This is a genomic window from Candidatus Ruthia endofausta (assembly GCF_013342985.1).
GTDB lineage: Bacteria > Pseudomonadota > Gammaproteobacteria > PS1 > Pseudothioglobaceae > Ruthia > Ruthia endofausta.
The window spans coordinates 1,027,387-1,083,212 of sequence record NZ_CP054490.1; the positions used below are offsets into that span (position 1 = coordinate 1,027,387).

A 55,826-nucleotide genomic window follows, 5' to 3' on the forward strand; every position below is an offset into this window, starting at 1 on the left:
CAAAAAATTTAGAGATTAAGCGTGTTACTAAAGATTTAAAACGCTTATTGAAGTATTCACGCATTGGCTAATAGGAGATAATAATGCCTTCAATTAGTGACTTGCTAGCTTTGTGCAAACTTAAAGTGGTGGCACTGATATTGCTTACGGCAGTGGTGGGCATGTTTTTGGCCGTGCCTGCGCCTTATTTACCTAATGGGTTTTTGGTACTGAACGCCTCAATTGGTATTAGTATGGCCGCCGCTTCAGCTTCAGTGTTTAATCATGTGGTTGATGAAGAGATTGATGCTCAAATGTCTCGCACTAACAAACGCCCTTTACCACAAGGGAAAGTAAGCCGAAACCAAGCATTGGTGTGGGGCGTATTTTTAGGGCTTGTTGGTCTTGGCACTTTGCAGTTATTTGTTAATACCATTACCATGGTGCTTACGTTTGTTTCACTGATTGGCTATGCCATCATCTATACCTTGTATCTTAAACGTGCAACACCGCAAAATATTGTTATCGGTGGCGCAGCAGGCGCAGCACCTCCGGTGCTAGGTTGGACGGCAGTGTCTGGCACTCAAGGTATTGAGTATGCTTGTTTGTTGTTTTTAATTGTTTTTATCTGGACGCCACCACACTTTTGGGCACTGGCTATTCATCGGGTTAAGGAGTATAAAAAGGTTGATGTGCCAATGTTGCCAGTAACACATGGGCTGGCCTATACCAGAACACAGATTTTGTTATACACAGTATTGTTGTTGCTGGTTAGTTTGTTGCCTTATTTAGCGGGTATGTCAGGACTTATTTATTTAGCAGTAACAACAGTGTTGGGTATTAGATTTTTGATGTGTGCGATTAAAATCTATAACAATCCAGATGATAAAAGGATTGCTTGGCGTACCTTTATGTATTCGATTAATTATTTAATGTTGTTATTTGTTGCACTATTATTTGATCATTATTGGCTAATATTGCCCTAGGAGGTTTTTTTAAATGAAAGGATTGGGGCAAGTATTTAAAGCGGTAACGTCCGCCATGATTGGTGTGGGCAAAAAAGAAGATTTAGCTAAGGACTTTGCGCGCACTGAGAAACAACCGTGGGACTACATTATTGTTGGACTGATTATGACCTTTGCCTTTATTGGTTTAATAATAGTGGCTGTTAAGTTGATATTGCCCTAGTCAAGCATTTCAATAATGGCATCAAGCGCAACTGCCATTATTGCTTTTGTTATTTTTACTTACCTCAGAAAGTATTATTTTGTTATTATCATCAATTAATGGAAATTTATCCTTTAGAGATTTTGGACTTGTAAAAAAGAAACACTAAGCTTTTTTCTCAACGCGTTTGTTGGTATTAGGTGATTGTGAAAAGAAAGCATAACAATACTTAGCCCAAGGAGAAAATTGCGTGTTTTTTTAATTTTCGCGCAGTCCTTGTTGTTGCTGCGCTTTATTAAGTTTTTCATAACTATACCTGTTGACGGTTGTTTATGTTAGCACTTTAAAGGCTCTATGCACGAGTTTAACAATGCTAAGTAACAATAATAACGCCACTATATTATGCAAAACTGCTATTATTATTGGCAATGAAAGCACGAGATTAAGAATACCAAGTGTGACTTGTGTTGTTAATAAAATAGCAATCAATATTAAATTTGACCTGAAGTAGGTATAATTTCTAAATAAATAAATAAGTAGCAGTATGAGCAGGGTTGTTATTAAGGCGCCAATACGGTGAATCATTTGAATGGCAGAACGTGTAGGGTTTTCTAATATGCCGTATTCATAATCAGCACCCAATGATCCCCAATATAGTGCGTCAGAAAAATTCATATCGGGCCACCAATCATCCAAGATTTTGGAAAGTATTCGCCACAAGATAGTGCTGCATAGTTGGTGCTAGTCCAACCGCCCAGAACAATTTGCAAACTCAGCGCGCCCAGAACAATTAATAATATAAATTTATGTTTTTTTAGGGTGTGCTGGTAGATTGCTGGTGGCTTGCTTTGGTTAAGTAGCATCCAAATCAGCAATGCAGTCGTCACAAAGCCACCTATTAAATGCAAAGTGACAATGCCAGGATGTACCAGTAGAGTAACTGTCCACATGCCAAATGCGCCTTGTAGCATGACAAAAAAGGCGCTAAATCCAGGTAGTTTTAATGACTGATAGTGTTGTGGTTTGCCTTTTAGTGCTAAAAAAAATAAAATAAGTATTGTCAACCCAAGTGTGGAAGCGGCATAACGATGTAGCATTTCTTTCCAGCCTTTTGCAGCCTCTAGTGGACGTGAAAACCCCTGAATGGTAGTACCATCTTTAACATTAGGAACACTTAATTGGCCATAGCACCCTGGCCAGTCTGGGCAACCTAATCCAGCATCGCTTAGACGTGTGTAGGCGCCTAGAATAACAACAATAAATGCTAAGATAATTGAAATTTGTAGTATTTTTCTAAACATTTATTACCGTCACCCCCGCGTGCAAAACACACAAAAAAAAGGGGGGTGAAAAAAGTCTTTCTAAAAAAGAAAACCGAACGTTTTTAATTGGTTGTTATTTCATCTCACCAATCATAGATTTATAAGCATGCCAAGTAGCGTGAGCCAATATTGGGACAGCAACTACCATGCCTATAAAATATGGCGTTAATAAACTGGCTAAAACAATAACACCAACAATTGGGATCCATATTAGCATTACAATTTTATTGGCTAATGCAGTCCTAATACTGGTATTAGCAGCTGTAAATGGGTCAACATCTTGGTCCAATACCATAGGAAAAGAAAACCAACTAATCATAAAAGATATCCAAGCAATAGTAGCAGTGAAAACACCATAAATAATTAAAAATAACGGATTATTAAAGCTGGTAATATCAGCCAAGATAGCCTCTATAATTGTTTGATTTTGGTTAACAAAAGTGTCGGTGTTAAGCACCGCATAAATAAGTGGTGTAAATACCATCCACATAATTGCCAACACAATCAAAATAACAGATAAAAATAATGAAGGACAAGAGCCATTGGCTTTGAAAGCGGATTTAATCACCATTAGTATAGATCCAAGAGAAAGATTTTCCCCAGCAGATAAACGCTTTGAGGCGTCATACATGGCCATGGCGGAAATAGGGCCAAATATAATAACTACAATGGCTAATAAAGGCGCTGAAAGGTCACTGAGTGACGGTGAGTTTGATAAAAAATCCCAGTAAAAATAGGAAAATGAAGTAAATAGTGCGCCATAAAATAATGCTAATGTTGGGCACTTTATAAAATCTTCTACACCTTGTTTTAGCCACATAAAAGGCGCACCATAACTAACTTGTTTAATACGGGCTTTTTTATTTAGGCCTTTGGCCATCCGCTGTGTTTGTAGCATTTTTTAAACTCCTTCAATAGATGTAATGTCATCTACATTAAAACAGACCTCTTTATACCTGTCAAGAAAATAGTTGAATAATTGACTCAAATCAAGAAAGTGTGTTATATGTTTGTGAATGAGAAAAATAATTGTGTATCATGGTGGCAGTTTTCAGAACTAATGTTATTGAAAACCTATGATATTTTTTATATTTTTTAGAGGAAAGGTTTATGAGCAAGTTGATGCCTCTCTTGGGTGGTTTGGTTGTAATAGTGTCAGCAAATGTATTCGCTAAGTATGGTTTTAACATGACGCAAGGGGTTACTTCAATCAGTCGTGATATTTATGGCTTACACATGATGGTGTTTTGGCTTTGTGTTGCCATTGCCATTATCGTGTTTGGCGTTATGATTTATTCGCTGGTTGTGCATCGTAAATCTCAAGGTGCAGTGGCCGCAAATTTTCACGAAAGTACAAAGGCCGAATTACTTTGGACAGCTATTCCTATTATCATTCTAGTATTAATGGCAGTCCCTGCTTCAATTGTACTGATTGATTTAGAGGATACTTCTAAAGCAGAAATGACCATTAAGATTACAGGACATCAGTGGAAATGGCAATATGACTATCCTAAAGAAGGTATTAGTTTTATTTCTAACCTTAAACAAGACTCTAAAGATTTGATTTATTCTGGAAATAGGCATGAGAATTATTTGTTAGAAGTAGACAACAACCTGGTGTTACCAGTAGATACGCCTATTCGTCTTTTAATTACTTCAAATGATGTTATTCACAATTGGTGGGTGCCTGATTTTGGTGTGAAACAGGATGCTAACCCAGGCTTTATTAATGATGCATGGGTGCAGATTGATGAGATTGGCACCTATCGTGGTCAGTGTGCTGAGCTTTGTGGTAAAGACCACGGCTTTATGCCAATTGTGGTTGATGTGGTCTCCAAGGCAGACTACGCTAAGTGGGTATTACAGCAACAGGCAGCTAAAGCGGCAACATTTGCTAAGTCGAGTAAAACTTGGCGCGAAGAAGAATTAATAAGCCTAGGTCAAAAAGTTTATAATACGAATTGTTCTAGTTGTCATGGTATTACCGGCAAAGGTATTTCTGGTGTTTTTCCAGCACTTAAAGGCAGTCCTATTGCAACTGGTGATATCAAAAAACATATTAGTATTGTTTTGCATGGAAAAGCTGGAACAGCAATGGCTAGTTATAAAAACATACTAGGAGATGCTGATATTGCGGCGGTAATTACTTTTGAAAGGACTGCTTTTGGCAATCAAATGGGCGATTTAATCCAGCCAGTACAAATTAAAGCGGCACGATAATTAAAGGACATAGGAGAATATCATGACAACAGCAACAGCAACAACAGTAACAACTCACACCGACGACTATCATGGCCCTGAAAAAGGCTTAATGAGGTGGATTAAAACGACGAACCATAAGGATATTGGTTCACTATATTTATGGTTTGCATTTACTATGGTGCTCATTGGTGGTGCAATGGCAATGGTTATTCGTATGGAGTTATTCCAACCAGGTATGCAACTGATTGAGCCACAATTTTTTAATCAGATGACAACTATGCACGGTTTGATTATGGTATTTGGTGCAATTATGCCAGCGTTTGTTGGTTTGGGTAATTGGCTTATTCCAATGATGATTGGTGCGCCTGATATGGCATTGCCACGGATGAATAATTGGTCTTTTTGGATTCTACCATTTGCTGGTGGTATTTTATTAAGCACGTTTTTTATGGAAGGTGGCGCACCTGCATTTGGCTGGACGTTTTATGCGCCATTATCAACAACGTTTGCACCAGACAGTACTGATTTCTTTATTTTTGCAGTGCATTTATTAGGCTTTTCATCCATCATGGGTGCGATTAATATTATTGCAACTGTGCTTAATATGCGTGCACCAGAGATGAAACTTATGGACATGCCATTATTTGTATGGACATGGTTAATTACCTCATTTTTACTGATTGGTGCGATGCCAGTACTTGCGGGTGCAGTCACTATGATGTTGACAGATCGTAACTTTGGCACAACATTTTTTGATGCAACAGGTGGCGGTGACCCAGTGTTGTTTCAACATATCTTTTGGTTTTTTGGCCATCCTGAAGTTTATATTATGATTTTGCCAGCGTTTGGCGTGATTTCACACATCATCCCAACTTTTGCGCGTAAGCCTTTATTTGGTTATTCGTCGATGGTTTATGCCGCCGCGTCGATTGCATTTTTATCCTACATTGTGTGGGCGCACCATATGTTTTTAACTGGCATGCCAGTTGCAGGCGAGTTGTATTTTATGTACGCCACCATGCTCATTGCTGTGCCAACGGGCGTTAAGGTGTTTAACTGGGTGTCAACTATGTGGAGAGGCTCTATGACCTTTGAAGCGCCAATGTTATGGGCGATTTCATTTGTGTTCTTATTCATGATTGGCGGCTTTTCTGGCTTAATGCTGGGCATTGCACCAGCAGATATTCAGTATCATGACACTTATTTCGTGGTCGCACATTTTCATTATGTATTGGTAACGGGCGCATTATGGTCTATCATTGCGGCAACGTTTTACTGGCTGCCTAAATGGACAGGTAAAATGTATAACGAAACTTTAGCAAAAGTACATTTTTGGTGGGCGGTTATTTCAGTGAATGTATTGTTCTTCCCTCAGCACTTTTTAGGGTTGGCAGGCATGCCTAGACGTATCCCTGATTATTCGTTGCAGTTTGCTGATTTTAATATGATTTCCTCTATCGGTGGTTTTGCGTTTGGTGCATCATTTATTTTATTCACTTATATTGTGATTGATTGTATTCGTAATGGCAAGCCAGCAGATGCTCGTCCTTGGGAGGGTGCTAAAGGTTTGGAATGGACTTTAGAGCCTAAGGCGCAGTATCATAGTTTTAATACGCCACCAACAAGAGTATTAATTGAGAAAGAATCTCAGCACTCTTAATGGCAAATAAAAACAATCAAGACGTGATAATTACCGTGGTAATTACTAGTGCTATTGCAATAGGTGTGTTTGTAGCAACTATTGTATTGTATGGCTAAAATGGAGAGCAGGCAAAAAATAACAAAGAAGTTTTGGACAAAGTTATTTCTAGCACCAATATTGATGTTTTTCTTTGCTTATGCAATGGTGCCTATTTATGATGTGTTTTGTGAAATTACTGGATTTAATGGCACAACAGGCAGGGTGGATAGTGAACAGGCGTATGTTGTAGATGAGACACGCAAGATTGAGGTCAGTTTTTTTGCCATGACAATGGGTGGCTTCCCAGTCCAGTTTGGACCTAAAGTAAGTTCAATGGTGGTCATACCTGGTAAGTTCTATACCACCAGCTATATTGCTAAGAACAATACTGATGAAATTGTTGTTGGACAAGCAGTTCCTAGTGTTGCACCGACAGATGCTGCTGCATATTTCAAAAAATTAGAATGTTTTTGTTTTAATAAACAAGTGTTTAAGCCACATGAGCAAGTTGAGATGACCTTAAGATTTGTGATTGAGCCAGAATTAGACGAACGTATTAAAGACGTGAGTCTGTCTTATAATTTTTTTAAACTTAAGAGCTAAAAAAAGGGGAGAAATATGAACGAACAAGAATATTACGTGCCAAGTGGCACCTACTGGCCTATTATCGGCTCAATTGGTGTCGCTACTCTATTTGTAGGTTTTGCTAACCAAATGCATGGTGCTAGTTGGGGTGGGCCAATCATGGCTTTGGGGTTTGCTATTTTGGTGTTTATGATGTTTGGCTGGTTTGGTCAAGTAGTTAAGGAAAGCACTAGCGATATGTACAACAGCCAAGTTGATCGTTCATTTCGCTGGGGCATGAGTTGGTTTATTTTTTCTGAGGTGATGTTTTTTGCCGCTTTTTTTGGTGCGTTGTTTTATGCAAGGCAATTATCAGTTCCGTGGCTGGGTGGTTCAGATAATAATATGTTCACGCCAGAGTTATGGGACGGTTTTAGCGCAACATGGCAGCAAATTGCCTTTAATACACCAGGCGCAACGCTACAATCAGGCATAGCGGTTTCTGTACCAACACAATTGGTTGATGCTTGGGGCTTGCCAGCACTTAATACCGCATTATTATTATTATCAGGCGTTACTTTAACATTTGCACACCACGCATTGCGCGCAGGTCATCGTAATAAAATCATTGGCTGGTTGATTGCCACCATTATTTTAGGAGTTTTATTTTTAGGTTTTCAAATTACCGAGTATGGACATGCATATCATGATGGTCTAAAACTAACCTCTGGTATTTATGGATCAACGTTTTATATGTTAACTGGCTTCCATGGTTTTCATGTAACAGTGGGCGTGCTTATGTTAACGGTTATTCTTTATCGTGTACAAAAAGGGCACTTTAGTGTAGACAATCATTTTGGCTTTGAAGGTGTTGCTTGGTATTGGCATTTTGTGGATGTGGTTTGGCTGGGTTTATTTATCTTTGTATACTGGCTGTAATTAGTTATAAAATCGAAAACAAGACTCCGTTTGGGGTCTTTTGTTTATCGCGTAGGAAGTATTAATGACACAAGTTATTATCATCGTTATTATTGTTGCTATTTTAATAGCACTAGGTTCAGGTTTATTGGGCATGCTTAGAGGTGGGTCAGCTGGCTCAGATAAAATGTTTAAATCATTAGTGATACGCGTAGTCTTGTCCTTATTCTTGTTTATCTTAGTTATGTTTGCTGCGTTTATGGGTTGGATAGAACCAAATATGGTTATGATGGATGTGCCCTACTTAAGTGATTAAACGCACTATTTTTATACCTGCAGTTTTAATACTTTTAAGTATTTATGGACTAGCATCGTTAGGATTTTGGCAACTTGAGCGTGCTGATGAAAAACGAGCAATTGAGCATGGAATTATCTTGGCGCAACAAAACCCAACTCAATTGGTAACAAACATAGATGAGTTATTAAATAAAGAGCATTATCAAGTTTTACTAAAAGGTCATTACGACACCAACAAACAATTTATTTATGATAATCAAATTGTTAAAGGCAATGCAGGTTATTATGTGCTCACGCCATTCATTTTAAGTGATAAAACTGCTATTTTAGTAAATCGAGGTTTTGTACCTTGGTATGGAAAGCGTGAGCAATTGACTGATATCAAACTAGATAATTTGCCAAGAGTTATTAAAGTAGAGTTGATTAAGCCTGTTGAACGCATTAGACTTAAGCAACAACCAATCAAGCCAAATTTTCCGATATTAATTCAATCTTTGAATTTGGACGAATTATCCACGATATCTGATTATCAAATTATTACCATGTTGGCACGTCTTGATGTTAAAGCCAGTGATGGTTTTTTCAGACAATGGCAGCCTTTTTACGGCAGTATTGATAAGCATTTAGGCTATGCATTGCAATGGTTTTTAATGGCCTTGGTGTTAGGCATTATTGCCTTGAAATTATTGATCAAAAATTGATTTATACCAAGCAACCACGATGCAGTTGACTACAACATAAGCGTTAGTGTAGAATCCGAGCCTATTTCTTGTATTGAAAGAACTGGATATTAACTAAAAATAGAGAGGACTATTGATGAATTTAACAAAAAAGTATGATTTGGATGTTGTTAAATGGTTTGCTATTATGGCATCTGTTTATTTAGTATTAGGCACATTGTTTGGGGTATATATTGCTTCTGAACTAGCCTTCCCGTTTCTTAATGATTTAGGTACAAATTTACCTTATTTCCAATTTGGTCGATTGAGACCTTTGCACACTAACACTGTTATTTTTGCTTTTGGGGGTTCGGTGCTGATGGCATCCGCTTTTTATATTGTACAGCGTACTAATCAAACCCGCCTTTGGTCCAATAAAATGGCTTGGTTTACGTTCTGGTCATGGAATACTGTGATTGTTTTAGCGGTCATTACGCTGCCTTTAGGTTTGACCCAATCCAAGGAGTATGCAGAATTAGAATGGCCGGTTGATATTTTAATCACCTTGTCATGGGTTACTTATTTATATAACTTTATTATGACTATCCACATTCGTGATCGTAATAAAGTGCCACACGTTTATGTGGCTAACTGGTTTTTTATGGGTATGATGATTATGGTTACTTATCTTCATGTGGTTAATAATTTATCCATTCCAGTGAGCGCGTTTAAATCCTATTCAATTTTTTCTGGTGTGCAAGATGCAATGATTCAGTGGTGGTGGGGCCATAATGCTGTTGGCTTTTTCTTGACAGCAGGTTTCTTAGGCATTATGTACTATTTTGTGCCAAAACAAGCTCAGCGTCCCGTATATTCTTATCGTTTGTCAGTGATTCATTTTTGGGCACTAATGTTTGGTTATGTTTGGTTAGGTGCGCACCATCTTCAATATACAGCATTGCCAGATTGGGCAGGCTCATTGGGTGCAACAATTTCACTAGCCATGATTATTCCATCATGGGGTGGCGCACTTAATGGTATCTTGACGTTATCAGGTTCTTGGGATCGTTTACGTGAAGATTACATCTTGCGTTTCTTGATTATGTCTTTAGCATTCTATGCCATGAGTACATTTGAAGGACCAGTGATGGCGGCGAAGACAGTTAATGCCTTGTCGCATTACACGGATTGGACGATTGGTCATGTACATTCTGGTGCATTGGGTTGGAATATTATGGTGGCAGCAGGTGCGATGTATCATATGATTGAGAAAATCTATAACGTGAAAATGTCACAAAAACTCTTAGGCATCCACTTTTGGGTGCATACGATTGGCACGGTGGTTTATATTGTGGCGATGTGGGTATCGGGCATTATGCAAGGCTTGATGTGGAGAGCATATGATGAGTACGGCACATTGGCTTATACGTTTGCCGAGTCAGTATCAGCCATGCATCCTTATTATGCCATGAGGGCTGCAGGTGGTGCATTGGTATTAGTAGGCGCAATTATCATGTTAATTAATATTGTGACAACTATTCGTAGATCAGGCGTTGGTCAAACGGCTAATGCATAAAGAGGAAGCCGGACTATGACAAATAAAAACGTAAAAGAAAGTTTACAAGTTAAGCTGGAAAAGAATATTTTTGGCATGTATTTGTTTATGGCACTATCGGTGTCATTAGCAGGTATTGTAGAAATTGTTCCTTTGTTTACTAATCCTGAAGCAGTTAAAGACGAAGTGATTACAACTGATGGCAGTATAAAAAGTTTATTATGGATTCGTTCTGAAGGTCAAGCATTGTCTGATTGGAAATCTGGTGATGGTGTAAGGCCTTTAACTGCTTTAGAATTAGCAGGTCGTGATATTTATCAGCGTGAAGGTTGTTATTTATGTCATTCACAAATGATACGTCCATTTAGAGATGAAAAAGAGCGCTATGGCCATTTCTCTCTAGCGGTGGAGTCAAAGTATGACCATCCGTTTCAGTGGGGTTCTAAAAGAACAGGCCCTGATTTAGCGCGCGTTGGCGGTAAATATTCTGATGAATGGCATATTTTGCATTTACGTCATCCACAAGCGGTTGTACCAGAGTCAGTCATGCCAAAATATCGTTTCTTAGAAAGTGCTTTGGTTGATGGCGAAACAATTGCTACACATATGAGTGGTTTGTCTAAAGTCGGTGTGCCTTATACGCAAGCAGATATTGCACAAGCGCCAGTTAGCGTTGAAGGCAAAAATGAGATGGATGCAATGGTGGCTTATTTACAATCATTAGGCAATATGATTAAATTTGAAGATGGCGTTACTTACAGAGAGTAATGACCTTAGTTGACAAAATTGGTGTTATTACGACGATTGTTATATTTCTGTTATTAGCGATTGCTTATTTTTATGCTTTTAGACCAAAAAATAAACAAAAATTTGAAGACTTACGCAACTTTGTGAACGACAAAGATTAAGTTAGGAGGAAAAAACAATGGGCGAACATAAAAATCCATTCCCAGGTGAGAACAATACAGGGCATTTTTGGGATGAAGAAAACGACATTAGAGAGCTAAATAATCGCCCACCAAGATGGTACATGCTGTCCTTATATATTGGCACACTTGCTATTGTGGTTTACACACTCTATTATCCAACCATTCCTTGGTCTGGTGAGCACAACAAAGGCTTTGCCAATTGGACGCAAATTAGCGAAATGAACGAAAGTGTTGCTCAATTAGAGGCTTATCGTGAAAAAAGATTTGCCGATACTGAAAAAGCCATTACTGAAAAATCATTAAAAGAAATTGTGCTTGATGGTGAGTTAAGAACTTACGCCATCAAAACAGCCAAGGTTCTATTTGGTGATAATTGTGCAGCTTGCCATGGCGCTGCTGGTCAGGGCAATGTAGGCTTTCCTGTTCTGGCTGATGATGATTGGCTATATGGTGGTAAGTTAGCACAAATTAGCACAACCATTGTTAATGGTCGTAAAGGCAATATGCCAGCGCGTATGCTGGACATTTCAGATGCTGATGCAAGCACATTGGCCACTTTTTTAGTTGAAACAGGCAAGGGTAAAAATGGTAATCCCAACCCAGCTTCTAAGGCCTTGTATATGAGTAAAGGTTGTATTGCTTGTCACGGCCCTGATATGAAAGGCAACCAACTCCTAGGTAGTGCTAATTTAAGTGACGGTATTTATCGTTTTAAAGCAGACGATCAACACGCATCAGTCGTGCGCACAATCTTACATGGCGTGGGTCAAGTGAATAATCCATTAACACAAGACGCTGTTATGCCAGCATTTGGACATTCAAGTGTTATTGACGCTGTGCAGATTAAAAAACTTATTGTTTATGTGCATCAGTTAGGTGGTGGTGTTGTTGTTAAATAAAGCATTTAACACCTCTACTATGAGGTGTTTTTTCCAATTTAAAAAAACTGAGAAAGAATTATTTAAAAGCTAATTCTTTTCAAAATATTTATTAACTTTGTGGGTATAATTCTCACTTTAATGCCGAAGTAGCACAGTTGGTAGTGCAACTGATTTGTAATCAGTAGGTCACCAGTTCGAGTCCGGTCTTCGGCACCATATTTAAAAGGGTTTGTAGTGATCACACTATGAGCCTTTTTTTATGCGTGTCGTAGTGGTGTCGTAACTAGGTTGTTTTTCACCCTAAAATCGTTCAATTTAGCACCCCACCCCCCAAACACCGTCTTTCTCTCTATACATAAGGTTACCTTCCCACAGTGGAGGGGAAAATTATTTTTTAGGTTGTTTTTGAGATACAATTAGACCTATGAAACTAAAAACACTACTACTATCTTCATTAGTATCATTAGGGCTGGCTATCAGCTATCCAACTCTATCCAACGAATTAACTCAAGCCAAGAAAGACTATTTAAACAAAGTCTCTGAGAAATTTAAGAGTCAGTGGAGAATCCCAAAAGCAAAAGATGGCTGGACTTGTGAAGTGTATATCTTGCAAGATAGAGATGGCAATGTATTGAAGAGTAATGTTAGTAAATGCAATACTGACGACAAGCGGTTTATTAGTCAAACTGAGAAAGCTGTCAAACTAGCATCGCCTTTTCCTAGAGCATCAGACGAAGTATTTACCAGTGAGTTGACTCTAAACCCGACAATAAAGGGTGACGTAGATGTTTCAAGGAGTCTACGAAAAAGAGCGTTAGACGGAGACCCAAAAGCTATAGAAATATATAACAATATAGGTGAACCATTAAGCAGTAATCATAAATAAAATTTGCCTAGCTTAAATACTAATAAAGAATAATATTATGGCGGAGACAAAACATCTTATACCTGGACCATTCTGGAGACTACTTGGATTCAAAGGTGGCTCTATTGATATTAGTGAAAAAGGAATAACACTACACAAAAGTGATAAAAGCTACTTTATTGATAACCATGCCTTTCTAAAGAAGGGGTTTGCTAAAGAAGGGTGGTTTAGTTTTGATCTAACATTTAATACCACAGAGGGTGAAATTAAGTTTGGCCCCCTATCCCACGCTAAAGCAACAGAAGCATACGAATGGTTGCAAAGTTATTGGTACAAAGAAATCTTCTCTGATATAAATACAACATTCAAGCAACTACAAAAAAGGCTTACGAGTCGATATATTAGAAGCTCTCAGTGGCCTGACATTGTAAGTGATGCACAATCTGCATTAAATAGATTTGTAGAGCCGCCTAACGAAGGCTTAGTAGATACTGATACTAAACACCCCTTTGACAGAATATATTACTACGCCCACATGGGAAAGAAAGACTTAAAAAAGTATCGTGATAAATATATAGAAACAAAGAAGAGAAGTTTTAAGAAGTATTTTGAGAATATCGAAGCTCACCCATTAACCAAAGACCAGATTGAAGCCTGCATCATAGATGAAGACAACAACCTAGTATTAGCTGGAGCTGGAACAGGTAAGACCAGCACTATGGTTGGTAGAGCTGGATTTTTGTTGGAAAGTAAACAAGCAAAACCTGAAGATATGTTGATGCTTGCGTATGGTAAGGAAGCATCCAAAGAGATGCAAGACAGAATGAAAGAACGAATAAATAGAGAGGATGTTGATATTAGCACCTTTCATAAACTAGGCATGAATATCCTCTCTGAAGTTGAAGGCGGCCAGCCCAATATTAGTAAATATGCTGAAGACAACAAATCTAGAAATAGCGTATTCAAACAAGATGTTGGCAAGTGGATTGACGAGCTATTAGAGGAGGACAGTTATAAAGATAAAGTTATTAAGTATTTTGAAGATTGCTTGTTTGTAGAAAAAAGTCCTTTCGATTTTAAATCACACGGTGAATATTATTCATATGTTGAAGATGATGACATACGCACCTTTAAAGGGGAAAAGGTCAAAGGTTATGGCGAAAGAGTTGTTGCAAATTTTCTTTTTGCTATGGGAATTGAATATGAATATGAGACTGAATATAAGGAGTCCGATACTAGAACTAAAGACTATAGAAGATATGAGCCAGACTTCTATTTACCAGAGCATGGTATTTATATAGAACACTTTGGCGTAGACAGAAATGGAAACACTGCACCTTATATTGACAGAGATACATACATTGAAGGCGCTAGATGGAAGCGTAAGCTTCATAAAGAGAATAAGACCAAACTTGTGGAAACTTACTTTTATGAACACATAGAGGGGATATTAAAAAACAGATTAACAGAGAGATTAAAAGCACATGGCGTTGAATTAAACCCTATTCCTAATGATGCACTTATTGAAACTTTGCGGGACAACAAAGAGATAACCAAGTTTTCGGATTTAATGGCTGAAATCATCAAGAGATACAAAGCCAACTGGTTTGAGCAAGATAAATTAAATAGAAAGATAGATTCTTCCCCATATAAAGAGCATTTAAATATTGCAAAAGAATTAATGATGCCACTATGGGACAGATATGAAAAGATATTAAGTGATAGTCATAAAATTGACTTTGACGATATGATTGGCAAAGCTTTAGAATATGTAGAGAACGGAAGCTTTAAGCCGCATTGGAAATATATCATGGTTGATGAGTTCCAAGATATATCAGACCCTAGGGCTAGACTAGTCCAAGCATTAAAAGAGAAATCAAATAACTGTTCTTTGTTCTGTGTTGGAGATGATTGGCAGGCTATTTCCAGATTTACTGGAAGTGATATTAGTTTTACAACAGGATTCTCAGAATACTTTGGGGTAACGAAATTTACCAAACTCAAGAAAACCTTTAGGTTCAATAATAGTATTGCAGAAGTGTCCTCACAATTTGTTCTAAAGAATCCTTTTCAAACCAAGAAATCAATAACCACCCTCAGCAAGGTTAAAAAGCCAGCCGTTTCTATACTTAGAGAAAGTAATAAAGTTGTTGCTGGAGACGACAAGGAACTACACTTACTATTAGGAAAACTCACTAAAGAACCAGATAACAACAAGGCTCCTTATTTGCTTGGTAGCTACATACAGTTAGACAAAGTGCTGCAAGCTATCAATAAATTAGACCGAAAGGTTTCTGTGCTAATCTTAGGAAGATATACATATACAACACCTAGCCCTGCAGAAATGAAACTGCATAAGGAGAAATTTCCTAATTTAGAATTGGAGCAACACACGATCCACAAATCAAAAGGTAAAGAGGCAGATTACGTTATTATTATGGGGCTACAGTCTGGAAAGCATGGATTTCCTTCAGAAAAAACAACTAATCCACTACTAGATGCCCTGCTGCCAACTCCTGAAGATTTTGAATTTGCAGAGGAAAGAAGATTATTTTATGTGGCAATCACAAGATCTAGAAAGCGTTCTTATCTAGTTGCTGATATGAGTACTTCATCAAAGTTTGTAAATGAATTGATTGAAGGTGATTATGAGATTGAGTTAAACGAATTTGATATTACGGAGGAACAAAGAATTGTTCACACGTTTCATTGTGTCGAATGTGAAACTGGAGTTATGCAACGAAGGATTAACGCAAAGAAGAAAACAACATTTTATGGATGCTCACATTATTCATTATGTAAATACACTGAAGATGGATGCCTGAAGTGTGGAGGTCGAATGAATCATCTAAATGATACAAATGGTAAGTATAAAATTTGCTCTGACTGTGACTATTGGATTCCAATATGTGTCTCTTGTGGTGGAGATATGAAGATTCAAGAAAACAAAGCTAATGGCAATCAATTCTGGGCCTGTTCTCATTTTTATGGGAAAGAAAACGCCTTGTCATGTGATTATACAAAAGGCCTGTCTGCAGTAAAACCTCCTGCAGGCTACGAAAAGACTATGGAAGAGCCAATTAAACCTAAAATTTCAAATAAAAAAGGCAGTATTACCAAGGAAGAACTTGAAGACAAATGGAGTAATAAGACATTTTTATCTCAAAAAGAAGCCTATGCTTATGCCAGTGAATTGGCAAAGGTGAGAAGGTCGACAGTTGATTGTATAGAAAAGGATGGATATTGGTCAGTGGAATTAAAGGAGAAAAAATAATCGATGAGTATGGGTGATATAGTTAAAAAGAGCAAGATATTAATAATTGACTGGGATTTTATTAGTGCCGACATGAAGGGTTGGTATGGTTTTCCCGTGCATGGGCATTTAGTAAAGAAGTGGCTAGATACGGGTACGTATGAAAGAAAAACTATGGATTTGTATAACAATATGCGTGCATCTTCCGTGTTTTCTACGCTACCAAGTGACAGTCCTATACGATGGTTAATCAGCATGTTTCGATGGTTTTACTTTAAGCAGAAAGACTATCTTGGAGTAGATCAATATGGTGAAGGACTTGAGGATGTTTTTGCCTCTGATCCAGAGTTGGTTGAACACTTATATAACGAATATTATCAATATTTTTTAGAGAACTCCAGTTTTACAATTAATGATCAAATTCAAAGACTGATTGATAGAAAACCAGACGATTGGGAGCTAGGTATTGTTTCATTGGATAGAACTAGAGAAGAAATTGAGTTAATTCTTTCAGATAAGTTTTCAGCTATCCAGGAATATAGAAAGATATTTGCCCATAGACTTTGCACAGACTCTCCAATTCGGTCTCACGCACCACCACCAATCCACGAAAGTGTTCAATTTGTATCTGAAGAGATAGATGCCTATAGTCTTAGGGATGATTTAGACGTGTATATATTATCCAATATAGAATTTAAGAAGCATCTATATTTCCCCCAAAAGATCAGTGTTATAGAGATATGGGGAGATAAGACTGTAGATGATTTTGATTTTAATAATCCTGACCAAGTTTTGGTTGAGCCGAACATTGAAAAAGTTTCAGAGAATACTGAGAATGGTCCAAAAAAGATTGCACACGCATATGATATTATTTTTAATAAATTTCCTTTTATACAGAAAACAAGAGATTTCTTTGAAGATACAGGAGAGATTATAGGTGGCGCACTTCTAGTGTACACATTGCTTGTGATTTTTATTTCATCAATATTAGACTGGTTTGGGTTGATAGATAGTTATTCAGATTCAATGATATATACAATAGGAATACCATTTTTTGTCATGCTAGCTGTATGGGTTGTTTTTTGGGGCTTGCTTTTAATATTTCTGATACTTACAGAAGTTCCTGTAGCTGTCATCAATCGTTTCTACGAAAATAAGGAGTTAGGTTTAGACACACGGGACGCCACCTGGAAAGCAGTAAAACCAGTTATTATATGGACACCAATATTGATATTGCTAGCCTATATTGTTTAAACATGAAATGAGTAATTGTGTCGAAAATCAACTAAGAATCAGATCAACTCAGTTTAATAAACTAGAAGAGTATTTAGAAGTTAAAGGCATTGTTGAGAAGTCTGGACAAACGTCAGATGGCCTAATCAGAATTTGTAAGTTTCCTAGCCAGGAATATGAAGATGTTGTGGGCGATGGAGTTGCTGAAATATCTATTGTTGGTAAGTCGACTCACTATGTAGGATTGTCTTTAAAACAAAGCAAAGGTTGCGCCCCTGGAACAGATACATTCTTCATTTGCCCTGATTGCAGTAATCGATCTAGATACCTATATTCTGTGCCAAGAGGATTGATGTGTTCTTCATGTGCAGGACTATATTATGAGGCTTCTCCGCAGCGGGCAGCACGAGGCTTTTCAATAGCCAGACACTTGCGTGCTAGACACGGATTAGGACGAGATAATGTCAAACCTAAATGGATGCATTACAAAACCTATGATCGCCTCATATCACGCTTGCACACGCTGGAAAGCAACCTGTTTACTTGATAGCAGTCTAACGAATTCTTTGTGCATTCTACTGTGAGGGTTAAGGTTGTCTGCATTCATACACATCTGCATCTACTCTCTAACTAGGGTAGGTGTGGGTAAAGGTAAAGGTACAACCTTAGCCAAAGGAGTAACTACCGTGCCAGGTAAAGGAACAACTATTGGCATAGGAACAAGTATGGGTAATCATATCCAGTCAACTTCACTATTTATTTCACAATCAATTTCTTTAATTATGCGTTCTGCTTTTGAATAATAATTCACCTTGCCTATATCTTGTTTCTTGCTGTCTTGTGTGACATCTGTAACTTGAATTAGGAAGCACTTATCATCAAACTTGGAATGAGGATAGTCTCCATCGTTGGCCTTTCCAAACAATCTTCTCCATTCTCTAATGTAAGCAGATTTAGTGCCGTTTTCCCATATAACCTCACCATCTGGATTAGGTTTTTTTGATGTTTTCAGATTGTAGTGACGAGTGAGATTTATATTGTTATATTCTCCAGATATGATCTCTAGGTGAAGTCTTGCTTTAAAACCCCATGGACTAGGCTTAACTTCTGATTTAATACACTTGGCCTTATATTCTCCTTCTGGGATTAACGGGTCATCATTGAGTTCACATTTGATATTGTTATTCATTGATTACGCCTCGCTGGTGGAATGAAATTTTTTACTGGTGAAGTATTCATCTAAGTCTGACACTTGATACCTAATAGACCTACTTCCTACCTTAATAAACAAAGGCCCATCACCTTCCCATCTCTTTCTACGAAACCATGCTTTGCTCATTCCGTATAGTTTTGACGCTTCCTTTTCATCTATGATTTTTTTACACATCACTTTTCCCTTGGTTGTTATGATGCGCTAAGTTTAGATACAGGTGGTCATTTGCCTATGGCGTAAATCTGTAGTTTTATAAAGAGGTTTTTAGCCACCTCTGCACCACCTTCTTATCTTTCCTTTTGTAAACTCTCCTTTTGAGTCATTAAATGCCGATGATATTAGTACTGACAGAGATTCCCAGTGCGGAGTTCCTGTTGCACCCCTTATTGTTTCTTCTAGTCTTCTGGCTAGGTATACAGCCCCTCTCAAGTATGTTGATTTTTCATTCATCCTATCAGCTAGAGTTGGAATGATTATAGATTTTGATATTGAATCTAAGTCTGATGTAATTTTTTTTAGTATTAAGTTATCGCCTGCTGAAAAATAACCATAATTGTACTTATATATTCTTTTAATATCTTTAGCGGTTTTTAATAAAGTGTCTTGCAATTCATCAGCATGTTGTTGTCTTTCCTTTCTTGTCATAAGGTGCTGTTGCTTTTCTGCATCTTCTACATAACCCCAAGCGCTAAGAGCCTCATCTATGATATTTGTAATGTCACCTGATTCTTCTACAGATTTATATAATTCCTCCCAAGCAAATTTTGATTGTTCATTTGTGATTGAAAAGAACATCTCTTCACCACGGTAATAAGACTCATAGTTTTTATGCTTAAAGTAGTTTTTAATTTCATCTGGCCACCAGTTTAGCAGCTTTGGATTTTGCAATATTTGTGGACGCAACATATCATTCATAATTTCACCTTGATATCAGCGGCTTCAATAATTGAATGTTCAATCTGTTGCATTGCTTTTCTAGGTCTTTCAATATCAAAACTGATATAACCACCAGTTACATCTTCATCGATAGCATGATTGACCAGGTGTTTAATAATAAATGACGACAGGTCTAAGCCTTCTGCAATGGTAATAAAAGTTCGACGAAGGTCGTGGATCATAAACTCAATCCCGCTTGTATTCTTTATATGACTTATTGCTCTTCGTGCTTCGGTTAAGTGTCCAGACTTACCGCCACCTGGAAAGATGAACTGCGAGTCAGAAGAAGATAGCTTCCTTATAAGAACATTGCCAATATAGTTTCCTAAGGGAAGTATATGATCCTTGCCATTTTTTGTTAGTCTTCCTGGTATGTTAATAAGCCTTCCCTTCAGATCAAACATTGACCACTCTAACGCTGCGCATTCGCTTCTACGCATCCCAGTAAATAGTAATAACATCAAGTAGTCTCTTGTCGTTTCATTACTGACAGTCTGTAGTGCTGACCACCAGTCTTGAAGTTGATACTTATGTATGACACTTTTACGTCTAGTCTTTTGATTCCACCTCTTTCTTTCAGTTAAAGCCGAGACAGGGTTCTCTGGAAGGCTTTTATTTTCTGCTCTAGTATGATTCCATATACCTCTTAAGAGTCTTGCAGCAAGGTCTGCATAATAAGGTCCGTGTGTTTCAGATATATCTAGATGCCAACTTAAAACCGCATTTGGCGTAATCGATGACAACCTTTTGTTTTTCCATTTAGACAATGCTCCTGGGTGGCTTGAGTCACTCTTAACACCTTTACGCCCACCTTTGCTTACGAATAGTCTCCGATAGTCATAAACAGTTTTCTTGGATAGGGGGCCTTTAGATCTTGGAGCATTTATATAGTTTTCGAATGCCTCACCTAGTAGTATTTTTTCAGATAAAACTATTCGTTTTTGCTCTAATGGGTCCTTGCCAGTGGCAACCTCTCCGAGCATCTTCTGAGCTTCTCTTCTGGCTTGTTCTACAGTTAGGTTGGGGTACGGGCCTATAGTGATTCTAGATTGCTTCCCATTGATTGTTTTCTCAATAATGAATGCCTTATAGCCACTTGAAGTTACCCTTATTCCAAAGCCTTTCAGGGTGTCATCCATGTAACGCCTCTGTGCAGACTTTCCTTCTGGAATAGGAAGAGAGTCAACCTTTCTTTTTGTGATATTCATGGCATTAAAATCTCGTGTCGTACTGGTGTCGTAAATAGAATTAATTACAGGTAGTAAACCTTCCTATTCAGTATAACACTTAAGCACCTATATATAAGGTATATTAGCACTCTGTAGCGCTTATTAACAAATGATATATATTGTTGTTCACTGATTTGTAATCAGTAGGTCGCCAGTTCGAGTCCGGCCTTCGGCACCATACCAAGTCTGATTAATAATAATCTTAGTTTTTATATCGTGTAGGTTTGATGGTAACCTTACAAAAAGCAAGAATGACTACTTATGAAGACAATGACTACTTATGAAGACGAGGTGGCGGCGTACATTTGGTTATTTTAGAAAAGAGTAAAGATAATATTAAGCATTGCTTTATTGTTGTCAAGTTATGGCGTGCTTGCAAAACTTAATGTTGATGGCGAGATAGAAAAGCTGTGCGTACAATATAAAAAAGAGTTAAAACAAAAAACATCATTAAAAAGCTCAATGCAGAACAAGAATTGATTAATGCTTATGTGGCTATTGTAGCGGTTCGTTGACAGTGCGATAAACTGGGTGTAGACTGTAAAATAGGAGAAGAAATAAAAAGCATCCAAAAAGAATTAATTAATATAGAGAAGAACTTTCTTTTCTAAAGATTTTCCAAATGTGGTATTGTCTTGCGCATGGTACGTAAAAACGAAGTAAGAGACTGTGTTGGTAGAGCTTAATTTATTACGTGATGATATTGACCCATTAACAGAATGGGGTGTAGTATTCCAGCAGTAGATCCTGATACAGTTGCTTTAGGTGGTTTGGTGCTAATATGACAGCAAGAGTTGTACAGAAAAGTATTGTGCTTTTTGGTTACCCAATGGAAGAGGTAGCAATTGAAGATAGACAAACCTTGCAAGATGACATCATTCACACCTTCAACTTCAACGTCGATGGTTATCGGGTCAAAAGATTTGCCCTTATCTGTTTAAGAACTTATTTTGTCGTAAATTCGCGCTTTGGTTTATTCTGGTCAAACCGTTAATAGTGGAATTGAACATACGCTCAGTCGCATTGGTGCACTGAAAAAAAATTACCTTTTTATTAGAATCCAGTGTGATGGCAGATATTAAGAAAGATAATATTGGTGAATCTTGGCGGTTTACGCTAACTTTTGCTGATTTTGGCAGTATTGCTATGTTCAATGCTGCTTATACAAGTAGTAACTTGTCTGCTACCAATCATTTTGGCGATGAGGCTGAATAATAACTACACTTATATTGTATCACCAATAGTATCAATATCTACTCGTGTCCCCATTGCTGAGGCTGAATTTGTTGGGTTTATTGCTAGTAGTTTAGAGAATAGTAATGCCACTTCTACTGTTTTGACGGTTTATCAATTTGGAATTAGCGCCCAAAGTGGGTTTTATCTATTGTTTGCTTATGTATTGATTGCACTTTTTTTGATTGATTTATAAAGCATCAATTATTGCCCGATATTATTACTTTATCATTGTTGTGGTTTTAATATTGATGGACATATTCATTTGCCTGATATGTTATTAATCGCTTCAGCACTTGGTATTTTATTCTTTTTTAGTATTATCTAGAATAATGCCATCCTTTTTAAGCTTTGCTAGCGCTCTTGAAAAGGACTCTGGCTTCATGGCTAAATAAGCAGCAGTTAAGGATTTTGAATAAGACAATTCAAATGTGTTGTTAATTTTGCTATGTACCAAGTACCAGCCTACTTTTTCTTTGGTGGTTTTTTAAACGAAATCTACGAAATCTGCAGCCACATCATAGTTAGGAGAGAAATGCATTGGTAAAACGACGTCTGTTTTGTTAATAAATATGCAGTACAATTTTACACCCCTTTCGTCAATTTTGGTTAGTTTAAACACCCCTTCATAATTAATATAAAGTTTAGAAGGCAGTTAATCGTATTCAGAGCTTTGAACAAACCAAATCAGTGGTGGATTTGATTTGCTATTTTGAGTTTAGTTTTACTAAAATTGGACAAACTTTTGATATTGTCTTTGCAGACAACTTGCTTGAGTTGAGTGAGATGGTTGAGGATGGTTTGCTTGAAATAACAAACCACTAAATTAAGGTAATGGATAAAGGTCAGTTATTGATTCGTAATATTTGTATGGTGTTTAATGCGTACCTTGCTTTGAGCAAGACCCAGTTTTTAAAAATTATCTAAGCACATCAAATTCTGGTGCAAGGTTTAGCTCAAAAGCGTTTGCTTTGATGCTTGGATTGATGCTGACTGAATCAAAGGTAACTAAAATTGTTTGATCCAGTTCATTGTTAAGCGAAATGGCTTGTAGCGTGTTATTTTTAAAACCAAAGCTCAATTGATTGGCTTGCTGGGTGCTATACCAATCAATCTTATCTTGTGTATGTGTATATTGTGGCGTACGGTTGATATCGCTAAGTCGATTAATAAGCCAATATAGTGGCGTTTGTGTTAAATCGGTTGTTTGTATTAAACTGGCCTGTTCTAATTCAATATCGACCAGCCACAGTTTAGTATTATTTAACAGTAGTATTTGCTTGTTTGGTACTAGTGTGTGCCAAATGAGTTGTCGAGGGCGTTTAAATAACAAAGTGCCAGAAGAGCTGGCTAGCAGCACGCCTGTATTGCTATAGGTGCTTTGTGTAAAGTTGGCACTTAAACGTTCAAATGAATTAAAAAAATTAGAAAACTCGTGATTACTGCTGGTAAAGCTAAAACTAGAAAATATAAGTATTAGAGTGCTTAAAAATTTAATCATTAGTATTAATGGGTTCAGGTACTAACACTTGGCGATTTCCAGCACTGTTCATGCTGCTTACCACACCACTGGCCTCCATGTCTTCAATAATACGCGCTGCGCGGTTATAGCCAATACGCATGCGACGTTGTAGGCTAGAGATTGAAGCACGGCGTGATGAGGTTACAATTTGCACTGATTCGTCATACAAAGCATCAAGTTCACCTGAGGTGCTTGAAGTGCTGTTTGAGACTTGTGAATCATCTGACTCACTATGGGCGTTAAGAATACCATCTAGATAATTAGTTTTAGAATTTTCTTTTAAGAAACTAACCACACGTTCAATCTCACCATCATCAACAAAGGCACCGTGTACACGAGTAAGGTGTGACATGCCTGGTGTCATATATAGCATATCGCCCATACCGAGTAATTGTTCAGCACCACCTTGGTCAAGAATGGTACGCGAATCAACTTTTGAAGAAACTTTAAAAGCAATGCGTGTGGGTATGTTGGATTTAATCAGACCAGTAATAACATCCACACTTGGACGTTGCGTGGCAATGATAATGTGAACGCCTGCAGCTCGAGCTTTTTGTGCTAAGCGCACAATGAGTGCCTCAACACGTTTGGCCTTAGCGCGATCTTCTTGGGCGAGTGCACCAAGCATATCGGCGTATTCATCAATCACCAGCATAATCAGCGGTAGCGCTTCTAACTCAGGCGCTGTCTCATCTTTATCGGCAGTGTTTGGATTGAATGATGGGTCAAGCAAAGACTCGCCTTTATTCTTAGATTGTTTGAGTTTCTCATTAAAGCCTTCAATATTACGTACGCTAAACTTAGCCAATAACGAATAACGACGTTCCATTTCATTAACACACCACCACAAGGCAGAAGCAGCTTGGTTCATATCTGTTACAACAGGCGTAAGTAAGTGTGGAATATCAGCATAACAAGCCAGTTCAACAATCTTAGGGTCAATCATAATAATGCGCACTTCTTCTGGCTTGGCTTTGAGAAGCACACTTAGAATCATTGCATTTAGTCCGACTGATTTACCCATGCCAGTTGCACCAGCAACAAGCAAGTGTGGCATTCTTGCTAGATTGGCAATAATAGGAATGCCATTAATATCCTTGCCCAGACCCATAGTTAAAGCAGAGCTAGATTTAATAAAATTTTCAGAAGCAAGGATTTCTTTAAGACTAATTATTTCACACTGTGCATTCGGAATTTCCAAACCAATAACGGGCTTACCAGGGATAACATCAACAATACGCACACTTTCAACCAACAGAGCACGAGCTAAGTCTTTGTTAAGGTTTATAATTTGACTGACCTTAACACCAGGTGCAAGTGATATCTCAAATTGAGTAACCACAGGGCCAGGCGTAATTGTAGTGACTGACACATCAAAGCCAAAATCTTTAAGTTTGATTTCAACTTGGCGCGACATGTCTTCTAACGCTTGCTTAGAATAACCTGTGGTATGTTCAGTTGGTTCGTCAAGTAAATCTAGGCTTGGTAAACCAGTAATGGTTGTTGTATTAAATGAGTTGGGAGAGGTAGCTTTTTTAATGCTCTTATTTGACCTTTCCTTTCCTTTCTTTATTTTAGTAAGTACACTTGGTTTGGCGTTTGATTGTTTGGGAGTGGTAGAAATCTTTATAGCTTTTTTGGTTTTAGCTTGTATTCTAATGTCACGTATTTTTGTAAAGAGACGATTCAACACGCTACCAGTAGAGGAGAAAATAGAAATCCATGAAGTGTTACTAGCAATACTAAAACTAATCATCATGATACTGAGATAAATAATGAGTGCTGCCGAGCCAAATAAAATACCAAAATAACGATGCATGGTAATGCCAATATAGCCACCAGAAGCACCTGTGTCTGTGAAGTTTTGAGTTAAAAATGCTGCACTAAAAGCAATCAATGTGATAAGCGCGATAAAACGAAAGGTGCTTACTGAGTATCTTGGCTTTTCTTGATTGGTGTGTTTGTGAATATTCCAACCTAGCCATATGAATGAGATTGGTATTAAATAGGCGCTATAACCTAAGATGGATAAGGAAATATCACTTAAATAAGCGCCAAATACACCCGAAAGATTGGCAACCGGTGCAACTAGAGCAACATCACCCGACCAAGGATTTTCGTTAGCAGAGTAGGTAAATAAGGCGGATAAAAAAATAAGACCCATGGTACTTAAAAAGATAAACAGCATTTCACTGGCTATTTTGGTGCGAGGTTTTTGTGGGTATCTTTTTGTGCTTATTTTGTTATTCTTTTTCAAGGTGGTTTATAATGTTTCTGAAGTATCCATAAAGTATAAAGTATTCATATGAGCGAAAATAAACATTGTAAAGTATTGATTGTTGGTTCAGGCCCTGCGGGTTATTCTGCTGCAATTTATGCAGCTAGAGCCAATCTTAACCCCGTTATTGTAAGTGGTATGGAACAAGGTGGCCAGCTGATGAGTACCACGGATGTGGATAATTGGCCTGGAGATGATGCTGGTGTTCAAGGCCCAGACTTAATGGCACGTATGAAAAAACATGCCGAGCGTTTTGATACACAAGTCATTAATGACACCATTACATCAGTTGATTTTGCCAAACGCCCTTTTGTTTTAAAAGGCGAGGCAACTACTTACACGGCGGATGCAGTAATTATTGCAACGGGCGCAAGTGCGCGTTATTTAGGTTTAGAGTCAGAAGAAAAATTTAAAGGCAAGGGTGTATCTGCTTGTGCAACGTGTGATGGATTTTTCTATCGAAATCAAAGGGTGGCAGTGATTGGTGGCGGTAATACAGCGATTGAAGAGGCGTTGTTTTTGTCAAATATTGCTGATTACGTTACCATTATTCATCGCAAGGATAAATTTTCTTCTGAAAAGATTTTATCTGACCAGTTAATTGAAAAGGCAAGAACAGGCAATATTACCATCGAATATAACCACAATCTTGATGAGGTGTTGGGTGATGCCATGGGTGTGACAGGACTTCGTTTAAAAGACAATGATGGAAAGACAAAAGACATCAATGTACATGGTGTGTTTATTGCTATTGGGCATACGCCCAATACGGCTATTTTTGAAGGGCATTTAGAAATGGCTCATGGTTATATTAAAGTACAAAGTGGCATACAAGGCAACGCAACGCAGACTAGTGTAGAGGGTGTATTTGCAGCAGGTGATGTGTCAGACTATATTTATCGTCAGGCGATTACTTCAGCTGGATCGGGCTGTATGTCAGCATTAGATACTGAGCGATTTTTAGGCGAATAAACTTTTTTTAGGTATAATTCTAATTTTTTACCTAAAAAAAGGGTGTAAATGGCTACATAGCTCAGTTGGTAGAGCAAGGGACTGAAAATCCCTGTGTCCCTAGTTCAATTCTAGGTGTGGCCACCATATTCAATTAAGCGTACTGAAGTGCGTTTTTTGTTAAGGTCATCAGTCAAAAAAATTCTATTTTACGAAACCATCATTTTATCGATTTATTATGCAGCCCTATAGGGTATTTAAGTTTAAAAGTAGCAGGTAATGATGATGTTTGGTGTATTATATAATAAATATTAGAGTTTTATTATATAATAAGTTTGCAATATTATTATTATAATGATATAATACTCGCATGTCGCCACTCTCTCCCCCCCCTTCTTTATAGAGATAATGTGGTGACATGCTCATTTATTTAGAATACGTTATTAAAAATAAAACACATATTTTTTATCATTAGGCACACTCACACTCTTTGAAGTTTCTGGTTAATAAGTTGCGTTTTCCAACTAGTGTAGTATTTCAGGGCTAATCTAGTTTTGAGCAATCTTCCTCATTGTCACAAGTAAGTCAGTATCAAGTTTTGATATTTCGTACAAACCTTTAATCATCTTTAGGGCGGTCTTTCATCTGTGGTTGAGATTTTTTGCAAGCTTAAGCCTACTAAATAACCCTGACACATTGTAATAGCTGCTAGGTTTTACGCAAGCAAAGCCGCATAAAATATCATGCGCACTAGTAGATGATGCAGTGTGGTTTCTAATTAATTAAAGTTAAGTTTATTACTTATAATTTGTTAGCAAGAATTTGCATGACTGCCATACGTACTGCAATGCCATTAGTAACTTGTTGTAAGATGATTGATTGATTGCCATCAGCCACGCTTGAGTCAATCTCAACGCCACGATTAATTGGGCCTGGATGCATTACAATGGCACCTGGTTTTGCCAATGCTAGGCGTTTTGGTGTGAGTCCAAAATTATCAAAGTATTCTTGTTCGTTGGGGATATCGGCTTCAATCATACGCTCTTTTTGTAATCTTAATACGATTACCACGTCGCAATTTTTAAGCCCTAGCTCAATGTTACCAAAACGTTTAATTGCTGAATAAGGCTTCAAATCATATTGTAAGACTTTTGGAGCAATGAGGCGAATATCAGTTGTGCCTAGCGTTTTAAGTGCTTGAATATCAGAGTGAGCAACCCGTGAATGCGTGATATCACCCACAATAGCGACTGATAAATCCTCAAATGTTTTTTTGTATTGGCGAATACTGAGCATATCAAGCAGTGCTTGAGTTGGGTGGGCATTAATGCCATCGCCTGCGTTTAGAATGGAGACATCTTTTAAATATTGTGCCACGTGGTGTGGCAGGCCGTTTTGTTTGTGGCGAATCACAAACATATCAATTTGCATGGCTTTAAGTGTGCGCATGGTGTCAAGCAAATCTTCATTTTTTTTGAGTGCTGAGTTGGCAAGATCAACGTTGATGATATTAGCACTACTGCGCATTGCAGCAATTTCAAACGTGTTACGTGTACGCGTTGATGGCTCAAAAAATAAATTAGCAATAGACATATCATCTAGTGCTTTGGATTTTCTTAAATTGCCAGAAGTATCAATTAGGCTATCGGCCTTATCGAGAATGTGCGTTAAGTGCTGTTTAGAAAGACCTTCAAGACCTAATAGATGAATTAATTGATCAGAGTCATCTAGTTGGATGTGGTTACTAATCAAATCTTTTTTCATTGAGCCATGTTTGTAATATTAACTGTGATGATTGTTTGTCGACATCGCCACGTTGTGCATTGTGATGATGATGATTGTATTTTAAAAGTTTTTTAGCTTCATTTGAGGATAAATATTCATCGATCAATTCGACCTCAATTTGGTAGCGATTTTTTAACTTTTTGCCAAATGATTTAGCGATAAAAGTCATTGTCTGTTCTTTGCCTTTTTGGTCAAATGGCAAGCCAACAATTAACTTGTTAATATTATGGGCACTAACAACGTCATCAAATGCAGCCCAATTGGTTGAACCATTTTTATGGTGTTTAATCACCTTAATGCCCGTTGCTTGTGCGGTTAAACTATTGGCGATTGCAACGCCAGTACGCTTAGTACCAACATCAAATCCCAAGTAAGTGTTAATACTCACTGAAGTTGTTGTAATAATTGATAGCCAACGTAGCCATCAATTGGTAAGTTGTTTGCTTTTTGGTAGGCTCGTGTTGCACGGCGGGTTTTTGGTCCTGGTATACCATCAGGTTCGCCTGTATCAAAGCCAAGTTGATTTAGTGCAGTTTGAATTTGTTTAATATCAACCCGACTCAGTGAAGGCTCGGTAATAGATTTTGAAAATAATTGATTTGCCCCAGTTAAACGATCAGACAAATGTCCCACAGATAGTGCATACAAGATTGAACGATTCCACCTAAGAATGGCGTGAAAATTTCGATAAACTAAGAATGTTGGACCGTTATGGCCCATTGGCAATATGAGGGAGGCTTGCATGTTTGAATTGGGTAAATTAGTGTTATTAGTTGTACGCACACCTAACGTCTGCCATTCATTGACTGTCTTTTTAGTGCTTAAATTTGCCAGATGATAATTAAAAGTTTTAGGAATGTTAACCTCACGACCCCAGCGTTCGCCTTGGTGCCAACCAATCTTTTTTAAAAGGTGTGCTGCACTTGCAAAAATATCCGCTTGCGTGTGCCACAAATCAATCTTTCCGTCAGTGTTAGCGTCTATGGCGTAAGCGGCAACATTGGTGGGCATAAATTGCATGTTTCCCATTGCACCTGCCCAAGAGCCTTGGGCATTTAAAGGTAGTTTTTTCTCATCAATCAATTTGAGTAAAGTTAATAATTCATGGGTAAAAAACTTACGTCGGCGCTTGTCAAAACTTAGTGTGGCAAGTGAGCGAATTAGATGCATTTTGCCAACATTTTTGCCATAATTGGTTTCTAAGCCCCAAAAAGCCACAATAATTTGTGATGGCACGCCGTATTTTTTATAATTTTCTTGTAGGAGTTGTTGGTGTTGTTGAAGCTTTATCACACCTTTATCAAGCCTATTTTGACTCACTCTTAAGTTTAGGTAACGCCAAAAATTAAGGTTAAATTCTGCTTGATTGCGGTCATATTCTAATACTTTTGGGTTTGGCGTTAAATCATTAAAAGCACCATCAAGTGTGGCTTGCGAAATGCCTAATTTTGTGGCTTGCAAACGAATGTTGCTTAAGAACTGTGCAAAACTATGCGTGTTGGATGAGCCTTGGGTATCATCTGCATATACAAAGGATATCAGTAGCAAACAAAAAATAAATCTTAACATGCTAAAATTATAATGCCTAAATTGTTGACAATTTTTATCTTTTTATCTTTAAGTGCTTGCGGTGTTGATGAAACAACACAAATCATCACCGGCACTACAATGGGCACTAGTTATAGTATCAAAATCAACAATAATCATGTTTCAAAACCAGTCATTAATAAACATCTTGATGAAATTGAGCAGATATTTTCTACTTGGAATGAAGCTTCTGAGCTTTCGCAATTGAACGAAGCGCCGATTAATCAGTGGATAAAAGTGTCAGATGAGTTGTTTTTTGTTTTAAGTCAGGCAAAAAAAATACACAGGCAGACGCAAGGTTTTTTTGACCCCGGTATGGGTCGTTTAATTGATGTTTGGGGTTTTGGTGCTGTTAGGGTTGGTGCAAAACCCAGTCGGGAGAACATAGTTCAAGCATTGGCAATCTCATCTATTGAATATTTACGTTTGAGTAATTCACGAGTTAAAAAACTTAAAGATATTCATATTAATTTGTCTGCCATTGCTAAGGGCTATGGCGTGGATGCACTGACAAATATGCTTATTAAGCAAGGATTTAAAAATTTTATGGTGGAAATTGGTGGCGAGGTGATGGCTCAAAGTCAGTGGACGATTGGTATTGAAAAGCCAAATCATGGCATGCCAATTGCCATTGAATTGCAAAACCAAGCCATTGCTACCTCAGGGGATTATCGCAATTATCTCAAATGGCAAGGAAAAAAATATCAACACATTCTAAATCCTAACACAGGCTTGCCGGTTAATACCGATCTAAGTTCTGTTAGTGTGATTCATAACAGCGCCATGATGGCAGATGCTTATGCAACTGCAATGATGGCAATGGGTAGTCAAAAGGCTAAAATATTAGCACAACAACTTAATCTATCAGTGGTGCTTATTTTGAACCAGCAACATGCTTTTAAAGTGCTGAAAATCAATTAAGACAAAATCTTGGTTATAATCTAAGTGTTTGTTTTGTAATTGATTAAAATAAAAATATGCCTAACTATAGACCACTTGCTGAAACGTTAAGACTAAAAAGTTTAGATAATTTTTTTGGTCAATCATATCTGTTAAACACTCAGTATCCATTTCGCCAAGCGATTGATAATCACCGATTGCATTCTATGATTCTATGGAGCCCATTAGGCACAGACAAAACGACTTTAGCAAGGATTATTGTCAGCCAAGTTAAAGGATATTTTGAACAATTAAATGCCGTGTTAGATGGGGTGAAAGAATTGCGAGCAGTGGTTGAGAATGCTAAGAAATTTCAGAAAATTGGCAAACAACCGCTACTGCTTGTGGATAAGATTCATCGTTTTAATAAAACCCAGCAAGATGGGTTTTTGCCACATATTGAATCGGATTTATTACTGCTGATTGGGACAACAATTAAAAATCTTTCTTTTGAAATTAATAAAGCGTTACTTTCGCATTTAAGCGTTTATATACTAAATGCGCTAAATAACAGGAACTTGAGCAAATATTACAAAGAGCGTTCAGGCATGAGTCATTAAACTTTGCCAAATTAAAGTGCTTAGAATGCAGACTATTAGTGCAAGTAGTGGTGATGCACGTCGATTGATCAATATTGTAGAACAAATTTCTTTGTCAGGATTAACCTTGTTAAATGTTGAATCGCTCAATCAGCTATTACAAGACAAAATTAATATCTTTGATAAGGGTGGCGATGTTTTTTATCAACAATTGTCTGCTTTTCATAAATCAGTACGTGGTTCGTCTCCTGATGGGGCTTTGTATTGGATGGCAAGAATACTGATCCAGATGCGCTAGAAATTACACTTAATACCTTGGGATGTATTTACGGCGTATAGGCGCTAAAGAAGACAATCGAGCCCGGGGGCTTAAGCTGTGGTGTATTTGTGCAATGCGCCGACCTATTTTCCCAGTGAATTAGGCGAACAGACTTATTATCAGCCTAGTAATCAAGGTTTAGAGGTTAAAATTGGTGAAAAATTGAAACAATTAAGAGGTTTGTAATGAGTGTTTTGCCCACAGTTCTAGCAATTAGTATTGGTGCAACTATTGGTGCTAGTATGCGTTATTACTTAACCCAATTAATGAATGCCACACTTGATTCAGGTTTTCCTTACGGTACTTTAGGCGTGAATGTCTTAGGCTCATTTTTGGCAGGTATATTGGTGGTGATTGTGCTTGAAAAAGCTGTTTTACATGAAGCATATCAGTTGATGTTGCTGGTTGGTTTAACGGGCTCATTAACCACCATGTCAACCTTATCTTGGGAGTCTATTGAAATGATTAGTCTTGGATATTACGGACAAGCGGGGCTGAATATTCTGCTTAACGTTGTCTTATCTCTGTCTGCTGCCGGTATAGGTGTGGCATTGGCCCGATATTTATTGATTCCTCAATAGCAATTAGTGTTAATCTCTTCTTCAATAACATCAAATAATTTACCTGCAATATTAAGACCAAACTGTGCGTCTAGCTCGCGAATGCAAGTCGGACTGGTAACGTTAATCTCAGTAATATAATCACCAATGACATCTAGCCCAACAAACATCAAACCTTTGGCTTTAAGTGTGGGCGCGATTTGTTCGCATAGATATCTATCTCTATTACTTAATAGCTGTCCAATACCTTTAGCACCGGCAGCAAGGTTGCCTTTAAAACTACCCTTGGCAGGAATGCGAGCAAGTGCATAATCGATTGGTTTGCCGTTAATCAACAAAATACGTTTGTCACCTTTATCAATGTCAGGCAAAAACTCTTGAGCCATGATTGGGCGCTTGCCATTGTTTGTTAGGCGTTCTAATATAGTATCTATAGCTGTATCATTCGTTTCAAATTTAAAGATATCACGCCCACCCATCTCATTAAGTGGTTTAATGACCGCAGTATTTTGCGTTTTAATAAAGGCCTTAATCTTACTTTGATTAGCACTAACCAGCGTTTTAGGCATGCAATGTGGGAAATTAAGAGCAAATAATTTCTCATTAGCATCACGCAAGGATTGGGGCTTATTAACGACTAATACGCCTTTATTTTCAGCTTGCTCTAATAGATAAGTGCTGTAAATGTAGGTCATATCAAAGGGTGGATCTTTGCGCATTAGAATGACGTCAAATTCATCAAGCACCATGACTGTACTGGCTTCTTTTTCAAACCAGTGATTAAAATTATTGCTAACTGTGGTTTTTGCACAATCGGCAAATACTAAGCCATCTTGAGTGAACAAATCAGCAGTATCAAAGCTGTAAATCTTCCAGCCTCGTTTTGATGCTTCTAACATCATAGCCAAGGAAGAGTCTTTTTTTGGATTAATAGTGCTGATATCATCCATTAATACAGCAATTTTTATTCTTTTCATATTGAAATATTATAGTGTATAATTTACATCTTTTAGTGCGGGGTGGAGCAGTTCGGTAGCTCGTCGGGCTCATAACCCGAAGGTCATAGGTTCAAATCCTGTCCCCGCTACCAGTTAAGTGCTCTTTTATTATTTTGTTAATAAAAGAGTTGACGACCCCCTTCTCTAGGGGGTTTTTGTTATGCGTAGAAAGGCAAACGAGTAGAAATATATGGCAAGAGTGACTGATAAAATTACCCATTTAATTGAGCCTGTTATTAAGGACATGGGCTATGAATTGGTGGGCATTGAATACGTTGCTAGCGGCAAGCACAGTATCTTAAGGGTTTTTATTGATACAGACAAAGGCGTTGGCGTTAATGATTGTGAAAAAGTCTCTCGTCAATTGAGTAGTATTTTTGATGTGGAAGAGCCGATTAGTGGTCAATACATCTTAGAGGTTTCATCGTCTGGTATTGAGCGCCCATTGTTTCATAAGGGGCATTATCAGCGTTTTTTAGGTGCTGATATTAAGTTGCGTATGGTTAGGCCGATTGATGGACAGCGTGATTTTTTTGGTGCAATTGGTTGTGTTAATGAGGTTGATAATACGATTAAGTTGGTCGGTGAATTGGGTCCAGTTATTTTGGATATTGATCTGATTGAAAAAGCAAATTTAGTGGTTGATTTTTAAGCCCAATTGGGTAATTTAGGAGAATAAAGACATGGACGGCAAAGAATTATTTTTAATGGTTGAGGCAATTTCAAACGAGAAAAATATCTCTAAAGAGGAGGTGCTTGAGTCATTAGAAGAGGCATTGGCTATTGCGACAAAAAAACGTAATAATATTGATGTGCATGTTGAAATCGACAGACAAACGGGCGAGTTTTTAACCTTCAGGCAGTGGATGGTTGTGGCAGATGACGAACCATTTGTTGATGATGACGGCACTGAATTTGATTCAGAATTGCATATTTATGCAAAAGAAGCGAGTGGTATAGCAATTGATGATTACGTGCGTAAGTCAATCGAAACACAAGAGTTTGGTCGTATTGCAGCACAAATTGTTAAGCAAGTGATTATTCAAAAGGTTCGTGAAGCAGAAAGAGAAGTGATTGTTAATGATTATTCCTCTCGCATTGGCGAGGTAATTATGGTTACGGTTAAGCGGGTTGATAGAGGAAATGTTTATGTAGATATGGGTGGTATTGATGGCATGATTCCTAAATTTGACCTTATTCCTAATGAATCAGTGCGTAAAAATGACCGTTTAAGAGCCTATATTAAAGAGGTGAAATCTTCTGTTCGTGGTGCGCAAATTTTCCTATCGCGTAGTGTGCCTGAAATGATGATTGAACTGTTTAAAATGGAAGTGCCTGAAATTTCTGAAGGCGTGATTGAAATCATGGGCGGTAGTAGAGACCCAGGTTTGCGCTCGAAACTAGCAGTCAGAGCTAAAGACAAGCGTATAGATCCTATTGGTTCTTGTATTGGTATGCGTGGTGCGCGTGTTCAGGCGGTATCAAATGAGCTAAATGCTGAGCGTGTTGATATCATTCTTTGGGATGAGAGTCCTGCACAATTTGTGATTAATGCAATGGCACCTGCACAGGTGAGTTCAATTATTGTTGATGAAGATAAGCATTCAATGGACATTGCGGTTGAGGATGACCAGTTAGCATTGACTATTGGTCGTGGTGGCCAAAACATTAAACTTGCTTCTCGTTTGACTGGCTGGAAATTAAATGTAATGTCAACAACCCAAGCTGATGAGAAACAAGTACAGGAGACGCTAAAAATTAGCGATAAACTTGCCGATCAATTAGGTGTTGATTCTGAAGTGGCAGGCGTGTTGATTGAAGAAGGATTTGGCAGTGTGGATGAACTGGTTGATGCAGATGCACAAGTCTTAGAAAGTATAGAAGAATTTGATACATCAATGGTTGGAGAGCTTCAAGAGCGCGCATCAGATGCACAATTAGTACAGGCTTTGGGAGATGCTGAAGCTTCTGAGGTGCTCATGAGCGTTGAAGGTGTTAGTGAGGATTTGGCGAGTGCATTAATTGAAGCAGACATTGTCACTGTTGATGACTTAGCGGAGTTATCTATCGATGAATTGCTCGATATTCAAGATATGGATACCGAGACAGTATCCAGTGTTATCATGACCGCAAGAGAAAATGAAGGATGGTTTGATTAATTTAGTGTTAGAATTTATTTTAAGTTAATAATTATAAAAAAAATATAGGCAAGCATTATGGCACACACAGTCCAAACACTCTCTAAATTATTGAAAAAGACGCCTGATGAGGTAATCACAATTCTGATTAATGCTGGTGTTGATGGTAAAAATTCAGACTCTACCATTTCAGCAGAAGAAAGAAAAATTTTGATGAGCGGTCTTTCAAAACGCCCAAGTAGTAAATCTAGTATATCTATCTCTCGTAAGGTAGGCGCTAAGTCCAGTACCAGTTCAGCAAGTGGTGTTAAGGTGCAAGTTAAGAAAAAACGCCTTACAAAGTCAGCCACAACGACTGATGAACAGCCTGAAATCGCTGCTCAAGCTGCTCAAGCTGCCTTGGATGCTGGTCGTGATGCAGATGAAAAATTATTAGCCCAAGATGCCAAGCGTTTGAAAATGGTGCGTTTGCAAAAAATCCAAGCAGAGGCACTAAAAGCCCAGAAAGAAACGATCAAACAAGCACCAGTGCAAGAAACTGCAAAAAAAGTTGAAAAACCCAAAACGGCAGATAAGTCTAAAGAAGATAAAAAACCTAAACGCTTGCGTAGTGCACCTAGTGGTAATAATACTCGCAGGCAGCTTCACGTTGCTAGACATAATCCAAATCGAAAGCTGAAGAAAAAAGACAGAACACGCTTGTCACAAAAAGTACAAGAAGAGCAGGCGCAACATGCTTTTCAAAAGCCTGTTGAAAAAGTGATTCATGAAATTGTTATTGTTGAGAATATTAAAGTAACCGAACTTGCACAAAAGATGGCCACCAAAGCTGGAGAAGTGCTTAAAGTGTTAATGGACATGGGTGTTATGGTAACACTAAATGATGTGATCGACCAAGATACCGCCATGTTAGTTGTAGAAGAAATGGGACATAAAGGCATTGCCAGTGTTGAAGAAACCATTGAAGATGTATTAATTGAGCAGTCAAAATCTAGTGGTAATGAAAGTGCTAGACCACCTGTTGTAACTATTATGGGTCATGTTGACCATGGCAAAACCTCATTGCTTGATTACATTCGTCAAGCCAAGGTAGTAAACAGTGAAGCTGGTGGTATTACGCAACATATTGGTGCTTACCAAGTTCACTCAAACGGTAACACTATTACTTTTATTGACACACCAGGACATGCGGCATTTTCAAAAATGCGCTCTCGTGGTGCTAATGCGACTGATATTGTTATTTTGGTGGTGGCCGCTGATGATGGTGTGATGCCACAAACGATTGAGTCCATCAAACACGCACAAACCGCAGGTGTGCCAATGATTGTTGCCATTAATAAGATAGACAAAGAAGGGATGGATATTGACAAAATTAAGCAAGTTCTTTCAACGCATAATGTTATCTCTGAAGATTGGGGTGGCGATGTGATGATGATACCCGTATCAGCGCGTACTGGCGAAGGCATGGATGCTTTATTAGACGCAATCTCACTAACTGCTGAGGTTTTAGAATTTTCAGCAGTGATTAAAGCGCCAGCACATGGCACTGTACTAGAGGCACGCCTTGAAAAAGGCCGTGGTAAGGTCACCACGATCTTGGTGCAATCAGGCACGTTGAATAAAGGCGATATCATGATTGCTGGATTTGAATATGGCAAAGTGAAACAAATTGTGGATGACAAAGGCAAAGTGCTTAAATTAGCCACACCATCAATGCCTGTAGAAGTGCTGGGCTTGTCTGGTGTGCCTAACTCTGGTGATGAAGTGTTAGTGGTGGATAGTGAGCGTAAGGCTCGTGAGGTGGCTGATTTTAGAAAAGCCAAAGACCGTGAGGCGCAATTACAAAAACAACAAGCATCGAAGATGGAGAACTTCTTAATGAAAATGGAAGAAGGCGATGTTTCAACTATTAATGTATTGCTTAAAGCAGACGTTAGGGGTTCAGCGCAAGCATTGATTGAAGCCTTGGAAGAATTATCAACGGATGAAGTTAGAGTAAAAGTAGTATCAAGTGGTGTTGGTGGTATTAACAATACTGATATTACATTGGCAGTAACTTCTAATGCTTTGGTGCTTGGCTTTAATGTACGTGCTGATGCTGTTGCACGTAAAACGGCCGACAATGAAGGTGTTCGTGTTGAATATTACTCAATTATTTATAATTTAATTGATGATGTGAAGGCAATTATGAGCGGTTTACTTAGCCCTGAACTTAGTGAAAATATTATTGGCATTGCCTTTGTTAAGGATGTATTCAGATCTCAAAAAATGGGTGATATTGCAGGATGTATGGTTGAGGAAGGTGTGGTTAGACGTGACAGTCCAATTCGAGTATTGCGCGATAACGTGGTTATTTTTGAAGGCGAGCTAGAATCACTAAGACGTTTTAAGGACGATGTTAAAGAAGTGAAATCAGGTACTGAATGTGGTATTGGCGTCCTTAATTACACAAGTGTTCAGTCAGGTGACCAGATAGAAGTTTTTGAACGTGTTGAAAGGGTACGTACCCTTTAGATTTTTGATAAAAGTGCTAGAACGAGCCTCTTATAGAGTTGAAAGAATTAACGAACTTATTCGTCGTGAGTTGACGCTATTATTAAGAACAGCCACCAAAGACCCAAGATTAAGTGGCGTGGTGATTACGGATGTATTGGCAAGTCGTGACCTAAGCAGTGCCAGGGTTTTTTATACAGTCACTAAAGAAGATAGAGCAGTGGTTGAACCGTTACTTGGTAAGGCTAGTGGTTTTTTTCGTTCGTGTTTGTCAAAAACGCTAGAGCTTCGCTATACACCTGCACTTAGATTTATCTTTGACCCTGCGCCTAACACAGGCGCAAGGATTGAACAACTACTGTCTAAACTTTAACAAACTGTTGCACCAGCTCATCCCATGTCAAGACGCAGTCCAAAAGGTAGAGACATTAATGGTATTGTTTTATTAGATAAAGATGTTGGTTTAAGTTCTAATACTGCCTTACAAGAAGTAAAACGACTTTTTTTTGCCAAAAAGGCGGGACATACAGGTGCGCTAGATCCTTTAGCCAGTGGTATTTTGCCAATCTGTTTAGGGCAAGCGACTAAAATTGCACAATTTTTACTAGAGGATAATAAGCGTTATTTTGTGCGTGGTAAGTTGGGGCAAATGAGCGATACAGGTGATTGCGAAGGCAGTATTATCAAAACCCAGCCTTTTGAGCATTTGAGTGACAGTGAAATTGCTAAGGCGGCTATAAGCTTTAAGGGTAATATTTTGCAGATTCCACCTATGTATTCAGCACTCAAAAGAAATGGGCAGCCATTGTATAAACTTGCCAGACAAAGTATAGAAGTAAAAAGAGAGTCACGCCCAGTTACCATTCATAAAATTATTTATCTTGGATATGAAAATGGCATGCTTTCGCTTGAAGTAACGTGTTCTAAAGGCACTTATATTCGCACTTTAATAGAAGATATTGGTAAAAGACTAGATTGTAGTGCGCATGTTGTTGAACTCAGGCGCACAGGTTTTGCACATATTGATACCAGCCAAACCTTTAAATTTTCTGACCTTAAGGTGTTGGCATCAGATGATTATCAAGCGCTAGATGAGAAAATTTTTGCCAGTGAAGCCATGCTACCAAATCTTGAGGATGTTTACCTGAGTGAGATCCAAAGCGTGGATATCAAGTTTGGCAGAGAAGTTCAAACAGATAAGCAAGGATTGCTCAAAGTGAAATTATTTGATGATAAAAAACAATTTTTGGGCATTGGACAGCGTCAAGAAAATGGGATAATTGCACCAAAAAGGTTATTTGTATGAGCAAAAAAGACGCACTGGTTGGTTATTATTTTAATAACAATTTAATGCACTCTATCAAGGGCGATAAAAGCCTGCGCGAAAGTGTTTATAACCGCGAACGAGCTTTTAATATTGTAGATGACCACTTAGACGAATTGGTTGATGTTTGGCTGTTTTTGCTACTTAAAACGGGTACATATCGTTTGGTGATTGGGCTCAATAATGCAGAGGTGCGTATTGCATCAGTGTTTGACCCATTTAATACCGAGGTGCATTTAGCAGGTGATTTGTTAAAGTCTAACTATGTTGATTTTCATTTTAATAAAATTAGCCTTGATGAAAAAGAGAAACTTATTAAACGCATTTATTTAATGCTTGAAAAAGATAAGACCTTTGTCCTACTTTCAAAAGATTGGCAGCAGTCTTTGTTAGATAGAAATCAAAAAATGCAGCAGTTAACTCATGAGGACGATTTGCATTTTATCTTGCAAAACATTCCAAAATTACGCCATCTTGAGGGTTATTATTTACGTTCAATTACCATTAATTTGTTTAATTCAACCGTATCAATGTCGTTTAATTGCGATGGTACGCAAATTATGTCACATAAAAAATTTAAAGAATTTATTACGGAGTACTTATGAAGATTCTAGTTATTGGCGGCGGCGGTCGCGAACATGCTTTGGCCTGGCAGTGTGCCAAATTTGATACAGTCAGTCAAGTATTTGTCGCCTCTGGTAATGCTGGTACACAGTTAGAAAATAAATTGACCAATGTTGATATTGCTGTAGAGGATATAGCGGGTTTAATTAATTTGGTAAAAATCAATCAAGTCAATTTAACCATTGTTGGTCCTGAAGCGCCACTGGTAATAGGCGTGGTTGATCGTTTTCAAGCCGAAGGCTTGGCAATTTTCGGGCCAACTCAAGTCGCCTCACAATTGGAGGGATCTAAAGCATTTTGTAAGGATTTTTTAGAGCGTAATAGCATTCCTACGGCGTATTACGACGTATTTACCGAAGTAAACTCCGCTATTCAATATGTTAAAAATAAAGGCGTACCTATCGTGATTAAGGCTGATGGCTTGGCTGCAGGCAAGGGTGTGATTATTGCTCATACGCAAGCTGAAGCCGAGGATGCAATTATTGGTATGTTACAAGGCAATCGTTTTGGTGAGGCAGGTTCATGCGTGGTGATTGAAGAGTTTTTGAGTGGTGAAGAAGCAAGTTTTATTGTGATGTGTGATGGTAAAAACGTTTTGCCAATGGCAACCTCACAAGACCATAAAGCTCGTGATAACAATGATAAAGGTCCAAACACTGGTGGTATGGGTGCTTATTCTCCAGCACCTATTGTTACCGATGAGATTTTTCAGGCAGTGTTGGATAAAGTTATTTATCCAACTGTTGATGCAATGGCAGCAGAAGGAAATACCTACACAGGGTTTTTATACGCAGGGCTGATGATTGACCAAGATAATAATTTTAAAGTATTAGAATATAACTGTCGCTTTGGCGATCCTGAAACTCAGCCGATTATGATGCGTCTTAAGTCTAATCTGGCAGACTTATGCCTATTGGCAACGCAACAAAAATTAGACCAAGCGAATATTGAATGGGACAGGCGCTCATCAATGGGTGTGGTTTTAGCGGCTAACGGTTATCCAGATAATTACACTTCTGGTGAAGTGATTGGTTTGCCAAAAAACAGTGCATCGGCAAAAGTATTCCACGCTGGCACCAAGATGGATGGTGATAATGTTGTTAGTAATGGTGGGCGTGTTTTATGTGCCACTGCACTTGGAATAGACATCAAAGATGCACAAAAAAATGCTTATGCGCTACTTGAAAAGATCAACTGGGAAAATGCTTATTATCGAGATGATATTGGTTTTAAAGCGATTGATAGTTAGTATTATACTATGTTTTTATTATGAAAATTGTATCTCCACCCAAATTTTTTATGCAGGATTTGTTAGAATTAGCAGTTGTAAAAATTCAACAAGAAGTAATACCTCGTATAACTGATGAAAAAAAATCGCTATCTGCATTGGAATAAAATACGCCATCTATAAAGTACCTGAATTCTTTGATGATATTGAGTAATATTGGCACTTTATTAAATTTTCACGGATGCAGCAGCAAAGGCTTGTTTTATTATGTGGACAAGAAGCAAAATCAACAACAAACATTAAAACTACTTGCTGTATATTTAGCCGATAGAAGGCTAAACCCTCGTCAAGCCATGATTGTTCAACACGCTATCAAAGATCCGGGAATGGGTTACACCATTGCAGGGTATAAATTATCTTACCATGTTAGTTATGCAACAGCTAAATCAGATTTAGAAAAACTAGACTTATTACAACAATTCAAACGTGAGCGTGCCTTTGTGTTTATTGCGCCAAATGATTTGGGGCAAGGAATTAAAGCATATCAATGATTATTGTCGGCGTGGATGAAGTTGGCAGGGGCTATTTGGTAAGCAATGTTGTGGTAGGTGCCGTTATTCTGCCAAATAATTCTGATTTGCCTGAGTTGACTGATTCAAAAAAACTGAGTGAGAAAAAACGTAGACTTTATATGCGTTGATTACCAATCAACGCCAGCGGGGCGGGCAAGTGCGACTGAAATTGATAAAATTAACATTTTGCAGCTCACTATGTTGGCCATGCCCGCCGTGCTATTGAGCGTCTAAATATCAAATATGACCAGGTGTTCTGCCTTGAGCTTGAAAATTGTACACCAATTATTAAAGGCGATTTAACTGAGCCAGTTATATCAGCAGCATCGATTATTACCAAAGTAACGCGTGATAGAGAGATGATTGAATTGGATAAACTTTACCCAAAGTATGGTTTTACCAAACACAAAGGTTATGGCACCAAGGTGCATATTGAAGCTTTAACAAAGTTTGGCGTTATCAGTGAACACCGGTATTCATTTACTCCGGTGAAAAATTTGTCCCTGTAGTATCCTATCTAACGCCCTAATTTGACGCTGTAAGTCAACTTTTTTTGCTCAGGTTCAACTCTACGTTTATCTTACAAGTGCTTTTTAAGCCTATCGCGTTCTATTTCAGCCTTGGGACGAATTTTTAGATAATTAAATAACTTAACAATCTTGTAAACACCCTTGGCTTTAGCAGCAGTTTTGGCGGCCATATCCGCTTCGCGCTTAGTCAAAGCACCCATTAAATAAACTACCTGATCTTCAACCATCACCCGAACATGGGTTGGATGAAATACTTCCTGATTTTGAAATAGAAGCTCAACTTGTATGGTGATGGTTGAATCTTTGGCTCGGCTAAGCAGCCCGCTTGAAGGCCCGAGTTTAATTTCATTAAATATTTGTGAAATTTTTGGCACTTGATGTTGTGCTTGCTTGTTGACATAAACGCGTATTTCGGGTGTTAGCACTTCTCCAGCAATGAGTACTGTTTTGTTATAAACCATAAAATTAAGATGTGCATCACTTAATGTTGAATCTTCGATAGACCAGGTTAATAGCCTTAAGGCAATAGTTTTGTCATCTAATATTTCCCCAATACTACGCCTGTCGTTACTTATTGAAATTACTGAACTAACAGTTGAGACGCCTTGAATGGCTGGTGTACAGCTTGTTAGAAATAAAGAGCTTGCTATTAAAAGTATTGATAGAATGATTTTTTTCATAATGCTTAGCTTTCGAAAGCGTCTTTTTATTTTAATTTATTTTAAATCAGATTCAAGCCCGATAACATTAAACTTGCACAGATAATCTTGATATTTTTGGTGTGTATTGTAAATACAATTCAGCCGTTCGAATTATTATGAGTAGCCCTTTCTACTGCAGTGTCAAAACGAATATTAGTCCGATACCGAACTTCAATAAAAACTAATGTTTGGCTAGTTTTATCAAGCATAACAATAATCTATTTCACCCAATGGGGTTAAATAATTTTTTTCAATGAGTTTAAGACACTGTTTGAATAAATATGCCAATGCAATGTCTTCTGCCTGATTACCAATTTTTCTTTTAAAACTGAACATGAATGGAACGCTTTATACTGTTACCACACCCAATTAGAAACTTAAATGATATCATTTTTAGGGCGGTTGAAACGCTAAAAATAGTTGATATTACCCTAGCAGAAGGTATACGTCATTCCAAACATTTACTTAATCATTATGATATTGCAACGCCCATGCGTGCTTTCCATGAGCTATAAATGAAAGACATAAAATACCCGATGTGATTAATGAATTATTGACAGACAGACATATCGCCCGTTCCTGGTTCTGATACAATGATTAGCGCAATTGGCGCATCAGGGATTGCCAGTGATGAATTCAATTTTTTGGTTTTTTACTCAGTAAATAATCAGCACGCTTGAAGACAATTCGTTCAATTGCTCATATCAATGAAGTGGCTATTTTTTATGAATCCTCCAAACGCATCCTTTTCTTCCTATGCACAAGATTTACAAGTGGTACTAGACAATGAACGTATTGTTTGCTTTGCCAAAGAGCTGACTAAGTCGTTTGAGACGATTAAAACAGACACTTTGTCAAATTTGATTGATTATTTACAAGCAGATGACGCACACTAAAAAGGTGAATTTGTGATTCTTATTTCTGCAATGGATAAAGACAATAAAACATCAGGAGAAGAAATGTTGGATAAAATATTACCCATTTTGCTCACCGAAGATGTGGGGGCATGGCAAAAGCCGCTAAACTTGCAGCTAAAATGACTGGTTTTGATAAAAAATACTGCTATCAGCGTGCTATTGATATGTAAGGATTTTTGATGAATTTTTATACACGGTATATTTTCTTTTGTAACAATATTCGCAAAGACGGTAAAGCGTGTTGCTCACAACTTAATGCTAAAACGATGTATCGTTATATCAAAGATAAGCGCCGTCAAGAAGGTATTAATGATATTATCATTGAGCATCTAATTAACGGCAATGTTATTAAAAGACTACAAATTGATTAGTTTCTTATACAATTGATTAGTTTTTTGAGTTAAATTGTCAATATCTAGGTTATTTTCAATAATATCAGTGGGCAATTTGCCACACAATTCTAAACGCAGCGAATGGTTAACCTGTGCAAAAATCATGCTTTTTGCTTCCTTTAGATTGAGATTGTCACGAGCAATTAACCTTTTAAATTGTTGCTTTTCATTGCAATTAACAATAATTACCCTATCAAACAAATGAGTGAGATTCTTCTCAGCTAATAGAGGTATTTCAACCACTACTAGTTTGGTTTTTAGTTTTTCAATTGCAGTTTGCATGTGTATTAATATTTCTGGATGCAACACTGCTTCAATCAATTGTTGATTAGATTTATTCTCTAATAAAAGCTTACGTAAGGTGTTACGATTAAGGCTTTTATTAGCATTAAGAATATCATTACCAAAGTATTTTATTAATTTTTTAAGTCCAAGCGTGTCAGGTTTGACCACGTCGCGTGCAAGCTTGTCAAGGCTGATAACATCCACGTTCAAACCACTTAAGATTTGACCCACCCTTGATTTGCCACAAGCAATTCCGCCTGTTAGTGCTATTTTAATGATTGACATAGTCAATTGATTTTATCAATATTACACTTTATCTATTGACATTTACGTTAAATATTTCGATAATACTCTCTTCTTTTATGGTTATGTAGCTCAGCTGGTTAGAGCACAGCATTCATAATGCTGGGGTCGGTGGTTCAAGTCCACCTATAACCACCACATAATATCAATGTATTTATAATGCACATCTTTTTTATCTATTAAAAAATCAGCTTTATAATTTAGTCAGTTGTTTCTATTGTATGATTACTTTTTTTTTGTTATAAAACAATCATTTGGATGTGCCTTGATTGAAGAGTAGTTTTTACGTATAATTATTCAGTTTTTATTCAAGGGGTTTTATATGCCATCACGCAGAGATTTAGCAAATGCCATTCGCGCTTTAAGCATGGATGCAGTTCAAAAGGCAAATTCAGGCCACCCGGGTGCACCAATGGGTATGGCAGATATTGCACAGGTACTTTGGAATGATCATTTGAAGTATAACCCAGCACACGCTAAGTGGGCTAATCGTGACCGTTTTGTGTTATCAAACGGACATGCCTCAATGCTGATTTATTCATTGCTACATTTATCAGGTTATGACCTTAGCATGGATGATATTAAAGAGTTTCGTCAATTACATGCCAAAACCGCAGGCCATCCTGAGTATGGTTATGCAGATGGTATTGAGACAACAACAGGCCCATTGGGCCAAGGCGTTACTAACGCGGTTGGTATGGCAATTGCCGAGCGTACGCTAGGGGCACAATTTAACAAGCCAGGTTATGATATTGTTGACCATAACACCTATGTATTTATGGGTGATGGCTGTTTAATGGAAGGCCTGTCTCATGAGTCTTGCGCTATGGCAGGTACGTTAGGGCTTGGCAAATTGGTTGCGTTTTGGGACGATAATGACATCTCTATTGATGGTCATATTTCTGATTGGATGGAAAAAGATGTAGCGGGTCGTTTTGAGTCTTATGGTTGGCATGTTGCTTGTGATGTTGATGGTCATGATGCTGATGCAATTAATGCGGCAATTATCGCTGCCAAAGCTGAAACTACCAAACCTTCACTTATTTGTACACGTACAACTATTGGTTTTGGTTCGCCTAATTTATGTGGCACGCACAATTGTCATGGTGCGCCATTGGGTGATGATGAAATTACAGCAACTCGTAAAGAGTTGGGTTGGGATTTTGCGCCATTTGAAATCCCTGCAGATATTTACGCAGGTTGGGATCATAAAGAAAAAGGTGCTACTGATGAATCAGTTTGGGATGTTAAATTTGCAGCCTATAAGGCTGAGTTTCCAGCAGATGCGGCTGAGTTTGAGCGTCGTATGTCAGGTGATTTGCCTGCTGATTTTTCAGTTGAAATGGATAAATTTATTGCTAAAACACAAGAAGAAATGCCAAATATTGCTTCCCGTCAGGCCTCTCAACGTGCGATTGAGGTCATGGGTCCTTTATTGCCAGAAATGTTTGGCGGCTCTGCTGATTTGACCGGTTCTAACCTAACTAATTGGTCAGGCACTGTTAAAGTGAATGCACAAAACGCAAACGGTAATTACCTTTCATGGGGTGTGCGTGAATTTGGCATGGCACATATGATGAATGGCATGGTGCTTCATGGTGGTTTTAAGGTTTATGGGGCAACCTTCTTTATGTTTATGGAATTTATGCATAATGCATTACGCATGTCAGCACTGATGAAAATTGGCACAATTTATGTTTATACTCATGATTCTATCGGTTTGGGTGAAGATGGTCCTACACATCAACCAGTTGAGCAGTTGGCAACCATGCGTATGATTCCTAATTTCCAGTCTTGGAGAGGGTGCGATGCCGTTGAATCAGCGGTATCTTGGAAAATGGCGATGCTTAGAGGTGATGTACCAACAGGGTTGGTCTTTTCGCGCCAAACTTTAACAGCCATGGCGCGAACTTCTGAGCAAGTGGCAAATATTGAAAAAGGCGGCTATGTCCTTAAAGATTGTGAAGGTACGGCTGATATTATCTTTATTGCAACGGGTTCTGAGGTGGGTTTGGCAATTGAAGCAGCGATGGCAATGGATGCTAAGGTGCGCGTCGTTTCAATGCCTTGTACAAATGCTTATGACGATCAAGACCAAGCTTATAAAGATTCAGTTTTAACACCAGGTGTTAAGCGTCTTGCGATTGAGGCAGGTGTTGGTGATGGATGGTATAAGTACGTAGGTCTAGATGGTGATGTGGTTTGTATGACAACCTTTGGTGAGTCTGCACCAGCGAATCAATTATTTAAAGTATTTGGCTTTACAACAGATAACGTTATTGCAAAAGCAAAAGCCGTTATTAGCTAGATAATAAATTTACAACACGACAAAAGTTGCTAATAATTTTTTTAGTGTTTAAATGAGATTTATGCCCAAACGGCATAATGTAATGAAGTAAAAAAAAGGAGTAAGAAAATGGCAATAAAAGTAGGTATTAATGGTTTTGGTCGTATTGGTCGCATGGTATTTCGTGCAATTGCAAAAGATTTTCCAGAACTAGAAATAGTCGGTATTAACGACTTATTAGATAATGATTACTTAGCATACATGCTTAAGTATGATACAGCTCACGGTCGTTTTGACGGTGATATTGTAGTCGATGGTGATAATTTTGTCATCAATTACAAAAAAATTCGCTTGTCAGCTGAACGCAATCCTGCTGATCTTGCATGGGGCGATATTGATGTAGATGTGGCGATTGATTGTACTGGTTTTTTCTTAACTGAAGAATCTTGTCAAGCACACATTGATGCAGGTGCAAAAAAAGTGGTTCAGTCAGCGCCTTCTAAAGACGGCACACCAATGTTTGTCTATGGTGTAAATCACACTGAATATGCAGGTCAAGCCATTATTTCAGCGGCGTCTTGTACCACGAATTGTCTTGCACCAATCGCTAAAGTGATTAATGATAATTGGGGCTTAAAGCGCGGTCTAATGACAACAATTCATGCATCAACAGCAACACAAAAAACGGTTGATGGTCCTTCAATGAAAGATTGGAGGGGTGGTCGTGCGGTGTTTGAGAATATCATTCCTTCATCAACGGGTGCTGCTAAAGCAGTCGGTGTTGTATTGCCAGAACTTAATGGTAAATTAACAGGCATGGCATTTCGCATTCCATCGGTTGATGTTTCAGTGGTTGATTTAACTTGTGAGTTAAATAAAAGTGTAACTTATGAGCAAATTTGTGACGTTATGAAAGAGGCCTCAGAAGGTTCAATGAAAGGTACATTGGCCTATACTGAAGACTCAGTTGTGTCAAGTGATTTCCGTGGTTTTAGTGCTTCTTCAATTTTTGACTCTGGCGCAGGTATTGCACTGGATGATACATTTGTTAAAGCTGTGTCTTGGTATGACAACGAGTATGGTTATACTTGTAATATGCTTCGTTTAGTTGAGCACATTGTTTAAACTATTAAAAATACGGTTCGTGTCATGAGCCGTGCTTTTATGCCAGATATATATATTAAAAACTCACAACTTAGTGTTAGTGAGGTAATTGAAAAATTCAAGCAGGCCGTCACAGATAATCAGTTTGGCATTTTGCATGTTTTTGATATTAAACAAACATTGGCTGATAAAGGCCAAGAATTGGCAGAGGAATGCCATATATTCGAAGTTTGTAATCCAAAAGTCGCAAAAGATATTCTTGAAAAGGATGTTAATTTAGCCATAATGTTACCGTGTCGAATTTCGGTATATACTCAGGATAATGTTACCAAAGTTGGATTGGCATTGCCCTTTAGGCAAATTGCCCAACTGTCAAATATTAATAGGCTGTTGCCATTAGTTGAGCCTGTTGAAAAAAGTCTGATTAAAATTGTTGATCAGTCTATTGCGTAAATAAGTAGGAGAATTATTATGTTAGTTATTAATCTATCAGATTTGGATTTAAGTTCAAAACGAGTGTTAATTCGTCAAGACCTTAATGTACCAATTTCTAATGGGGTTGTTACTAGTGATAAGCGTATTAAGGCTTCACTGCCAACCATTGAAATGGCAATGAAACAAGGTGCTAAAGTCATGCTAATGTCACACCGTGGTCGTCCAACTGAGGGTGAGCCAAGTGATGAATCTAGCCTGCAACCTGTTGCTGATCGTTTGAGTGAATTATTAAACACCACAGTGCGTTTAGAAAAGGACTGGTTGGATGGTGTTCAGATGAATGATGGTGAGGCGGTACTTTGTGAAAACGTACGCTTTAATGCTGGTGAAATGGCTAATGACGATAGCTTATCTAAGCGCATGGCTTTGATGTGTGATATTTTTGCGATGGACGCATTTGGTACTGCGCACCGTGCTCAGGCCTCTACTCATGGTGTTGCTAAATATGCACCCATTGCTTGTTCAGGTCCATTATTATCGGGTGAACTTGATGCGCTTGGCAAAGCATTAAATAACCCTAAGCGTCCAATGGTTGCGATTGTTGGTGGTTCTAAAGTTTCAACAAAATTGACCGTACTTGAGTCTTTATCCAAAATAGTGGATCAGCTGGTTGTAGGTGGTGGTATTGCCAATACTTTTATTGCGGCTCAAGGTTTTAATGTGGGTAAATCTTTGTGTGAACATGATTTAATTCCAACGGCTAAAAAACTAATGGAAGATTGTGAAATTCCAGTACCAACAGACGTGGTTTGTGGAAAGGAGTTTTCAGAAACTGCTGAGGCGCAGACCAAAGCATCTATTGATGTTGTTGATGATGATATGATTTTTGATATTGGACCTGAGTCTGCTAAGCAGTTAGCTGAAATTATGAAAAATGCAGGCACGATTGTGTGGAACGGCCCAGTGGGTGTGTTTGAATTTGATCAATTTTCTGGTGGTACCAAGACACTGGGTAGGGCAATTGCTGAATCTGATGCATTTTCAATTGCTGGTGGTGGTGATACTCTGGCAGCTGTTGATAAATACGGTATTGAAGACAAAATAAGCTATATTTCAACAGGTGGCGGTGCATTTTTAGAGTTTTTAGAGGGTAAAACATTGCCAGCAGTAAAAATTTTAGAACAAAGGGCTGCGGGTGTAGATTTTGCCTAGAAGAACTAAAATATTAGCCACACTTGGTCCTGCAACAGATAAAGAAGGTGTATTAGCCCGTATTCTTGCTGCAGGTGTTAATGTTGTGCGCATTAGTTTCTCACACGGTTCAGAGCAAGAACATTTAAATAGAGTGAAGGCAGTAGGCGCTTGGGCGCAAGCTAACCAGACTTATGTGGGTGTTTTGATGGATCTTCAAGGCCCTAAAATCCGCATTGCTGCTTTCAAAGATGGCATGAAAATCCAATTGAATAATGGCGACGCCTTTGCACTTGATGCTGATTTGGATGAGAATTTAGGCAATCAACATTCGGTGGGTATTGCGTATAAAAAGTTACCACAAGAGGTACAGATTGGTAATGTCTTATTGTTGGATGACGGAAAAATAGTACTAGAGGTTACTAGCATTAAAGACAATAAAATTAATACCATTGTGATACAAGGCGGTATTTTATCAGATAAAAAAGGCATTAACCTTCGTGGCGGTGGCTTGTCTGCTAATGCATTGACTGAAAAAGATAAAAAAGATATCCTAATTGCAGCAAAAGCTAAAGCAGATTATGTGGCCTTGTCATTTCCAGTTAGTGGCGATGATGTGCGTGAAACTAAGCAATTATTAAAACAAGCGGGTTGTAATGCCGGTGTAATTTCAAAAATTGAACGTGCTGAGTCTTTGATAGAGGATGTTATTTTAGATATTATCAAAGAGTCGGTAGGCATTATGGTAGCACGTGGCGATTTAGGTGTTGAAATTGGTGATGCACAATTACCTGCACAACAAAAACGCTTAATTAAGTTGGCCAGATCAAATAATCGAATTGTTATTACTGCAACACAAATGTTGGAATCAATGATTATCAGTCCAATCCCAACTCGTGCTGAGGTTTTTGATGTTGCTAATGCAGTATTAGATGGCACTGATGCAGTGATGCTTTCAGCTGAAACAGCAGTGGGTGATTTTCCTGAAAATGCTGTTAAAACTATGCACGATGTTTGTATTGAAGCTGAAAAAAACCCCATTGCTAAAATATCCCATCATCGTCTTGATGAGACCTTTACTTATATTGATGAAACCATTGCTATGAGTGCAATGTATGCTGCTAATCATATCGGTGCTAGAGTGATTGCAACCTTAACAGAAAGTGGTAAAACTGCCATATGGATGTCAAGAATTAGTTCAGGTATTCCTATTGTAGCGATGTCTGATAAAGTATCGACTTTGCAAAAAGCTACGCTTTACAGGGGGGTTCATCCTTGTTTTTTGTCAACTAGAAGAGATTGGACAGAGATAAACAAGGCGGTCATCAAGCGTTTACAAGTTGGCGATTTTGTTTATGATGGCGATTTTGTTATATTAACCAAGGGTATGTATAATAATAAGTCTGGCGGTACAAATCTGATGAAAATTTTGACAGTGGGTGATTCAGAGTATTAAAATAAGAGTAAAAACAAGTAGTCATAATTATTAAATAATAAAGCACTAAATCTTAACCATCAAGGAAGAACTTAAAAAGGAGAAAAATATGTTAATCTCATTAAGAGAACTATTAGACCACGCGGCAGCCAACAACTATGGCATGCCAGCATTCAATGTTAATAATATGGAGCAAGTCCATGCTATTATGCAGGCTGCAGATAAAACCAACAGTCCTGTTATTATGCAAGGCTCTGCTGGTGCAAGAGGCTATGCAGGCGAGCCGTTTTTACGCCATTTAATTTTAGCAGCAACTGAAATGTACCCATACATTCCAGTGGTTATGCATCAAGATCATGGCTCTGAGCCATCTGTCTGTCTGCGCTCAATTCAATCGGGTTTTTCATCAGTGATGATGGATGGCTCATTAGAAGCAGACATGAAAACACCGGCTTCATTTGAATATAATGTTAATGTGACTGCTGAAGTTGTGAAAATGGCACACGCAGGTGGCGTTTCTGTTGAAGGTGAGTTAGGTTGTTTAGGTTCACTAGAAACCGGCATGATGGGCGAAGAAGATGGCCATGGTGCTGAAGGTAAGTTAGATTTAGATATGTTGCTAACTTCAGTTGAAGAAACCGCTGATTTTGTTAAGGCAACTAATGTTGATGCATTGGCCATTGCTATTGGCACTTCGCACGGTGCTTATAAGTTTACTCAAGAGCCAACAGGTGATGTGTTGCGCATTGACAGAATTAAAGAAATTCATGCACGTATTCCAGATACGCATTTAGTGATGCACGGTTCTTCTTCAGTGCCACAAGACTGGTTAAAAATTATTAACGATTTTGGTGGTGACATGGGTCAAACTTATGGCGTTCCTGTAGAAGAGATTCAAGAAGGCATAAAACACGGTGTACGTAAAGTTAATATTGATACCGATTTACGCATGGCGTCAACAGGGGCGGTTCGCAGACACTTGGTTGAAAATACATCAAATTTTGATCCGCGTAAATTTTTAAAAGAAGCAACCAATGCAATGAGTGATATTTGTGCAGCACGTTTTGAAGCGTTTGGCTCAGCGGGCAATGCAGATAAGATCAAAGTTTCTTCATTAGACTCTATGAGTCAAAGATATCTCTCTGGTGAATTGGACGCTCAAGTGAAGTAGGCGCTTAGCAATCAAGAATCAAAAAAGGCTCGTTTTAACGGGTCTTTTCTATTTTGAGTCATGAACATGGGACAAACTAAACACTATTCAGTTATTGTCATTGGTGGCGGTCATGCTGGCACAGAGGCGGCACTTGCGAGTGCTCGTGTGGGTGTTAGTACGTTACTTATTTCTCATAATATTGAAACGCTTGGACAAATGAGTTGTAATCCTGCAATTGGAGGGATTGGCAAGGGACATTTGGTTAAGGAAATTGATGCAATGGGTGGTATTATGGCGCGTGCGATTGATAAATCTGGAATACAGTTTCGCACACTGAATGCTTCAAAAGGCCCTGCAGTGCGTGCGACTCGTGCGCAGGCTGATCGTATTTTGTATAAGGCACAAATTCGTTATGCTTTAGAAAATCAAGACAACCTCTCTTTGTTTCAACAGGCAGTTGATGATTTAATCATTGAGCATTATCAAATTAAAGGCGTAGTAACCCAGATGGGGCTTACCTTTATGGCAAATAAAGTCATTCTAACATCGGGTACTTTTTTGGGCGGTGTCATCCATATTGGGCAAAGTAATTTTCAAGGTGGTCGCGCGGGTGATGCACCATCAAACGCTTTATCAAGAAAATTGCGTTCTTACGATTTAGGTGTTAGTCGACTAAAAACGGGCACACCACCAAGACTAGATGGTAGAACGTTAGACTATTCCCTCATGCAAATACAACCAGAGGATATGCCACTGCCAACGTTTTCATTCATGGGTGTTAAAGAAGACCACCCAAGGCAAATTCCTTGCTATATCACGCATACCAACGAAAAAACCCATGACTTTATTCGCACTGGATTAAAAGACTCACCCATGTTTACTGGCAATATCAAAGGTATCGGCCCTAGATATTGCCCATCAATTGAAGACAAGGTGGTGCGTTTTGGTGAGCGTGATTCACATCAAATTTTTGTTGAACCTGAGGGGCTGACCACCAATGAGGTTTATCCAAATGGGGTATCTACATCGTTGCCTTATGAGGTGCAACTAGATTTTATTCATTCAATCAAGGGCTTTGAAAATGCACATATCATACGCCCAGGTTATGCAATTGAATATGATTTTTTTAATCCCAAGGGGTTAAAGCAAACGCTAGAAGTTAAGAAAATCTCAGGGCTGTATTTTGCTGGGCAAATTAATGGCACTACGGGCTATGAAGAAGCAGCAGTCCAAGGGTTGTTAGCAGGTGTTAATGCGGCATGTGCTACACTAGAAAAAGATGCTTGGTTACCAAAACGCGATGAATCCTATATTGGTGTTATGGTAGATGATTTAATTACCAAAGGCGCGAATGAGCCTTATCGAATGTTTACCTCGCGTGCTGAATATCGTTTATTGTTAAGAGAGGACAATGCAGATGAGCGTCTTACGCCTAAGGCTAAAGAACTTGGGTTGATTAGTGAGGCGCGTTGGCAGTCTTTTCAAGTTAAATATGAGGCTGTTGCTCAAGAAAAAAATCGTCTTAAAAATACTTGGATACAGGCGAGTGACAGCCAAATTGGTGCGGTCTTAAATCAAAGTTTAAACCATGAATATTCTTTGTTTGAATTGCTTAAACGACCTAAAGTTGATTATCAAATATTAAGCCAAATCGAATCTGGCAAGCCATTTTTAACAGATATTACTTTAATTAATTCAGTTGAAAATCAAATTAAATATGCCGGTTACATTAAGCGTCAATTAGAGGAAATTGAAAAATACCGTAAAAATGAAAATACAGTATTATCTGTAGATATAGATTATGACTCAATTAAAGCACTTTCTGCTGAGGTCAGACAGAAACTTGAACTGCACAAGCCAGAAACCATTGGCCAAGCAAGTCGAATTCAAGGCGTTACCCCTGTCTCTATTTCTATTTTATTGGTGTATTTAAAAACGCATCAGTCAAAATGAATTTTGAAGCGTTGTTAACAGAAGGTGCCAGTTTGATGAGTATTAAACTTGAAAGCGGGCAAGTCAGTAAGTTGATGAACTATCTTGAGTTGGTTATTAAGTGGAATAAGACTTACAATCTAAGTGCTATCAGAACTATGAAACAAGGCATTTACAAGCATTTGTTAGACAGTCTATCAATCATTACGCACATTAAAGATAAGCCCTTATTAGATGTCGGTTCTGGCGCGGGTCTGCCAGGCATTGTGATTAGCATTATGAAGCCCGATCTTTCAGTTACTGTGCTTGATACAGTTGGTAAAAAATGTCGTTTTATGCAATTTGTCAAAACCCAATTACAATTAGAAAACCTTAATATAATTAATCATAGAGTAGAAAACTATCAGATTGAATCTTGTTTTGGACAGATTATTTCAAGAGCCTTTTCAGAGGTTGAAAAAATATTGAAATTGACACAACATTTATTATGCGATAATGGCGAATACTTGCTGATGAAAGGAACGGGCTTTCAACAAGAGACATTGCCTCATGGTATAGATGTTCAGCCGTTATGCGTTCCAGAAGTTTTGGGCAAGCGATATTTATTAATTCTTAGGAGAGGAAAATGAAAAAAATAGGGTATTTTTTATTAGGTTTAATTATTGTTTTAACTCTTATTGTGATATTTGTATTTGACCTAATGGGTAAAAAATATGCACAACAATACGTACAAAATTTACTCAAAACGCCAGTAACCATTAGCCAATTTAGCAGCAGTTTTCTAGATAAGGATTTAAATATTGATTTTATTGAAGTGCAGAACCCGCCAAATTTCAACAATAAAAATGCCTTTTCTCTGGATTATTTTGTATTAAAAATAAGTGATGAAACTACCTCGGATTTGATTGTTATTGATGAGCTGTCTTTTGATGGCATGCATTTTGTTTTGGAGCAAAATAAGGCCAATGTGAATTTAGTTACACTGATTGACAACTTAGATAAAGATAGTAGTAATGCTACTTTATCTTCATCTGAGAAGATCCAAAGTGCTGGCAATAAAAGAATAAAGATTAATCAATTTAATGTCATTAACACCACATTAAAAATTGACACAAGGTGGCTTAAAGAAACCATCAAAGTGCCTAATATTAACCTTGAAAAATTCGGTGGTGGCAGTGGCATTGCACT

General features: G+C 38.0%; 65 protein-coding genes, 4 tRNA genes and 1 pseudogene (2 of these 70 only partly in view). 53 read left to right on the forward strand and 17 right to left on the reverse strand.

Annotated features, from left to right (window positions below; all coding sequences use genetic code 11):
* The 3 genes in view from HUE58_RS05785 to HUE58_RS05795 are tightly spaced (at most 13 nt apart) and all read left to right on the forward strand, a layout consistent with a single transcriptional unit that may run on beyond the window.
* A protein-coding gene (locus HUE58_RS05785; protein ID WP_174606044.1) for a redox-active disulfide-containing membrane protein crosses the window boundary here: on the forward strand, positions 1–71 show its end. It extends 460 nt beyond the left edge of the window; 71 of the gene's 531 nt are visible here — the last part of the coding sequence; its start codon lies beyond the left edge, outside the window; the stop codon is at positions 69–71.
* A gap of 12 nt (positions 72–83) precedes the next feature.
* Positions 84–965 carry a heme o synthase gene (gene cyoE, locus HUE58_RS05790; protein ID WP_174606045.1) on the forward strand — a complete coding sequence of 294 codons (882 nt, stop codon included), beginning with the start codon at positions 84–86 and terminating at the stop codon, positions 963–965.
* A gap of 13 nt (positions 966–978) precedes the next feature.
* Positions 979–1,167 (forward strand): DUF2970 domain-containing protein, encoded by a 189-nt coding sequence (locus tag HUE58_RS05795; RefSeq protein WP_174606046.1) that lies wholly within the window; start codon positions 979–981, stop codon positions 1,165–1,167.
* 309 nt (positions 1,168–1,476) lie between these two features.
* On the opposite strand, the gene HUE58_RS07170 is transcribed toward HUE58_RS05795, so the two are convergent.
* From HUE58_RS07170 to HUE58_RS05805, 3 genes are all read right to left on the reverse strand, one after another.
* Entirely contained in the window at positions 1,477–1,821 is a 345-nt protein-coding gene (locus HUE58_RS07170; RefSeq protein ID WP_277997998.1) for a COX15/CtaA family protein, read from the reverse strand.
* Complete coding sequence (locus HUE58_RS07175; RefSeq protein ID WP_277997999.1) at positions 1,818–2,447, reverse strand: COX15/CtaA family protein; 630 nt, start codon at positions 2,445–2,447, stop codon at positions 1,818–1,820. The genes HUE58_RS07170 and HUE58_RS07175 overlap by 4 nt, the downstream gene beginning before the upstream one ends.
* Before the next feature lie 94 nt (positions 2,448–2,541).
* Positions 2,542–3,366: a DUF2189 domain-containing protein gene (locus HUE58_RS05805; RefSeq protein WP_174606047.1), complete on the reverse strand. Its 825-nt coding sequence runs from the start codon at positions 3,364–3,366 to the stop codon at positions 2,542–2,544.
* Between the two features lie 212 nt (positions 3,367–3,578).
* On the opposite strand from HUE58_RS05805, the gene coxB reads away from it, so the two are divergent.
* From coxB to HUE58_RS05880, 15 genes are all read left to right on the forward strand, one after another.
* Positions 3,579–4,688: a cytochrome c oxidase subunit II gene (gene coxB, locus HUE58_RS05810; RefSeq protein WP_174606048.1), complete on the forward strand. Its 1,110-nt coding sequence runs from the start codon at positions 3,579–3,581 to the stop codon at positions 4,686–4,688.
* Between the two features lie 22 nt (positions 4,689–4,710).
* Complete coding sequence (ctaD, locus tag HUE58_RS05815; protein WP_174606049.1) at positions 4,711–6,330, forward strand: cytochrome c oxidase subunit I; 1,620 nt, start codon at positions 4,711–4,713, stop codon at positions 6,328–6,330.
* A gap of 90 nt (positions 6,331–6,420) precedes the next feature.
* The gene (locus HUE58_RS05820; protein ID WP_246260785.1) at positions 6,421–6,954 is read left to right on the forward strand and encodes a cytochrome c oxidase assembly protein; all 534 of its coding nucleotides are present in this window, start codon (positions 6,421–6,423) and stop codon (positions 6,952–6,954) included.
* A 15-nt stretch (positions 6,955–6,969) separates the two neighbouring features.
* Positions 6,970–7,854: a cytochrome c oxidase subunit 3 gene (locus HUE58_RS05825; protein ID WP_174606050.1), complete on the forward strand. Its 885-nt coding sequence runs from the start codon at positions 6,970–6,972 to the stop codon at positions 7,852–7,854.
* Positions 7,855–7,918: 64 nt separating this feature from the next.
* Complete coding sequence (locus HUE58_RS05830; protein ID WP_174606051.1) at positions 7,919–8,149, forward strand: twin transmembrane helix small protein; 231 nt, start codon at positions 7,919–7,921, stop codon at positions 8,147–8,149.
* Positions 8,142–8,831 (forward strand): SURF1 family protein, encoded by a 690-nt coding sequence (locus tag HUE58_RS05835; protein ID WP_174606052.1) that lies wholly within the window; start codon positions 8,142–8,144, stop codon positions 8,829–8,831. The genes HUE58_RS05830 and HUE58_RS05835 overlap by 8 nt, the downstream gene beginning before the upstream one ends.
* A gap of 115 nt (positions 8,832–8,946) precedes the next feature.
* Complete coding sequence (gene ccoN / locus HUE58_RS05840) at positions 8,947–10,365, forward strand: cytochrome-c oxidase, cbb3-type subunit I (RefSeq protein ID WP_174606053.1); 1,419 nt, start codon at positions 8,947–8,949, stop codon at positions 10,363–10,365.
* A 15-nt stretch (positions 10,366–10,380) separates the two neighbouring features.
* A complete protein-coding gene (gene ccoO, locus HUE58_RS05845) occupies positions 10,381–11,112 on the forward strand; it encodes a cytochrome-c oxidase, cbb3-type subunit II (protein WP_174606054.1) in 732 nt (243 codons plus the stop codon).
* Positions 11,112–11,252 carry a cbb3-type cytochrome c oxidase subunit 3 gene (locus HUE58_RS05850; protein ID WP_174606055.1) on the forward strand — a complete coding sequence of 47 codons (141 nt, stop codon included), beginning with the start codon at positions 11,112–11,114 and terminating at the stop codon, positions 11,250–11,252. Before ccoO ends, HUE58_RS05850 begins: the two co-directional genes overlap by 1 nt.
* Before the next feature lie 17 nt (positions 11,253–11,269).
* Entirely contained in the window at positions 11,270–12,172 is a 903-nt protein-coding gene (gene ccoP, locus HUE58_RS05855) for a cytochrome-c oxidase, cbb3-type subunit III (protein WP_174606056.1), read from the forward strand.
* 122 nt (positions 12,173–12,294) lie between these two features.
* Positions 12,295–12,370: transfer RNA gene (locus HUE58_RS05860), tRNA-Thr, on the forward strand.
* Positions 12,371–12,578: 208 nt separating this feature from the next.
* Entirely contained in the window at positions 12,579–13,040 is a 462-nt protein-coding gene (locus HUE58_RS05865) for a TonB C-terminal domain-containing protein (protein WP_174606057.1), read from the forward strand.
* Positions 13,041–13,077: 37 nt separating this feature from the next.
* The gene (locus tag HUE58_RS05870) at positions 13,078–16,293 is read left to right on the forward strand and encodes a UvrD-helicase domain-containing protein (protein ID WP_174606058.1); all 3,216 of its coding nucleotides are present in this window, start codon (positions 13,078–13,080) and stop codon (positions 16,291–16,293) included.
* Between the two features lie 9 nt (positions 16,294–16,302).
* Entirely contained in the window at positions 16,303–17,526 is a 1,224-nt protein-coding gene (locus HUE58_RS05875; RefSeq protein ID WP_174606059.1) for a hypothetical protein, read from the forward strand.
* Positions 17,527–17,533: 7 nt separating this feature from the next.
* Positions 17,534–18,052, forward strand: coding sequence for a hypothetical protein (locus HUE58_RS05880; protein WP_174606060.1), 519 nt, complete (start codon positions 17,534–17,536; stop codon positions 18,050–18,052).
* Positions 18,053–18,238: 186 nt separating this feature from the next.
* Here the strand turns inward: HUE58_RS05880 and HUE58_RS05885 are convergent, their stop codons facing one another.
* The 4 genes from HUE58_RS05885 to HUE58_RS05895 form a co-directional block, all read right to left on the reverse strand.
* Positions 18,239–18,694 (reverse strand): hypothetical protein, encoded by a 456-nt coding sequence (locus tag HUE58_RS05885; RefSeq protein WP_174606061.1) that lies wholly within the window; start codon positions 18,692–18,694, stop codon positions 18,239–18,241.
* Positions 18,695–18,697: 3 nt separating this feature from the next.
* Positions 18,698–18,892: a helix-turn-helix transcriptional regulator gene (locus HUE58_RS07420; protein ID WP_422851472.1), complete on the reverse strand. Its 195-nt coding sequence runs from the start codon at positions 18,890–18,892 to the stop codon at positions 18,698–18,700.
* Positions 18,893–18,982: 90 nt separating this feature from the next.
* The gene (locus tag HUE58_RS05890) at positions 18,983–19,633 is read right to left on the reverse strand and encodes a hypothetical protein (RefSeq protein WP_174606062.1); all 651 of its coding nucleotides are present in this window, start codon (positions 19,631–19,633) and stop codon (positions 18,983–18,985) included.
* Positions 19,630–20,862, reverse strand: a complete 1,233-nt coding sequence (locus HUE58_RS05895; protein WP_174606063.1) for a tyrosine-type recombinase/integrase — start codon at positions 20,860–20,862, stop codon at positions 19,630–19,632. The genes HUE58_RS05890 and HUE58_RS05895 overlap by 4 nt, the downstream gene beginning before the upstream one ends.
* Positions 20,863–21,664: 802 nt before the next feature.
* Here HUE58_RS05895 and HUE58_RS05900 point away from each other — a divergent pair.
* The 3 genes from HUE58_RS05900 to HUE58_RS05910 all read left to right on the forward strand — a co-directional run bounded on the left by HUE58_RS05900 (position 21,665) and on the right by HUE58_RS05910 (position 22,312).
* Entirely contained in the window at positions 21,665–21,877 is a 213-nt protein-coding gene (locus HUE58_RS05900; RefSeq protein ID WP_174606064.1) for a hypothetical protein, read from the forward strand.
* 74 nt (positions 21,878–21,951) lie between these two features.
* On the forward strand, positions 21,952–22,098 hold the full coding sequence (locus tag HUE58_RS05905) for a hypothetical protein (RefSeq protein WP_174606065.1): 147 nt from the start codon (positions 21,952–21,954) through the stop codon (positions 22,096–22,098).
* Positions 22,085–22,312: a hypothetical protein gene (locus tag HUE58_RS05910; protein WP_174606066.1), complete on the forward strand. Its 228-nt coding sequence runs from the start codon at positions 22,085–22,087 to the stop codon at positions 22,310–22,312. Before HUE58_RS05905 ends, HUE58_RS05910 begins: the two co-directional genes overlap by 14 nt.
* 108 nt (positions 22,313–22,420) lie before the next feature.
* On the opposite strand, the gene HUE58_RS05915 is transcribed toward HUE58_RS05910, so the two are convergent.
* Entirely contained in the window at positions 22,421–22,573 is a 153-nt protein-coding gene (locus HUE58_RS05915) for a helix-turn-helix domain-containing protein (RefSeq protein ID WP_174606067.1), read from the reverse strand.
* Between the two features lie 236 nt (positions 22,574–22,809).
* Between HUE58_RS05915 and HUE58_RS07180 the strand changes: the two genes are divergently transcribed.
* Positions 22,810–22,941 carry a hypothetical protein gene (locus tag HUE58_RS07180; protein ID WP_277998000.1) on the forward strand — a complete coding sequence of 44 codons (132 nt, stop codon included), beginning with the start codon at positions 22,810–22,812 and terminating at the stop codon, positions 22,939–22,941.
* A gap of 94 nt (positions 22,942–23,035) precedes the next feature.
* Here HUE58_RS07180 and HUE58_RS05920 read toward each other — a convergent pair whose 3' ends face one another.
* Together HUE58_RS05920 and HUE58_RS05925 are read right to left on the reverse strand one after the other, a co-directional pair.
* Positions 23,036–23,617: an outer-membrane lipoprotein carrier protein LolA gene (locus tag HUE58_RS05920; protein WP_174606068.1), complete on the reverse strand. Its 582-nt coding sequence runs from the start codon at positions 23,615–23,617 to the stop codon at positions 23,036–23,038.
* A complete protein-coding gene (locus tag HUE58_RS05925; RefSeq protein WP_174606069.1) occupies positions 23,610–25,895 on the reverse strand; it encodes a DNA translocase FtsK in 2,286 nt (761 codons plus the stop codon). The genes HUE58_RS05920 and HUE58_RS05925 overlap by 8 nt, the downstream gene beginning before the upstream one ends.
* A gap of 48 nt (positions 25,896–25,943) precedes the next feature.
* Here HUE58_RS05925 and trxB point away from each other — a divergent pair, with 48 nt between their 5' ends.
* Together trxB and HUE58_RS05935 are read left to right on the forward strand one after the other, a co-directional pair.
* The gene (trxB, locus tag HUE58_RS05930; protein ID WP_174606070.1) at positions 25,944–26,888 is read left to right on the forward strand and encodes a thioredoxin-disulfide reductase; all 945 of its coding nucleotides are present in this window, start codon (positions 25,944–25,946) and stop codon (positions 26,886–26,888) included.
* A gap of 50 nt (positions 26,889–26,938) precedes the next feature.
* A tRNA-Phe gene (locus HUE58_RS05935) sits at positions 26,939–27,014 on the forward strand.
* Between the two features lie 654 nt (positions 27,015–27,668).
* Here the strand turns inward: HUE58_RS05935 and HUE58_RS05940 are convergent.
* Genes HUE58_RS05940 through HUE58_RS05950 form a run of 3 tightly spaced genes read right to left on the reverse strand, consistent with a single transcriptional unit; the run spans position 27,669 to position 30,221 of the window.
* Positions 27,669–28,631 carry an aspartate carbamoyltransferase catalytic subunit gene (locus HUE58_RS05940; protein ID WP_174606071.1) on the reverse strand — a complete coding sequence of 321 codons (963 nt, stop codon included), beginning with the start codon at positions 28,629–28,631 and terminating at the stop codon, positions 27,669–27,671.
* Positions 28,612–29,040 (reverse strand): Holliday junction resolvase RuvX, encoded by a 429-nt coding sequence (gene ruvX, locus HUE58_RS05945; protein WP_174606072.1) that lies wholly within the window; start codon positions 29,038–29,040, stop codon positions 28,612–28,614. The genes HUE58_RS05940 and ruvX overlap by 20 nt, the downstream gene beginning before the upstream one ends.
* Complete coding sequence (locus tag HUE58_RS05950) at positions 29,037–30,221, reverse strand: lytic murein transglycosylase (RefSeq protein WP_174606073.1); 1,185 nt, start codon at positions 30,219–30,221, stop codon at positions 29,037–29,039. Before HUE58_RS05950 ends, ruvX begins: the two co-directional genes overlap by 4 nt.
* A 12-nt stretch (positions 30,222–30,233) precedes the next feature.
* On the opposite strand from HUE58_RS05950, the gene HUE58_RS05955 reads away from it, so the two are divergent.
* The 4 genes from HUE58_RS05955 to crcB all read left to right on the forward strand — a co-directional run bounded on the left by HUE58_RS05955 (position 30,234) and on the right by crcB (position 32,617).
* Positions 30,234–31,160, forward strand: coding sequence for an FAD:protein FMN transferase (locus tag HUE58_RS05955; RefSeq protein ID WP_174606074.1), 927 nt, complete (start codon positions 30,234–30,236; stop codon positions 31,158–31,160).
* 56 nt (positions 31,161–31,216) lie between these two features.
* Complete coding sequence (locus tag HUE58_RS05960; RefSeq protein WP_174606075.1) at positions 31,217–31,738, forward strand: AAA family ATPase; 522 nt, start codon at positions 31,217–31,219, stop codon at positions 31,736–31,738.
* Between the two features lie 25 nt (positions 31,739–31,763).
* Positions 31,764–32,015: a hypothetical protein gene (locus HUE58_RS05965; RefSeq protein WP_174606076.1), complete on the forward strand. Its 252-nt coding sequence runs from the start codon at positions 31,764–31,766 to the stop codon at positions 32,013–32,015.
* A 206-nt stretch (positions 32,016–32,221) separates the two neighbouring features.
* Complete coding sequence (crcB, locus tag HUE58_RS05975; RefSeq protein WP_174606078.1) at positions 32,222–32,617, forward strand: fluoride efflux transporter CrcB; 396 nt, start codon at positions 32,222–32,224, stop codon at positions 32,615–32,617.
* Here crcB and gshB read toward each other — a convergent pair.
* Positions 32,611–33,573, reverse strand: coding sequence for a glutathione synthase (gshB, locus tag HUE58_RS05980; protein WP_174606079.1), 963 nt, complete (start codon positions 33,571–33,573; stop codon positions 32,611–32,613). The genes crcB and gshB overlap by 7 nt on opposite strands.
* 36 nt (positions 33,574–33,609) lie before the next feature.
* On the opposite strand from gshB, the gene HUE58_RS05985 reads away from it, so the two are divergent.
* From HUE58_RS05985 to HUE58_RS06030, 10 genes and pseudogenes are all read left to right on the forward strand, one after another.
* Positions 33,610–33,686 (forward strand) — tRNA-Met (locus tag HUE58_RS05985).
* Between the two features lie 98 nt (positions 33,687–33,784).
* Entirely contained in the window at positions 33,785–34,246 is a 462-nt protein-coding gene (rimP, locus tag HUE58_RS05990) for a ribosome maturation factor RimP (RefSeq protein WP_174606080.1), read from the forward strand.
* A 31-nt stretch (positions 34,247–34,277) separates the two neighbouring features.
* Positions 34,278–35,753, forward strand: a complete 1,476-nt coding sequence (gene nusA, locus HUE58_RS05995; protein ID WP_174606081.1) for a transcription termination factor NusA — start codon at positions 34,278–34,280, stop codon at positions 35,751–35,753.
* Between the two features lie 57 nt (positions 35,754–35,810).
* Positions 35,811–38,246, forward strand: coding sequence for a translation initiation factor IF-2 (gene infB, locus HUE58_RS06000; protein WP_174606082.1), 2,436 nt, complete (start codon positions 35,811–35,813; stop codon positions 38,244–38,246).
* Positions 38,247–38,259: 13 nt separating this feature from the next.
* Complete coding sequence (gene rbfA / locus HUE58_RS06005) at positions 38,260–38,598, forward strand: 30S ribosome-binding factor RbfA (RefSeq protein WP_174606258.1); 339 nt, start codon at positions 38,260–38,262, stop codon at positions 38,596–38,598.
* A 24-nt stretch (positions 38,599–38,622) separates the two neighbouring features.
* Positions 38,623–39,531, forward strand: coding sequence for a tRNA pseudouridine(55) synthase TruB (gene truB, locus HUE58_RS06010; protein WP_174606083.1), 909 nt, complete (start codon positions 38,623–38,625; stop codon positions 39,529–39,531).
* Positions 39,528–40,154 carry a hypothetical protein gene (locus tag HUE58_RS06015; RefSeq protein ID WP_174606084.1) on the forward strand — a complete coding sequence of 209 codons (627 nt, stop codon included), beginning with the start codon at positions 39,528–39,530 and terminating at the stop codon, positions 40,152–40,154. The genes truB and HUE58_RS06015 overlap by 4 nt, the downstream gene beginning before the upstream one ends.
* Positions 40,151–41,422 carry a phosphoribosylamine--glycine ligase gene (gene purD / locus HUE58_RS06020; RefSeq protein ID WP_174606085.1) on the forward strand — a complete coding sequence of 424 codons (1,272 nt, stop codon included), beginning with the start codon at positions 40,151–40,153 and terminating at the stop codon, positions 41,420–41,422. The genes HUE58_RS06015 and purD overlap by 4 nt, the downstream gene beginning before the upstream one ends.
* 248 nt (positions 41,423–41,670) lie before the next feature.
* The gene (locus HUE58_RS06025; RefSeq protein WP_174606086.1) at positions 41,671–41,952 is read left to right on the forward strand and encodes a hypothetical protein; all 282 of its coding nucleotides are present in this window, start codon (positions 41,671–41,673) and stop codon (positions 41,950–41,952) included.
* A pseudogene (locus HUE58_RS06030) lies at positions 41,949–42,482 on the forward strand (ribonuclease HII). The gene HUE58_RS06025 and the pseudogene HUE58_RS06030 overlap by 4 nt, the downstream one beginning before the upstream one ends.
* A gap of 71 nt (positions 42,483–42,553) precedes the next feature.
* Here HUE58_RS06030 and HUE58_RS06035 read toward each other — a convergent pair.
* Both HUE58_RS06035 and HUE58_RS07185 read right to left on the reverse strand, forming a co-directional pair.
* Entirely contained in the window at positions 42,554–43,183 is a 630-nt protein-coding gene (locus HUE58_RS06035; RefSeq protein WP_246260786.1) for a BON domain-containing protein, read from the reverse strand.
* A gap of 222 nt (positions 43,184–43,405) precedes the next feature.
* The gene (locus HUE58_RS07185) at positions 43,406–43,540 is read right to left on the reverse strand and encodes a PDDEXK family nuclease (RefSeq protein WP_277998001.1); all 135 of its coding nucleotides are present in this window, start codon (positions 43,538–43,540) and stop codon (positions 43,406–43,408) included.
* Positions 43,541–43,542: 2 nt separating this feature from the next.
* On the opposite strand from HUE58_RS07185, the gene HUE58_RS06965 reads away from it, so the two are divergent.
* From HUE58_RS06965 to HUE58_RS06045, 5 genes are all read left to right on the forward strand, one after another.
* Positions 43,543–43,719, forward strand: a complete 177-nt coding sequence (locus tag HUE58_RS06965; protein ID WP_246260787.1) for an SAM-dependent methyltransferase — start codon at positions 43,543–43,545, stop codon at positions 43,717–43,719.
* 210 nt (positions 43,720–43,929) lie between these two features.
* Entirely contained in the window at positions 43,930–44,100 is a 171-nt protein-coding gene (locus HUE58_RS06970; protein ID WP_246260788.1) for a hypothetical protein, read from the forward strand.
* Between the two features lie 12 nt (positions 44,101–44,112).
* Positions 44,113–44,244, forward strand: coding sequence for a hypothetical protein (locus tag HUE58_RS07190; RefSeq protein ID WP_277998002.1), 132 nt, complete (start codon positions 44,113–44,115; stop codon positions 44,242–44,244).
* Positions 44,241–44,291, forward strand: a complete 51-nt coding sequence (locus HUE58_RS07425; RefSeq protein ID WP_422851490.1) for a hypothetical protein — start codon at positions 44,241–44,243, stop codon at positions 44,289–44,291. Before HUE58_RS07190 ends, HUE58_RS07425 begins: the two co-directional genes overlap by 4 nt.
* 9 nt (positions 44,292–44,300) lie before the next feature.
* Positions 44,301–44,492, forward strand: a complete 192-nt coding sequence (locus tag HUE58_RS06045; protein ID WP_246260789.1) for a hypothetical protein — start codon at positions 44,301–44,303, stop codon at positions 44,490–44,492.
* Here the strand turns inward: HUE58_RS06045 and coaE are convergent.
* On the reverse strand, positions 44,478–45,083 hold the full coding sequence (coaE, locus tag HUE58_RS06050; protein WP_174606088.1) for a dephospho-CoA kinase: 606 nt from the start codon (positions 45,081–45,083) through the stop codon (positions 44,478–44,480). The genes HUE58_RS06045 and coaE overlap by 15 nt on opposite strands.
* A 79-nt stretch (positions 45,084–45,162) precedes the next feature.
* Here coaE and HUE58_RS06055 point away from each other — a divergent pair.
* The 10 genes from HUE58_RS06055 to HUE58_RS06100 form a co-directional block, all read left to right on the forward strand.
* Positions 45,163–45,239 (forward strand) — tRNA-Met (locus HUE58_RS06055).
* Positions 45,240–45,423: 184 nt separating this feature from the next.
* Positions 45,424–47,409 carry a transketolase gene (tkt, locus tag HUE58_RS06060; protein ID WP_174606089.1) on the forward strand — a complete coding sequence of 662 codons (1,986 nt, stop codon included), beginning with the start codon at positions 45,424–45,426 and terminating at the stop codon, positions 47,407–47,409.
* 108 nt (positions 47,410–47,517) lie between these two features.
* Complete coding sequence (gap, locus tag HUE58_RS06065; protein ID WP_174606090.1) at positions 47,518–48,513, forward strand: type I glyceraldehyde-3-phosphate dehydrogenase; 996 nt, start codon at positions 47,518–47,520, stop codon at positions 48,511–48,513.
* 39 nt (positions 48,514–48,552) lie between these two features.
* Complete coding sequence (locus HUE58_RS06070; protein ID WP_174606091.1) at positions 48,553–48,945, forward strand: DUF302 domain-containing protein; 393 nt, start codon at positions 48,553–48,555, stop codon at positions 48,943–48,945.
* An 18-nt stretch (positions 48,946–48,963) separates the two neighbouring features.
* Entirely contained in the window at positions 48,964–50,139 is a 1,176-nt protein-coding gene (locus tag HUE58_RS06075; protein WP_174606092.1) for a phosphoglycerate kinase, read from the forward strand.
* Complete coding sequence (pyk, locus tag HUE58_RS06080; protein WP_174606093.1) at positions 50,132–51,574, forward strand: pyruvate kinase; 1,443 nt, start codon at positions 50,132–50,134, stop codon at positions 51,572–51,574. Before HUE58_RS06075 ends, pyk begins: the two co-directional genes overlap by 8 nt.
* Before the next feature lie 88 nt (positions 51,575–51,662).
* Positions 51,663–52,724: a class II fructose-bisphosphate aldolase gene (fba, locus tag HUE58_RS06085; RefSeq protein ID WP_174606094.1), complete on the forward strand. Its 1,062-nt coding sequence runs from the start codon at positions 51,663–51,665 to the stop codon at positions 52,722–52,724.
* 66 nt (positions 52,725–52,790) lie between these two features.
* Positions 52,791–54,659, forward strand: coding sequence for a tRNA uridine-5-carboxymethylaminomethyl(34) synthesis enzyme MnmG (gene mnmG, locus HUE58_RS06090; protein WP_174606095.1), 1,869 nt, complete (start codon positions 52,791–52,793; stop codon positions 54,657–54,659).
* A complete protein-coding gene (rsmG, locus tag HUE58_RS06095; RefSeq protein WP_174606096.1) occupies positions 54,656–55,267 on the forward strand; it encodes a 16S rRNA (guanine(527)-N(7))-methyltransferase RsmG in 612 nt (203 codons plus the stop codon). The genes mnmG and rsmG overlap by 4 nt, the downstream gene beginning before the upstream one ends.
* On the forward strand, positions 55,264–55,826 hold the 5' portion of the coding sequence (locus HUE58_RS06100; RefSeq protein ID WP_174606097.1) for an AsmA family protein. 238 nt of this gene lie beyond the right edge of the window; the window shows 563 of its 801 coding nt (coding positions 1–563); it begins with the start codon at positions 55,264–55,266; its stop codon lies off the right edge, out of view. The genes rsmG and HUE58_RS06100 overlap by 4 nt, the downstream gene beginning before the upstream one ends.

Excerpts from the sequence above, each read along its gene's own strand:
- fba (WP_174606094.1), top strand. The coding sequence starts at position 51,663 with ATGTTAATCTCATTAAGAGAACTATTAGACCACGCGGCAGCCAACAAC.
- HUE58_RS05820 (WP_246260785.1), top strand. The coding sequence starts at position 6,421 with ATGGCTAAAATGGAGAGCAGGCAAAAAATAACAAAGAAGTTTTGGACA.
- nusA (WP_174606081.1), top strand. The coding sequence starts at position 34,278 with ATGGACGGCAAAGAATTATTTTTAATGGTTGAGGCAATTTCAAACGAG.
- HUE58_RS05805 (WP_174606047.1), bottom strand. The coding sequence starts at position 3,366 with ATGCTACAAACACAGCGGATGGCCAAAGGCCTAAATAAAAAAGCCCGT.
- ctaD (WP_174606049.1), top strand. The coding sequence starts at position 4,711 with ATGACAACAGCAACAGCAACAACAGTAACAACTCACACCGACGACTAT.
- HUE58_RS05920 (WP_174606068.1), bottom strand. The coding sequence starts at position 23,617 with ATGATTAAATTTTTAAGCACTCTAATACTTATATTTTCTAGTTTTAGC.
- HUE58_RS05940 (WP_174606071.1), bottom strand. The coding sequence starts at position 28,631 with ATGAAAAAAGATTTGATTAGTAACCACATCCAACTAGATGACTCTGAT.
- trxB (WP_174606070.1), top strand. The coding sequence starts at position 25,944 with ATGAGCGAAAATAAACATTGTAAAGTATTGATTGTTGGTTCAGGCCCT.
- HUE58_RS05870 (WP_174606058.1), top strand. The coding sequence starts at position 13,078 with ATGGCGGAGACAAAACATCTTATACCTGGACCATTCTGGAGACTACTT.
- coxB (WP_174606048.1), top strand. The coding sequence starts at position 3,579 with ATGAGCAAGTTGATGCCTCTCTTGGGTGGTTTGGTTGTAATAGTGTCA.
- HUE58_RS05825 (WP_174606050.1), top strand. The coding sequence starts at position 6,970 with ATGAACGAACAAGAATATTACGTGCCAAGTGGCACCTACTGGCCTATT.
- infB (WP_174606082.1), top strand. The coding sequence starts at position 35,811 with ATGGCACACACAGTCCAAACACTCTCTAAATTATTGAAAAAGACGCCT.
- HUE58_RS05950 (WP_174606073.1), bottom strand. The coding sequence starts at position 30,221 with ATGTTAAGATTTATTTTTTGTTTGCTACTGATATCCTTTGTATATGCA.
- HUE58_RS05905 (WP_174606065.1), top strand. The coding sequence starts at position 21,952 with ATGGCAGATATTAAGAAAGATAATATTGGTGAATCTTGGCGGTTTACG.
- HUE58_RS07170 (WP_277997998.1), bottom strand. The coding sequence starts at position 1,821 with ATGAATTTTTCTGACGCACTATATTGGGGATCATTGGGTGCTGATTAT.
- HUE58_RS05880 (WP_174606060.1), top strand. The coding sequence starts at position 17,534 with ATGAGTAATTGTGTCGAAAATCAACTAAGAATCAGATCAACTCAGTTT.
- HUE58_RS05960 (WP_174606075.1), top strand. The coding sequence starts at position 31,217 with ATGCCTAACTATAGACCACTTGCTGAAACGTTAAGACTAAAAAGTTTA.
- ccoN (WP_174606053.1), top strand. The coding sequence starts at position 8,947 with ATGAATTTAACAAAAAAGTATGATTTGGATGTTGTTAAATGGTTTGCT.
- HUE58_RS07185 (WP_277998001.1), bottom strand. The coding sequence starts at position 43,540 with ATGTTCAGTTTTAAAAGAAAAATTGGTAATCAGGCAGAAGACATTGCA.
- HUE58_RS05900 (WP_174606064.1), top strand. The coding sequence starts at position 21,665 with ATGACAGCAAGAGTTGTACAGAAAAGTATTGTGCTTTTTGGTTACCCA.
- purD (WP_174606085.1), top strand. The coding sequence starts at position 40,151 with ATGAAGATTCTAGTTATTGGCGGCGGCGGTCGCGAACATGCTTTGGCC.
- HUE58_RS05965 (WP_174606076.1), top strand. The coding sequence starts at position 31,764 with ATGCAGACTATTAGTGCAAGTAGTGGTGATGCACGTCGATTGATCAAT.
- HUE58_RS05795 (WP_174606046.1), top strand. The coding sequence starts at position 979 with ATGAAAGGATTGGGGCAAGTATTTAAAGCGGTAACGTCCGCCATGATT.
- HUE58_RS05890 (WP_174606062.1), bottom strand. The coding sequence starts at position 19,633 with ATGAATGATATGTTGCGTCCACAAATATTGCAAAATCCAAAGCTGCTA.
- rimP (WP_174606080.1), top strand. The coding sequence starts at position 33,785 with ATGGCAAGAGTGACTGATAAAATTACCCATTTAATTGAGCCTGTTATT.
- gshB (WP_174606079.1), bottom strand. The coding sequence starts at position 33,573 with ATGAAAAGAATAAAAATTGCTGTATTAATGGATGATATCAGCACTATT.
- coaE (WP_174606088.1), bottom strand. The coding sequence starts at position 45,083 with ATGTCAATCATTAAAATAGCACTAACAGGCGGAATTGCTTGTGGCAAA.
- HUE58_RS06965 (WP_246260787.1), top strand. The coding sequence starts at position 43,543 with ATGGAACGCTTTATACTGTTACCACACCCAATTAGAAACTTAAATGAT.
- tkt (WP_174606089.1), top strand. The coding sequence starts at position 45,424 with ATGCCATCACGCAGAGATTTAGCAAATGCCATTCGCGCTTTAAGCATG.
- gap (WP_174606090.1), top strand. The coding sequence starts at position 47,518 with ATGGCAATAAAAGTAGGTATTAATGGTTTTGGTCGTATTGGTCGCATG.
- rsmG (WP_174606096.1), top strand. The coding sequence starts at position 54,656 with ATGAATTTTGAAGCGTTGTTAACAGAAGGTGCCAGTTTGATGAGTATT.
- cyoE (WP_174606045.1), top strand. The coding sequence starts at position 84 with ATGCCTTCAATTAGTGACTTGCTAGCTTTGTGCAAACTTAAAGTGGTG.
- mnmG (WP_174606095.1), top strand. The coding sequence starts at position 52,791 with ATGGGACAAACTAAACACTATTCAGTTATTGTCATTGGTGGCGGTCAT.
- HUE58_RS07420 (WP_422851472.1), bottom strand. The coding sequence starts at position 18,892 with ATGTGTAAAAAAATCATAGATGAAAAGGAAGCGTCAAAACTATACGGA.
- HUE58_RS05865 (WP_174606057.1), top strand. The coding sequence starts at position 12,579 with ATGAAACTAAAAACACTACTACTATCTTCATTAGTATCATTAGGGCTG.
- HUE58_RS05875 (WP_174606059.1), top strand. The coding sequence starts at position 16,303 with ATGGGTGATATAGTTAAAAAGAGCAAGATATTAATAATTGACTGGGAT.
- crcB (WP_174606078.1), top strand. The coding sequence starts at position 32,222 with ATGAGTGTTTTGCCCACAGTTCTAGCAATTAGTATTGGTGCAACTATT.
- HUE58_RS05910 (WP_174606066.1), top strand. The coding sequence starts at position 22,085 with ATGAGGCTGAATAATAACTACACTTATATTGTATCACCAATAGTATCA.
- HUE58_RS06070 (WP_174606091.1), top strand. The coding sequence starts at position 48,553 with ATGCCAGATATATATATTAAAAACTCACAACTTAGTGTTAGTGAGGTA.
- HUE58_RS06015 (WP_174606084.1), top strand. The coding sequence starts at position 39,528 with ATGAGCAAAAAAGACGCACTGGTTGGTTATTATTTTAATAACAATTTA.
- HUE58_RS07175 (WP_277997999.1), bottom strand. The coding sequence starts at position 2,447 with ATGTTTAGAAAAATACTACAAATTTCAATTATCTTAGCATTTATTGTT.
- HUE58_RS06970 (WP_246260788.1), top strand. The coding sequence starts at position 43,930 with ATGAATCCTCCAAACGCATCCTTTTCTTCCTATGCACAAGATTTACAA.
- ccoP (WP_174606056.1), top strand. The coding sequence starts at position 11,270 with ATGGGCGAACATAAAAATCCATTCCCAGGTGAGAACAATACAGGGCAT.
- HUE58_RS05830 (WP_174606051.1), top strand. The coding sequence starts at position 7,919 with ATGACACAAGTTATTATCATCGTTATTATTGTTGCTATTTTAATAGCA.
- truB (WP_174606083.1), top strand. The coding sequence starts at position 38,623 with ATGTCAAGACGCAGTCCAAAAGGTAGAGACATTAATGGTATTGTTTTA.
- HUE58_RS05850 (WP_174606055.1), top strand. The coding sequence starts at position 11,112 with ATGACCTTAGTTGACAAAATTGGTGTTATTACGACGATTGTTATATTT.
- HUE58_RS06045 (WP_246260789.1), top strand. The coding sequence starts at position 44,301 with ATGAATTTTTATACACGGTATATTTTCTTTTGTAACAATATTCGCAAA.
- HUE58_RS05885 (WP_174606061.1), bottom strand. The coding sequence starts at position 18,694 with ATGAATAACAATATCAAATGTGAACTCAATGATGACCCGTTAATCCCA.
- HUE58_RS05955 (WP_174606074.1), top strand. The coding sequence starts at position 30,234 with ATGCCTAAATTGTTGACAATTTTTATCTTTTTATCTTTAAGTGCTTGC.
- HUE58_RS05895 (WP_174606063.1), bottom strand. The coding sequence starts at position 20,862 with ATGAATATCACAAAAAGAAAGGTTGACTCTCTTCCTATTCCAGAAGGA.
- ccoO (WP_174606054.1), top strand. The coding sequence starts at position 10,381 with ATGACAAATAAAAACGTAAAAGAAAGTTTACAAGTTAAGCTGGAAAAG.
- HUE58_RS06035 (WP_246260786.1), bottom strand. The coding sequence starts at position 43,183 with ATGAAAAAAATCATTCTATCAATACTTTTAATAGCAAGCTCTTTATTT.
- HUE58_RS06075 (WP_174606092.1), top strand. The coding sequence starts at position 48,964 with ATGTTAGTTATTAATCTATCAGATTTGGATTTAAGTTCAAAACGAGTG.